Source organism: Burkholderia sp. PU8-34 (genome assembly GCF_053427725.1).
This window is the reverse complement of sequence record NZ_JBSAXC010000011.1, coordinates 111,502-169,172: the sequence shown is the minus strand read 5'-3', so window position 1 is coordinate 169,172 and position 57,671 is coordinate 111,502. Positions and strand designations below refer to the sequence as shown.

Genomic DNA, 57,671 nt, shown 5'->3' with positions numbered 1-57,671 from the left:
TTCGAGTACATCTGAGCGCTCGAGCTGAAAGCCAAAGATTTCAGAAAGGCAGACTGACTCAGCAAGCAGGTCGGCATCTATGACTTGAGACGGCTCCTCGACATCCCGACCCAACCACTTACGGCAGTGGCTGCAACAGCCCACGCGCGCGCCGCTCCAAAGCACGGAGACTCGCGTTAGCCCGCAATGCCGGCACGTCTGTTCCATACGTACTTCGTGCTTGATGCAAACCGAGTAAGCAACCAGCCTCCATATGAGCGGTGAATATGCAGTCTGTGCGCCATCGGTAGTCTCCCGGGCGGCGCTTTCCTGCAGGCAATGAGGGCACCACGAATAAAAGGAACGAAGATTTCTCCTGTCCTGAAAGACAGATGCGAGACTGGTACACGTGATATTTGCGATACCATCGCGTTCAGCCAAAGTCTCTATAGCGTCGATCACGGCTTGCGCACCCCTTGCGCCATCAATGTGACGAACGGCGCGGAGACTCCGATGCGCCCAATCTTGCGTGAGCAGCGGCGCGATATGTTTTTGCCACAACGTAGTGACAGACACGCTCAGAAATTCCGCCCAGTTAACCAGGTAGCTAGAAAGGGACTCACACTCCCAGCTGTCCTGGTTGTGCGGTTCGGGAGAGCGAATGGCAGTCACGGAGCAACACCTCCAGAAAGCGGGGAACGTTCGGGTTTTTTTGCACGCGTTCCAGGCCGACGAACGCCTGCTCCCGAGCCTTGAGTTCCCGACGGAGCTTGTTCGCGAACGTCTCCGCCATCGCGTTGAGAAGACGACACTCCTTTCCGACTGGGCGTGACTGACTTCGCGTCCGCTGAGCTGGTCCGACCGTCCGATGAGGTTTGCGCAGGGAGCTCCGGATCGTCGCTCGCATCGGTCTTGCGGCGTTGCTGGAAATATTTCAGGTAGCTGAAATAAACTGGTCGAGTATCCTCTTTTTGTGCAGCGAAAAAGAAGTCGTGCGCGGCCTTCATTGTCTGGTTACTGATTTCAGCAAATTCCAAAAGATGCTTCTTAAGGGTTTTCCATTCAAGAGGTTGGCCATCCTGTAGCGAAATGATCACCGATGCCAGCACCATATCGATAGTAATACCTACGGTGCCCCAGCATAGCAACATGATTTCTCGGCAATGTCGAGTCAACGTCCCCGGCACAATATAGTCGGGCCCGAGTTTGGATTCCAGGGTATTGAGAAAGATCCAGTACGCATGTACGTCGCAACGGATGGAAAGCCGATAAGGTGGCATCCAGACCGGGCGAAAACGTGCTGCATGTTGATCCGATTTCCAGATAAAACTCACTACCTCTGGACCACCTGAAACCACAATGCCGCAGCGCGGTGCCTTATTCGAGATGTCCTTGAAGACGTTCGGCGCTTCCAGCGCGCGCGCGGCTTTTAGCAACTGAGCCCATGAGCTCGCGTCATCGAAGAAGAGCGCGGAGTATGTCATTCCAATCGCCTTCTCTATTGACTGCATCATCCCTGCGCGCGATGATCTATTCGGAACTTTAATGACCGGAGCACCATCTCTGATGTCAGGCGGATAAGCGATCTTATAGTCCACGAGCGGCTCGAGTGCATGTCGCAGAATATCCTGATAAAGGGTATCGACATCCAGTCTCCCCATCACCGGCGAGTTGAGTGGCGTGTAGCCAGAACCGTAAACGAGCTTCCCGTCCGCGAGCGCGAGCTGTACAAGCTCTGCGTCAGTCTCCCTCATGAGGGTCGTTTTACCCGTCGCCGTGGGGCCCACCAGCAGCACGGGCTGCCGGCCAGTTTGTACGGTGATATGGGCATTAAGACGCCGCCTAGTCTCATCGTAGATCTTATGCCGAATCCTCCAGTCGTGCCTTATGTAGCTAAGGTGCTGCTGCAGTTTTGCAGTGATACGCCCCGACTCCAGAATCGATTTCGTCACGTCCCTCATGTCGAGCTCCTCGGCTGGATTGAATCAAAATTCATCAAGAATCTGCGGTGTACGATGCTGCTGCTTAGGCGGCCGTGGTGGTCGCGGAGGCTGTGCGCCTGATAAAGGTTGATCCACTTTGCGACTGGTTTTCCGGCGAGGCCTCGCGTTCTCGGGAGCGACGTCCGAAGCCGATGCGGGTGTGACCGTCTGAGTGTCCGGTAGCGGTGTCACGGTGGTCGGGATACTGGAGTGCTTCGTAACGGTAGCTCCGGACGCGGAATGAGGTAAGCCATGCAGCTCAAGGAACGCCTTATCGACTTCAATATTCTGATTTTGAAGCGCAGCGCTATGCGCCTCGGCTCCTTCCTCTGTTTGTGTCCAGTCGCGAAGTCCAGCGGCCAGCCGGCCTTGGGTCAAGCCCGGGATAGTCTCTCCCTGCTTCCTTGACTTAGACTTTGTTTCAAGTCGACGATGCTCCAGATACTCGTCGCGTTCATCAGCGGTGAAATGCTTCAACTGCTCATAAAGAAGGCTTGTGCATTCAACCCAGCACGCTTCCTCGTTATCCTCAAGAAACACATATACGTGCCCGATGTTATCTGGATCCTCGTGAACTTCGAGACGCTTCCCGACGTACTTGGGATCCGCCAACTCCGGAGCCCAATACGTGATGTATTGATGTCTGAGGCCGCCTCCCTTATCTACAAGCCGTCGACCGTCCCCGTCCACGTAGGGCATCATCAGAAACCTGAATTCACCGGTATATTCAACCGGCTGCCATGCCGAGCCCTTGCTGAAGCTCCTTCGCTGGTTGTACGCTGCGATCGACTCGCCACCTGTCTTGGCAGATGGTCGTGTCCACGCGCGAGCGAAATGCTCAGCCAGTCTCTGCCTGCAATCGGTTAGCGTCAGAGAAGCTAGGCTGCTGGGGCGGAACTCCACAGGCTGTTCACGTGGATTGTCGTTCGGGTCACGGTATCCGGGCCAATTTCGGAGCACGCTACGCATCAACGCGGAGAAGGCGCCCTCGACTGGCTGGCCAGCACGCGGTTTTTTCACCGGCCGGAACAGTACGATTACACCGTATCGACCGAGGACTAACTGCAGTTGTTTTTTGATGTGTTCAGGACCATGGTCCACCACAAGATACTGCGGAAGCGCACCGTATTTCTCGACTAGCCTTGTAATAATCCGGAACGTTGCGCGATATCCGGGATGACCGTAATAGAGCAGGTGCTCAGGCACATCGTCGTTGCACGCGTCGGCCACTATTGCTAGCTGGAGCCTACGCCTCGCAACCTGCTTCGTGAATGGATTGATTGCGGTAACGGGGAAAGGGGTCGTGTCAATGTGGCAGACTTCCCCGGGTAGACGGCCTTTCGTTAGGAGGGTGACCTCCTCGGCCGGGATATACGCACCATATTTGTAGCCAGCGAATTCGCCTTTGCGCAGGATAACGACGTCGTACTTTTTCAGCCGTGCTATCCGGTAAAAGAAGTTGCGTTCGCTGGTAGGTAGCACGCCCTCTTTCTCGCACTCCTCCGTATACTTCCCGTACGAAAACGTGGGAGTTGGCGCGAGACTCGTCAGGAATTCGTCATAAATTACCCGGTTGTACACTGCCCCCTCTCCTACGAGGGAACGTATCCCTGCATTTCCGTTATGGTTTCTGGCCAGTAGTATCAACGGGGAGATGTTTAGAGATTTTGCCAGCGCAAGCTTGGCGCGGTGACGGGCAATCTGCGCAGGCGAAATCAGTTGTCCGGCCTTTACACCAAACGGCCATCGATATTCTGATCTCTCTTTGCTATACAGAAGGATTAGGGCGCAACCCTCATCAATCTGCTTTTGCTTAAGGTTATAAAGCAGATCCTTCCGTTTACCCTTAAATTTCAGGTAGCCGTCGGCAACAGCAAGTTCTACCTTGCGCGGGGACATTGAAACTGTTTCGCTCGGAGAGCTGAAAACAAAGACATCGCCTGTTTGCACGACCACTGCGTCCTGTTCGTTGAGGACAACTTCCTCGTGCAGGACGGGCAAACGACGGGGGACCAACGCCGGTGCCAGCGCGCCTTGCTCTATCCGTTTCGCTCGGTGAATAAGGTATTCCTCTTGACTCGCATACAGGTAGGCGATCTCAAGAGTCAGATCCTCTTCACGCAATGGATACCAGACAAATTGGTGCGCGATCGCGTAGCGAATTGCATCTCCCGATATACCCTCGTCGTTAAGCGACTGCCAGCTAACAACCCCCTCGCGCGTGACACGAGCAACGATATACGAAAGAACCGCCTCTGTTGGACGGGGATAAGTTGGCTCGTATGCCCGTCGCAGGTGGCTGAGGTTGCCTGCCGTAACCCGGCCGAGGTCTTTGTCAGTCACGAGTCGATAGCCAAAGCCGTAGCGCGCGGCCGCTTCGCGTAGTTTTGGCGAATCCCATCTTTCTCCGATACGCTGATAGAGGGCCGGCTTCTTTAGCAGATCGTCTACGGGACGGTATTCAAAGAACACGAAGCCATCTGGCTCGACCAACAGGCCGTGAACCTTGTGTCCCGTGCGAGTGCGTTCGTGTACTACGTCCGGGATAGCTACGTTGTCCCACACCTCCAGGACACGCGGATTGAAAATCGGGCTTTCGATGAAGAGAAACGCCAACAGCCCAACCCCAACGCTCGGGAATTGCATCAGGAGACGCATGATCCGCGAGTTGAATCCGCCGACGATGTTGCCATATTCGCGCGAGGCATAGGGCGCGAAATCCGGGGGACTGTTACGGATACTGCGCGCAAGGGCTATTCCCGGTTTCGCGAGATTTGCGCGAACTATAACGGTCGCGATTGACTTTTCGTCGAGCCTGTCGTACGGCACCCCATTGTCATAGTCGAAGCTCTCTGCCCCCTCGATTCGGTTCAGTTCAGCTTTCCTGGGATGTGGTTGCATGACTAGGATCCACTGCGGTTGAGTTTTCCGATTCGTAGGCTCAAGCCTTCGGAGGCTCGCGTCAGAGGAGCTCGCGTTTGGGACGCAGGAACGGTCGTGTATCTTCGCCTGATCGAGAAGCACGGGAACAACCAGAACGATCGAATATCTCAGGGATCGACACGTTCGAGATTGCGGACGGCTAGACGCCGCAATGCCTGATACCTATGAGGCTGCCACCACCGCATTTCATAATTTCAGTTGTCCCATCGCGCTCGATCCATTCGACTCGTCTTCGTTCCGGCTCGGACGCATCGTGGACCGACCGCGCGTCGTGCATAACGGGCTGACCGCGAAGTTGCGATGCTGGAACCGGCGCACTTGCTCTATCTGTTTCGCTCGATAGGCCTGGTGTGCGCTTTCAGTCGAGTGACCCAGCGGGGATCTTCGTCAGTCACAAGCTGGTAACCAATGCCGAGGCGCGCAGCCGCTTCACGCAACGTGGCCGAATCCCACTCACCTCCCACGCGCTCATAGAGGGCAGGTCTGGCCAGGAAATCGCTCACGCGACGGTATTCGAAGAAGACCAGCTTGTCAGGCTCGATCAACAACGCGTGAACCTTGTGGCAAGCGCGCGTTCGTCCATGCATCACATCCGGGATAGAAACGTTATTCCACACTTCCAGAACGCGCGAGTTGAAGAGCGGGTTTTCATTCAACGACGCCAGCAAGCCCCCTCCGTGTTCGCGCGAGGCGCACGGCCCGTGGTCTGGTCCGACATTGCGCACGCTTCGCACGAAAGCTTTCCCCCAGGACGTCAGATTAGCGCGAACCATAATGGCCATAATCGACGTTTCGTCGAGCCTTTCGTACGGTACGCTGCAGTCGCAATCGAAGTGCGCCGCTCCTTCGATCCGATTCGATTCCGCCTTTCTGGTATGAGGTTGCATAACTAAGATCCGCTTCGATTGAATTCGCCCGCCTGTGCGGACAACCCTTCGAGACTCATAAGCCAAACTCGGAGCGTGCTCCGAGTTTGGCTACTTATCCTCATCCGAAGGACGACAACGACGCATTGGCCTCTGCAACCGGAAGTCGGTGGTATCGACATACAGTTGTTGCTCCATATTGCGAGCGGTCGACACCAGACGCTGCGCCATGCTCTCGGGAACGTGCAGATCACATGTCACAATAGCTATCGCCCCATCTTGCTCGATCCATTCGATGCGTCTCCGTCGCGGCTGGCCAAGGACGAAAGGGCATGAGTCGCGCGCCCCATCGACGGTAGCTCCGTCCTTTACCATGCGCCAGAAACGCTTAGAAGCTCCCTTTGAGATCATTTTATTAGGAGTACTGTTTTCGTTGCGCATGATCCGCTTCGCCATTTTCATCCTCCGCGAGAAACAGCGTCCGGCCGAAGTGACAGAACGACAGAACGACAGAGCGCGACCAGTTCAGCTTAATACATTTTTGCACGAAAGCAAGAAGAGGGGTGCACGTTGGCCGCTGACAGCGCATGAGATGCGACCCTGATTATGCGCCTGTCTAGCAGAGAAGATATGAATAGATATTGCTGCGCAGGCCGAGGTCCTAAAGTCGACTGAGCGCTCCTGGGTCGACTACGGGCAGGCATCAAGGTGCTCGTCAGACACCAGTGTCCGATTCAATGCCACCTGCCGCTCGGAGCAAGATCAAATCAACCTTCAGCTGTTCCAGTGTCTATGTGCTTGCAGGAGGGGTTTTGGGGAAAACAATATCAAATCAACTTGCATTCTCAAATCAAAACAAGCTTCAGTCAGCAGGTTGGTGTCACTGCAACACCAGCGCCCCGACCTGGCCCGGCATTTCCGGGCGACTGAAAGTAGCCAGACATCCAACCTTCGCAAGCACCCGATCAAGGCCGTCTCGAGCACGTGACGAAAGGCGGCGAGGCTAGTGCCCGCGAATATTTTGCGGGCGCGAAAATGGACAGACCAGGCAACGTTCTGGCGGCGGAACCGAAACGGCCGAATTTCCCCGAGGAGTACCGACGGCCGATTGCAGAGATGACGCTAAAGCCTGGGGCATCGACCTCGCGGATTGCGCGCGAGCACGGGTTTAACGTCAATATGGCGTTCGAATCGGTCGACGTTCAACCCGCCGCATCCCCGGCCAATCGGCTCAGCGCCTGCCCGATCCTGTCGCGGAATCCCGGCCAGTGCGCGCCGAACTCGTCCATTCCGCCCTCGTTCACGGCACGCTCCATCTCCGCGCAAGCGTCGCGTGCATCCACGTCGCCCACCAGCGCGAATCCTCCGCGCATCGAGTGCAGTTCGATCTTGACCGGATCGACTTTACCGGTCGACATTGCGTCGCCGATCACTGCCAGCGAATGCAGCGTTGCCGCGCGAAGCGTCTCGTGGATCTCGTCCGACAACACCGGCCGGTTATCGGCGTGCCCGCTGCTCGCCGTCTCCGTATTCGAAACAGCCGCCTGGCCACGCGCCGCCGTCCGCCGCGTCAGCACGGCGTCGAGCACGTCGATCGACAACGGCTTGAGCACGACTTCCGCAGCCCCTGCCTGCTCGCAGCGCCGGTAATCCTCGTCGGTTGCATGCGCGGTCATCGCGATCACCGGCACCTTCACTCCCTGCTCGCGCAGGAACCTCATCAACGTGAAGCCATCGAGCTCCGGCATGCCGAGGTCGGTCAATACGACGTCGAACGGATGCTCGAAGAACGCCCGCATCGCCTCGATGCCGTTCGTCACGATCGTCGCGTCGTGGCCCAACGCGTCGAACTGGTCGCGCAGCAACGCGCGGCTTGCCGGATGATCCTCGGCCACCAGCACGCGAAGCGGCGGCATGTCGTCATGTGCATCGTCCGCCGGATGCTGCCCGCTTTCGGGCGCAGCGTCCGGCTCCGCAAAGGCGTCCCGCCAGTCGGCCGGCGCCGAGGGCAGCGGCAACGCGGCGACGAATGTCGTGCCCTCGTCAACGCGGCTTTCGACCGTCAGCTCGCCGTGCATCAGTTTCACGATGCGTCGGCACAGCGGCAACCCGAGCCCGGTGCCGCCGAAGCGCCGGAAAACGGACGGGTCGGCCTGGATATAGACGTCGAACAAGGTCGGCAGCGCATCTTCGGGAATGCCGATGCCCGTGTCGCGCACCGCGATCTCGACGCAGCGCGCGCCGGCGCCATCCGTTGCGATCCGTGCAGCGATCGTAATACCGCCGCGCTTCGTGAACTTTATCGCGTTGCTGACGAGGTTCGACACGAGCTGACGCAGCCGCGTCGGATCGCCGACGTAGCCGTCCGCCAGATCGAAGGCCATTCGGCATTCGAGCGTCAGATGCTTCGCATCCGCGATCGGGCGGAAGATCGCCGCCACGTCGCGCAGCAACGCGCGCAGATCGAACGGAATGCGTTCGAGCGTCATCTGGTTCGATTCGGCCTTCGACAGGTCGAGCACGTCGTTGATCACGCGCAGCAGCGTATCCGACGACGACATGATCGTCTTCAGGCGGCGCCGCTCGTTCGGCGGCAGCGGCGCACGCTCCATCAGTTCCAGATTGCCGACGATCGCGTTGAGCGGCGTGCGGATCTCGTGGCTCATCGTTGCCAGGAAAGTCGACTTGGCCTTGTTCGCGTCCTCCGCCGCCGCGCGGGCCTCCCTCAGCTTGTCTTCCGTCAGCTTCCGGGCCGTGACGTCGGTCAGCGTGCAGAGCAGCGCGTCGACGCCGCGGAACCTGGTCCGGACGATGTGGGCGGCAAGATAGGCGGTCTCGCGATCCGTACGCTCGACAGCGAGTTCCTGGTGTACGACCAAGCCCCGGCCTCCGGCACCCGCGTGGCGTTCGCGGTAGGCCTGCCAGATGCGCTTGCCGAGCGGGAGTTCCGACGCCCCGCCGTCGTAAGCGAGCACGGCATCGTTGCGTACCATCGTTTCGCCGTCGGCCACCGACAGCAGCAGCAGCCCGGCTGGCGCATTGCGGATCAGCGTGCGGTTGAACGCCTCGCTTTCAATCAGGCGGATCGCGCGCCGGTTCGCGGGACGCAGCGCACGAAGGTCGAACGTGACGATAGTCAACCAGAGCAGCGCGATGCCGATCAGCGAGGCACCCACCACCACGCTCACGCGGACGCCCGTCGCCTCCGCCACGCTGCGCCATGAGAAGGTGGTTACCAGGACCAGGTTGGAAATAGGCAGATGGTCGCTGATGAGGAACCGCGTGCCGACCCTGCGCACGACCACATTTTCGCCGAGCGCCTCGCGCGCATTGTTCGTCGCGCGGTCGATCATCGCCGGATCGCGCTCCCGTCCGAAGAGGATGCTTCTGCCCTCTTTGACGATCGCGACGACCGCCACGTCCTCGTCGTCCGATCGTGGCGACATGACGTCGTCGAAACGAGACAGGCTGTTGAAGACCAGCCATCCGACCGGCCGTCCGGCCGCATCGTCCAGCCGTCGCGCGAAGCGCACGACTGTACGCCCGACGATAGGGTCGAATCGGCGGTCGAGCCTGAACGACCGATACCGCATATCCGGCTTCTGCCGCGTGATCCCGGTCGGCATCAACGCGGCAATCAGCACTTTCACGTCGGTATCGGGCGGAAGCGCGCGTGCGCGCGCGACGAGCCCCTCGCCGAGCACACCGAGAAACGGGCCGTCGAGCCCGATCACGTAGCCGCCGATCGGCTCGGCATCGGCCTCCTGGGACCGTTGCCGAACGCTCGTATCGATCTGGCCGAGGATGGCTCCCAGATACTGCGCGTACGATTCGGCCGGTCGGTCCGGCGTGATCTCGGCCATCGCAAAGAACGGCTCCGCGCCACTGGCAACGCGCACGGTCAGCCTTCCATGCGCCGCCGAGAACGTCCGCAGCGCCTCCGGAGACGGCTGCGCCCCGTTGTGCCAGAGCTGCTCAGTACGGTCCCCGTAAACCATCAGCAATCTGTCGATGGCCTGCACGCCGGCATACAACTGGGCATTGCGTTGAAGAAACGTCGAACGTGCCTGCGCAAGGTAGTCCTGTATGTCGAGTCGCACGACAAGCGCCGCACACACCAGAATGAACGCCGTGACTGCCGCGCCGCTGCCGTACAGCAGGGACTGTTGCTGGCGCCGAACCCGGCCCGGTTCGAATGGCTTGTGTTTCGCCGCCGCACCGTGGGCGACGAGTCTCTTCAACTTTTTAGGCATGTCGTTACGATCTCGTCGGCCCCGATCCGGGAAGCATCGTGATCCGTCGTCCGCGCTGATTGCGCGTCGGGCATCATGGTCGTCGTGTCGCGTCTTGCGCGCCGGCTCCAGCCGGACGCATCGCTTCGACGGTGCTCCGCGCCGGTTGCCCGGGCACGGAGGAATCATGTCGCAGCGTTCGCGCTACGCATTCTCGGGCGGCATATGGCCGGCCGGTGCGTCCGGAAGCTTGCCTTCGTCGGCGTAGCGGATCAGATCTGCGTCGCGGACGATCCCGAGCTTCTTCATCGCGCTCGACTTCTGCGAGCTGATGGTCTGCTTGCTGCGGTGAAGCTGCGCGGCGATCTCGCCAACCGTGTACCCCGCACAATAGAGCCGGACGACTTCGATCTCGCGCGTCGTCAACTGGCGCACGGTCGGCGGCACCTCGCTGGCGTCCAGCAATTGCTTGATGAACGGTGACAAATAATTCGCGCCGACATAGGCGGCGTGAACGGCGCCGACCAGATGCGAAATCGCATCCGACTTGCTCAGGATGCAGCCCACACCCTGTTTCTGGATCGCACGCAGCACGCTCGGATTGTCGATCATCGTGATCGTGACGAGATGAAGCGCGGGATAGCGGCGCTGAAGGAACGACAACAGCGCAAGACCATCGCCATACTTGCCGCCGGGCATCACGTAGTCCACCACGACCACGTCGCTTTGCTGCTCGTCGAGCACCGCTACCAGGTCTGTCGAGTTCGAGACGGCGCCTACCAGTTTGATCGTGCTGCTTCCCGCGAGCGCCTGCGACATCCCGAGCGCGGATGACGGATGATCGTCCGCCACCGTCACACGCACAAAAAATTCATCCATGGTTGCTGTTCTCCCCGAAGCTTCAATCCATGCTGCATATTTTCCGATTCACCGAGCGCCATTGGCGTCTCGTCACGCCGAATAACAACCGCATCCGGCGACTCGAATGAATCACGGCATGATTCTAAGATAAAAGGGGATGGAGTTCTTCACGCGCGGAGGCGAGCGCGATCGGAATCACGTCGCGGCTTCGCCTGCCGCAGCGCGAGAAAATCCGGCACGCACGCGCAAGCCTCGAGCGACACATGCACGCATATGCGCCGCGTGCTCGCCCGATTCAACCTGGCAACCAGCGCAGACAACCGCGCGGCCTCAGCAAATACGGGACGGCGCATCGACGCCGATACGCCAGTGCACCGAGGCGACGCGCGCGCCCATCGATGCCCCGGACAAGCTTGCGCTCACATCCGTGCGGCTGCCGCTATTACTCGATCAGCCGATGGTCCCGTCTTCCTGACCGTCTTCCACCACCTGCTGCCATTCGTTGACGACGCGCCGCTTTTGCGTCGGCGACATTATCAGGAACTCGTTCATTTTCACGAGAAATTCCCTCCTGTATTTCTCTGGAAGCATTGCAAATCCGAGCAGCAGGGCGAACACCTTACCCATATGACGCACGGCCTTCCCCTCCATTTTTGTGAATGATCTTGTGCCGCTTGCGCTGCGATACGGCACCCCCGCCTTCGATACTTCGTACATGCGTCACCGCCATATGGCCGAACGCCGCGACACACGGCCTACGATCACATCAAGGCGACCTGATCCCGCACGCGCGCTACCGGGATACGCTTCCCCGACGCCGCACCACCCGCGTCAACATACGATTCCACTGCACCAGCGTCACCGGCTTCGTCAGCCGCTGTTCGACGTTTGCCGCCGTATACCGCGCCGCCTCGCGCGGCGCCAGATGCGACGTCACCACCACGACTTCGCAGGACAAACCGAGATCGCGGACCCGCTCGGCCAACGTGCACGCGGACATGTCGGGCAGATCGGCGCTCAACAGGAGCACGTCCCACGAGCCTTCCGCCAGCCAGTCGAGCACCGTTTTTCCGAGTCCAGCGTCCTGAACCATGCACCCGAGCACTTCGAGCTGTTCCCGAAGCAATGCGACGCTGTCCGCGTCGTCGTCCGCAAGCAGCACGCGCAATGCTTGCCGATCCGCCGCCTGAACTGCCTGAACCGCCTGGACCGCCTCGACCGCCTGAACCGCCTCGACCGCCTGAAGCGCCCGGCCCGCCGGCACGCGCGGCGACACGCGCCGGCCGGCGATCGCCGCCCCCCGCATCATCGCGTCACGCATGCCACCCATCGAATAGCTTGAGACGCGGATCGTCCTGTCGGCGATATCGGGCAGCAGCGGCCCGTCCGGCGTCGCGAGAATGACCGGCGTGTCGCCGCCCAGGCTATCGAGGTCGGTGCAAGACCATGCGTCGGCGTCCCCGAGGAGCAAGATCGCGCATGCGTTCGCGAGGCGCTCGGACCGAATGCTCGCCGGGCGATCGTACGTGGCGACATCGAAGCCCCACGCACGCAGGTGGGGCAGCGCGAGATCGCGCCACGCATCCCGCGACGACACGACAAGCACCACGCGTTCACCGCACGACTCGCTGGCTGCGTCGACAACGATTGACGTCCCGAGCGGCAAGCGCACGGTGAAACAACTGCCGACCCCTGGCGTGCTCGTCACCGATATCGTTCCCCCCATCGCGGCAACGAGCCGGTCGCACAGCGCGAGACCCAGCCCGGTGCCGCCATAGCGCCGGGCAATCGACGTGTCGACCTGCGAAAAAGGCCTGAACAGCTTGTCCCGGTTCGGCTCGGCAATGCCGATGCCCGTGTCGTCGACCGCGATTTCAAGCTCGGGGGCACCGGGTCCGGTCTCGCGAATCGCGATGCGTGCAGTGACACGGCCGTCGCTCGTGAACTTGATGGCGTTGCTCAGCAAGTTGCCGAACACCTGCGCGAGGCGCGTCGGGTCGCCGCGCATGGATTGCGCGCTGCTCGCGGCGATCTCGGCGAACAGCGGCAGCCCCTTCGCTTTCGCGATCGGCGCATAGGCGGCCAGTTCGCGCCCGATCACCGCGACCACGTCGAATTCGATCGATTCGACCGACATCGCCCCCGCCTCGATCTTCGAGAAGTCGAGCACGTCGCTGACGAGCGTCAGCAGGAGCTCGGCCGACGCGCGCAGCGTCTGTACCCGGGGGTGCTGCGATACGTCGAGCGCCGAGCGCTCGAGCAGTTCGAGATTGCCGAGAATGACGTTGAGCGGTGTCCGGATTTCGTGACTCATCGCCGCCAGGAACGACGATTTGGCCGCATTCGCCGAATCGGCCGCACGCACCGCTTCCTCCAGCCTCCGGACGAGTTGCCGCTTCGCCGTCACATCGACGACCGCCGCGATCAGCACTTCCTCGCCCTGATATCGCGCGCCGCGCGCGATGATGTCGAGATGCAACCACGCGTCGTCCGGACCCTCTACCGGAAGAACGGCCTGCATCGCGCCCTCGGCGGCGCCGCAGGCGAGAAAGGCTTCGTAGTGCGCGACGACCTGCGCGGGCAGCGTCCGGCCATCGCCGCCGCATCGCGCGATCATGTCCGTCAGCGTTCCGCTGGCGAGCATCAACCGTCCGTCCGACCGCGAGATCAGGCCAAGGCCGATCGGCGCCATTTCGATCACGTTGCGGCACAGTTCCTCGCTGTCGAACACGCGCTGCGAGCGCGTGTAAACGGGTATCAGCGTGCCCCGATAGAACCGCACCAGCAGCGTCCACATGACCGCCAGCGCCAGCAGCGTCGCGGCGGCGAGCGTGCCCGTCTGCCAAGCGACACCGGCCGCGACGGCCGTCCACGATATCGCGTAGACGAGGATCCAGCCTGTCGACTCGAGCCTGCTGCGAAAGACCACGAAGCCGTCGCGAAACACGGGCATGTCCGACTTCGTCAGTTCGTGCGGCGCGTCCAGACCCAGAAGATGCCCGCTCACCGCCTGATCGGCGGCGGCGCTGCGCTCCATCGTCACGAGCCGGTTATCCGCGGTGGTGATGAAGAAGGTGCCGTCCGACGACGGCTCTGCAGGCAGCCACGACAGCAGGAACTCCGGCGCATATTCGGTCACGAGGACGGCAAACGGCTCGCCATCCGAATACGCCTGCGCGGCGATCCTGATCCGGACCTGCTCCGTGACGGGGCCGTCATACGGCGGCAACCAGCGCACGCGCGGACGCTCGTCCGCCGCCGGCGGCCGCTCGTCGCCGAAATCGACCCGCAGCGCATCCAGCACGCGGGCGCGCCGCTCTGGCGTCGCCAGCGCCGGCCAGTCTTCGGACAGGGTCGGCACAAGACCGAACATGCCCGCACGGGTGCTGTAGTGGTAGCCCTCCAGCAGCCGGCCGCGATTGATCGAGCTTGCCGCGCAAATGCGCGACAACAGCATCGACAGCGCGAGATAGCGCGAGACCTCAGCGCGGTTTTCGGTCTGCCCCGGCACCCCCACGACCAGCGACGGATACGGTTTGATCGTGATCCGCTGATCGTTGTCGAAGAAGGCATCGACGACGCTGTCCGGCGCATGCGAGATCTCCCGCCAGATCAATTGCGTATTCGCCACGCCGTTGCGGAACGACGTCTCGCTGACTTCGATCTCGTCGAGCGTCTCTTCCTTGCCGCTCAGGAAATTGCGCCGCTCGGCCTCGAGGTATCCGTAGACGATCGACACCATCCCGAACGCACATGCGACCAGGATCAGGACCGTGACGAGAATGCCGCCGCCGAACATCGAGATGCTCTGGTAGCGACGGATGGACTGGAGCGAGCTGTAAGGCATGAAGCAACACGACGACAACGCAGGTGCCGGAACGCAATCGCATCCGGGCCTCGGCGTCTCGCATGAGCGCGGTCGAAAAAAGTGGAAGTGGACCGATCATGCCAAATGGCTTGCTGAAAATCAGTGCAGAACGAGCGGTTTAGTACCTGTCAAGTATTGACGATTGGAATTTTCGAACTTGAACGACGTAAATCGAACAAATTCACGCGGCAAGCATGCGGATTGGACGCGTCTCGAAACGACGAGCGTCGGCGGACGGACACGCGCCGGAAACAGCCGGGCCGATCCGCGATCGGTCGCGCATCGGCGCGATCTGGATGGATATCGGATAAAGCGAAACGCGTTGACGGCCACCACGCTTCGCGATCCGTATCATTGCAGACTTGTGGACTTGCGAGTGTGCCTTTCCGATATCGTGCAGCGCCGGACGATATCAGGCACTCTTCCCGCACTATTTCTGTTCGGCGATGCGCGGATCCTCTCGGCCGTCCGAATCGTCCTTCTTTTGGTAGGAAACCTGATCTTCAGGTCGATCAGAACAGCCTGTATCGTCGCAGATACGCACCGCGTTGCCGGCAGGCAGAATTTGAGCGCACGCGGCAAGAAGCAGCGGCCCCGGTACGAACGGACGGCGATACGGTGGCACTTTCCTCGAGATTTATTGGCGCCGCAAGTCGAACTTCAACATCCCCGTGAACTCGCACCCGGCGCGCGTGCGGCACGGCGACGAATACACGCCACCAGCGCCGGCACGCGGCTCAAGGCTCTCTCAGGTTCCCGCTTCGAATCGTTGTGTCGTTCCATGCTGCCGCTTGTTTGAACGCCGACTGCCCGAAAGCAGCAGCCGCCAAACATGACGCGACAAACAATAGTGACGCGGTGAGCAATAATAATGGAGAAAAATCGCATGTCAAGCCAATTCTCTTTCAAGAAGTTTGCATGACGCGTCACCTTTGCTATGCTTCCACGCGAAAATCATCGGAGACCATCACGAGATGTCCAACAGCGAGCTGACCAGCGCCGACCTCATCACCGCCACCAAGGTGCGCGATCTCCTGACCCGGAACGGCATCCCGCCGCGCAGCCACAACACGACGATCGCGAACGTGCTCGGCCTCAGTTTCTCCGTCGTCACGCGCAAGATGAAAGGGCTGATCCCGTGGAACCTGTCGCAGCTGCAGGACATCGCGACGCACTTCGGCGTGCCGCCCGCGATCCTGCTCGACGACCGCGCCACGCAACCGAACGCGCACGCCGCCGAGATGGTCGACGCGACGCTCGTGATCGAATCGCGGCGCTTCCGCTGCCGCGCCGCAATTTCCGCGAAGGCCAGCAGCCACGGCGAATCGGACTTCGTCGCGACCCAGTCGCACGGCGAATGGATCGTGACCGAACGTCAGCATGCGCACGAAGGCCGGACCTACCCGGTCGACCTGATCGAACTGCGCTCGACGCAGCAGAACGCATGCGTCGCGCGGATCGCCGTGGTCGACGATTCACCGGACGTCGCCGAAACGATCTGCGAGTATTTCGTCGAGAAAGGCGTGAACGCGATCCCATACTTCGACTGCGACTCGTTCAGGAACGCACTGGCCGTCGAGGATTTCGACGGTTACATCCTCGACTGGATGCTCGGCGACGAGACGGCCGCCGATCTCGTGCGCGGCATCCGGTCGAGCGAAAACGGCGGCGCCCCGATCTTCCTGCTGACGGGCAAGATCTCGACCGGCGAAGCGAGCGAGGATGAAATCGCGCGCGTGGTGTCGCACTACAATGCGCGCTGCGAAGAGAAGCCGGTGCGGCTGCCGATCCTGTTTGCCGAAGTGGCGCGCGAGCTGAAGATCGCCCAGCCGTTCAGCGCAAGCGCCGGTTGAGCCACCGATCCGATCAAGACAAACGACAAGCGAGAACGACACATGCGAATCACGACGATCTGGCTGAAAAGCCTGCTGCTGACCTGTTTGCTGGGTGTGGCTGCCGCCGCCTGGGCCGCGCCGTTCACGTTCACCGTCGACGGCAAGATCGAGAAGTCGAACCAGCCCGGCAAGACCGTTTACGTATTCTCCGAACAGGAGCTGATGGCACTGCCGCAGCATTCGATCACGACATCGACGAGCTGGACGCCGAAGGCGACCTTCAGCGGCCCGCGCCTCGCCGACGTGCTGAAGATCGTCGGCGCGACGGGCACGCAGATCGAGTTCCGCTGCATCGACGAATACACGTTCACGATTCCGGTGGCCGATGCGGAGAAGTACGGCGTGATCCTCGCGCGGAAGATGGACGGCAAGGTGCTCGGCAACGACAACTACGGCCCGCTGTGGATCATGTATCCGCGCGACCAGTTTCCGGACGACCTGAAGACGCCGCTCGGCGAAGCCAAGTTCGCCTGGCAGATCATTGGCCTGACCGTGAAATGATCGGCAAGCAGTGGAAAAACAGAAAAATCATCGTGATCCTCGGATCCCTGTGGATCCTGGGATTCGCCACGTGGGCGTTCCTGCTGTATGACCTGCTCGCAACCTCGGTCAACGAGGGTGTGCTCGAAGGCCCGCGCGAAGGGGTGTTCTGGACGGCCGCACAATACCGCAACGCATACAGCCGCTTCGACCGGCAGTTGATTCTTTACGCTACGCATCAGGACGACGATTTCGACCGCGTGCAGATGCAGCTCGACAGCCTGTCGGTGTCGTTCGGCTTCCTCGAGCGGCCGTCCGAAGTGTCCGAATACTGGCTGCGCATCCCGAAGGCGCGCGACGACATCGCGACCCTCGGCGAAATCATGACGCGCCTGAAACGCGACGTGCCGACGCTGCGCGACACCCCCGGCGATGCCGCGCGCGTGCTTGCCGACGTCGCCGCGTACTGGCCGAAAGTGAACGGCCTCTCGAACTACTTCCGCGCGATCGAAATGGCGCAGCGCGATTTCACGTTCCATCAGCTGAAGGAAAAGCAGCGCGCGATCTTCATTCTCGGCGGCATCCTCGGCGTGATCCTCGGTGCGCTGTTCCTGCTGCTGTTCTATACGGTGCGCACGCGCGACGACCTGCTCGAACGGCAGCACGCGGCGCTCGAAGCCGAGAAGAAGGCGTCGGACCGCGCGTTCGAAATGATCGAAGCGAAGAACGCGTTTCTCGGGATGGTCAGCCATGAGCTGCGCACTCCGCTGCAGGCGATCTGCGGGTCGATCGAGATCCTGCTCGCGCGGCCGCAGTCCGATGCGAACCTGAAGACGATCAGGCGGCTGCAGAATTCGGCGTCGTCGCTCGAAGCGCTGGTGAAGGAACTCACCGACTACATCAAGCTGCGCTCGACCAAGCGCCTCGCCGAATCGGAAGTCGTCGGCGTCGCGGTGCTGTTCGCCGACGTGCTGGAGCCGTTTCGCGAGCGGATCGCCGCGAAGCGCGTCCAGGTCTCGCAGCAGGTCGAGCCGGCCGGTCTCGCGGTGCGCTCGGACCGCAAGCTGCTGCAGCAGGTGCTGAGCAACCTGATCGAGAACGCGGTCAAGTACACGAACGGCGGCACGATCGCCGTCGCCGCGACACTTGCGCATACGGCCGCCGGCCATCAGTTGACGATCGTCGTGCGCGACACCGGTGTCGGCATCGCGAAATCGCACCTGTCGAAAGTTTTCGAGCCGTTCTATCGCGTAAACGACGCGGCGGGCCTGCACGTCGACGGCATCGGCATGGGCCTCGCCGTCGTGCGGGAGATCGTGACGACGCTGCGCGGGCATGTCGACGTGCGCAGCGTCGTCGGCGAAGGCAGCGAATTCGCGGTCACGCTGCCGGTGGAGCTGCCGGTCGGACTGCACGACGGCGGCGAACGGCCGGGCGACGCGCCGCCCCTGCCGCCGCTCGCGCCGCCCCGCGCCCGGCGAGCGCTGGTCGTCGACGACAACGACAACGCACGCGAAACGCTCGGCTCGATGCTGTCCGCGCTCGGGATCCCGGCCGACCTGTGCGGCACAGGCAATGAAGGTATCGCGCGCTTCGGCGAGCAGCAGTACGACCTCGTGCTGCTCGATCTCGAACTGCCGGACCTGAGCGGCTTCGAGGTCGCGCAGCGGATCCGTGCGGCAATGCCACCTGGCGGCGAGCGGCAGACGGCCATCCTCGGCGTCAGCGCGTATGAGTCGACTGCGCTCAAGGAGAACAGGCAGGTGTTCGACGCATTCCTGCCGAAACCCGTGCATCTGCGCGAGCTCGGCGCGCTGGTGGAAAGGCTGCTCGGGTAATGGCCGCCAGTTCCCGGACCACGCAGAACATGATCAGCACCGGCGAGTGCGTGCTGAACCTGCCGTCGTCGACGCAGTCGCACGCTCTGTGGACCGCATCGCCCGCACGACCGGCTCCAACCCGGTTTCCGCGTCGAAGCTCGCGCGCGGCTACGTGTTCGCCCCCAACAAATGGTCGCCGCTGATCATGAGCTTCCAGAAGTTCTACGTACTCGCGTCGCGGCAGGTTCACGCGTCGCGGCTCGCGGAGATTCCGGAGCACTTGTATCGCAGTCCCGACGTCGATCGCGCGCGACGCCGGATTGCTTCAGGGGGCGGAGCAGCGATGACCGCCGCGCTGCGTGGCTGGGTCGGCGGCGTCGCACTGACGGACGCGCGGCACGACTCACCGGGGGCGCCCCGCGTCCGATCGGATAAGATACGGCCCGCCATGCCTTTTATCGAACCGACGGAGTGCTTTCAGTGATTCAACCGACCCCAGTATTCAAGGACAACCTCGCGCAACTGCCGGCCATCGACGGCATCTCGCGCATCGATCTCGTCGGCGCGAACGGCGACGTGGTCGCCAGCATCGAGAACCAGCCCGGCAAGCAAGGTTCGCTCGCGGTGTACCACTACCTGAAGCAGGCGTTCGGCGCGCTCGACGCGAAGGCCGCCGAGCATGGCCTTGCGGTGTTCGCCGAGCACACCGCCGACGCACGCAACCGCCCTGGCGCGCACCCGAACGTCGATCGCCTGCTCGCGATCGTCGCCGGCGGCGAAGCGCTGCGCATCGACGTCGTCGCGAAGGGCTGAGCGGTGAATTGACGGCGCGCCGGCTTCCACCCCGGACGCTCCGGGTTGTCCGCCTGCGACACCACCATCTTCTGCTTCGCGCTGTCCCACCACTCGTACGTATACGTCGTCGTCACCGACGTGCCGGGCCCCGTGGTCGGCCGCTGCTCGACCCGCGTCACCGTCCCGTCGGCCATCCGCGTGTACGTGGTCGTCTGCTGCGCGACCTTGTCGCGTTCGGACCTCAACTGGCCGTCGCCGTCCCAATCGCGCTCCAGGTCCACCAGCCGCGTCGTGCCGTCCCGGTCGTACGACCTGTAGCGCGTCACCCGCCCCATCGCATCGTTGGTCCGCTCGGCGTACCGCTTCCCGTTGATCGTCTGCGTCGTCAGGTAGCCATTCGCGTCGTACGCGTACATCTCGGTCCGGCCGTCGCTCGCGTACCGCGCCAGCGTGCGCTCGCCCGCCGCGTTGTAACCGAGCTGCACGCCGTCCGATCCCGCACCGCCGATCACGATCGAGACGCTCGCATCGTCCGCGCTCGTCGCCCGCCGGCCCGTCGACAACTGCCCCATCGATATATTGTCAAACAGGTGTCTTTGACGCGAACTGCCTTCTTAAAGAGAGCCAACCATTAAAGAATAAGGCTCTGCGCCCTGTCGATACGACGAGGGGTAATTTTTGCCCACACGCGCGTTTCTATGCCTCAACGGACGAATTGCACGCCAACTTTATCGAACCAGCGCTCGCTAATGCGAGCGCTGTCAATAATTTTATCTATATTGTCAATGTCACGACTCGCCTGCATATCTAGCAACAAAATTGTCGAGTCGCGCACGATCAGAGTCAGACTTTGCAACTTCACTCAAAGCAGGAATTAAATAATACAAAACAAGCTCAATGTCCTCGCCACTTTTTGGCATGCACTCTCCCGCAATCCTTATAAATCTATCAATCGGCATTATTTTGGAGAGTGCCACATAAGCCCTATCATTTGCGAATGGCATACCTTTCAAATAGTATCTTGCCAACTTTTCCTGATCACCCCTCCGCCACGAAATCTTTGGAATAATGTCAAAAACAACTCCATACGACGGATCGTCTGACGGAAAATTCTCGAGCACCCAGTCAGATGCCTCACCCGGTCCCATGCCTCTAAGTCGCGTGCAGATCGAATTTAAATTTTCCATGATTACCTCGGCGCAAACGGATTGAATTGACCGAACAAGTCGATGGGCAACCCGGCATTGCTTGCCAGCGACGCTGGCGGTCGGTAGTGCCCTGAACTATTCGTCCAATTCACAATAGACCCTCGGCTCGGCCCAGAGTTATTCGCAAATCGGATCGATCCAGCGAAATTCACCTCCCCACCACCACTTAATCCCAAATGAGTAGAGAAATCAGGACTCAGATTCGGCCTCGCAATCCGAATCGTTCCGTCTGGCATAGTTACGAAATCATAAGCTCCCGAGGGAGTAATTCTATTCCCGCCATAACCTTGTAACCAGTATCGGCCACTTTCACCCTGCACAAGCGTTCGAATAGGGCGTTGTGCAACTGCGGGATCCGCCGGCCGCAGATTAGTCAGAGTACCTCTCTCGGTTAGGTTTTTTACTCCCGCCGATCCAATATTCCGACTTCCAATAACATACGACAGCCCACCCGTCTTGGCGAGGTAGTTTTCCGACATACGGGCCAGATTCGGCCCAAACATCGCCACACCACGCTCGAGTCCCGCTCCGGTTAGGCGAGTTGCTGCGCCCACAACACCGGGCGTTGCCGCAGACAGAGCCACGTCCATCATGGATCCGCCGATTCGATAAGCTCCACCGGCTTCGTTTTGACGGTACAGCGCATCGATCGGGCTGACAGCTCCCTTCACCACGCCCGCCGCGATACCACTTGCATCGCGCAGAATCGTACTGCCCAAGTCACCAGCCTCATACGCATTCGCGTAATGCCCGCCGATCGCTGCTGCCGTATTCAGCGGATGAGACACTACATTCCACGCGCCACTCGCGAACTCCACTCCGCGGTCAACAAAGCCTTGCGCCGCCTGCGCAACCGGATTGAAAGCCAACTGGCTCTCGAACCAGTTCAGGTTTCGAATCGTTCCCAGCTCGGGTTGCGATTGCGAAATCGCGCCGCCGGTTGACCCGATACCTTCGATGAGAACCTGTACCTCGTTAGGCCCGAACCCGATGTCGACCGGTTGTGATGCGGCCAGTTGCAACTCGGCAATGCGCTGCGCCCGCATTTGCTCTATACCGGCAGCGGTGTCGTAATTTCCGGATACGGCGGCGCCAGTTTGGGAAGCGTCAGCGAATCGAATGTATGACGTATCCGCTGACACAAAACCTATGCCGCTAGCGCCAACTCCACCCGGCAATATTTGGCCGTTCATCGCAGCAATCGCTTGCTGCGTGCGCAAATCGGTAGACGTCGGTGTGCTCGCGATTTGATCCACCACCATATTGCCGATGGTACCGGCAACCGCGTCCATCGCAATTGCGCCAGCGTTGCTTGCCAAACTACCGCCCCGAACAATTGTACTCGCCGCACCCGCCGCCAAGCCCGCGCCCATGCCCCGAACCGCCGAGTTCAACGTATCCGCCCGAAGCGCCGCCCCCGACATCCCGCTCCACGTCTCACCGTACTGCCACTGCCCGATCACCTGCGTCGCACCATAGGCCGCGCCCGATGCAATCGCACTCACTGCTATCCCCTTCCAGTCGAAGCTATGCTGCAAGCCTGTTGCAACGCCAATGCCTTGTGCCACCGTCGAGCGCACCGCACCCTGGAGTACCGCCGCCCCCAATCCGTTCGACGCGCCCGCGTTGGCGCCATTGGCTGCAATGGTCGCCGTAGGCGCCATGACATTCGTCACACCTCCGGCCACCGCCCCGCTCACCGCCCCCAAGGCAACGCCCTTCCACTTAAAGCCGCTTTGCTCGCCGGCCGCAATCAACACCCCTTGGCTCGATACCGCGCCTACGGTGCCAGCCACTGCGCCAGCGCCAACAGCTCCCGCTGTCGTTGCGGCCGCTCCGCTGAACCCGACCGACGTTGCAAGCGACGTGGCATAGGGTGCCAAGGTGCCGTAGGAGACCACTGACGCCACCACCGCCACCACCACCGCAATGATCGACGCCAGCCCACCACAGCCCCCGTTCTTCCCCGGCGGCGGCGGCGGATCCGGTAGCGTCGGCTGCGTGTTCCCTATCGCCTTGCCCGGGTCGTACGGCTTGAACGTCTCCGACGTGTTGTGGACGTTCGTCACCTTGTTCGGAATCTTCAGGATCTGGCCCGCTTTCAGCCCATCCTCGCCCTTCAGTCCGTTCGCGTCCGCCAGGATGTACCACAGCGTCGCATCCCCCCACACCGCCGACGCGATCGACTGCAGCGTATCCCCCGTGCGCACCGTCCAGCTACCCGACGCCGGCCCCGGATACGCGTTGTCGATCCGCATGAAGTTCTCATCGAAGTCCGCCGTGCTGACCGGCTTGAAGATCTTGTAGCGCTCGTCGCTGCCCGGCCCGAGTTGTCCGGCCAACTCCTGCACATAATCGACGTGATCGATCCCGTCGTTGTAGGTCCCAAGTTCAGATGTCGCGTTTCCGCTAAATAAAAATGTCGTGTTTTGGCTTGTAGGTTGATCGCCGACACCCCACAGGGAGCGCCGGCGATGAACGCGACTGGGACGATCACGATGACGATGCGTGAAGTGGATCGGCTGAAGATGATTGAGGCGGTGGCCGAGTGCCGGCTCAAGCCCGGCCAGGCGGCCGACCGGCTGAGTTTGAGCGTGCTGCAGGTTGAGCGCCTCGTGTTGCGCTATCGCGCGGCCGGCGTGGCCGGATTGGTGTCAGGCAAGCGTGGGCGCCCGAGCAATCATCAGTTGCCGGCTGGAAAGGCGCAGCGGGCGCTGGCATTGATCCGCGAGCGCTACGCGGATTTTGGCCCGACGCTGGCGTGCGAGAAACTGCGCGAATGTCATGGCATTGACCTGGCTGTCGAGACGGTTCGTACGCTGATGAGGGCTTCCGGCCTATGGATTCCACGCAAGCAACGCCGAACCTGTCCGCATTTTTGTGGGCGAGGCGGTTGAACAACTTGTTATCCACGCGCCTTGGTAAATCGTTCACCGAACAGGATAGCAAACTGGTTCATGGCTGATTTCCAGTCGAACGCAGCCCGCACGGTTTTGGCCAGCACGTTGCGCAGCGCTAGCCAGAGCAGCTTGATGGCCGCCTCGTCATTCGGGAAGTGACCACGGGTCTTGATGATCTTGCGCAACTGCATGTTCAAACTTTCTATGGCGTTCGTGGTGTACACGACCCGTCGAATCTCCGGCGGGAACACGTAGAACGGCACGACGTGCTCCCACGCGCGTTGCCACGACTGCACGATCGTCGGGTACTTCGCGCCCCAAGGACCATCGGCGAAGTCTTGCAGCGCTTGCCTTGCCGCCTCTTCGCTGGCAGACGCGTAGATCGGGCGCAGCGCAGTGGCGAGCACCTTACGGTCCTTGTAGCTGGCGTATTCGAGGCTGTTGCGGATCAGATGCACGATGCAGGTCTGAACGGTGGTCCGCGGATAGGCCGCGCCGATGGCTTCGGTTAGCCCCTTCAGGCCATCGACCACGGCGATCAGGATGTCCTGGCAGCCGCGCGTCTTGAGTTCATTGAACACCTTGAGCCAGAACTTGGCCCCCTCGGTCTGCTCGCTCCAGAGGCCCAGTACGTCGCGCTGGCCGTCGGCCTGAATTCCCAGGGCCAGATAGACGGCCTTGTTGCTGACCACGCCGTCGTCGCGGATCTTGACCCGCAGCGCGTCGAAGAAGACGACCGGATACATCGCCTCGAGTGGGCGGTTCTGCCAGCTCAGCGCCTCGGCCATCACCTCGTCGGTGACCGAACTGATGAAGTCGGGCGACACTTCGGTGCCGTAGTGCTCGGCCAGAAACCCTTGAATCTCACGCACGCTCATGCCACGCGCGTACATCGCAATGATGCGTTCGTCGAAGCCGGTGAAGCGGCGCTCGTGCTTCGGAATCAGGATCGGCTCGAAGCTGCCGTCACGGTCACGAGGGACCTCGACACGAACCAGGCCGCGATCCGTGATGACCGTCTTGCCGCTGGCGCCGTTGCGCTCGTTGGCTTGTCCGGCCGGCTTGGACTGGCCCGACGGGTAGCCCAGATGCAGATTCATCTCGGCGCCCATCGCGCGTTCGATGACCGCTTTGTTGAACGCCAGCATCAGATCCTGAACCTCGGTCGGCGTCATCGGCCCCTTGACCAGTTGGTCCAGCAGTTCCTTGGGCAACTCAGGCAGCGGCCCGCGAGCCGCTGCCTGACGCGCTACGGTTTGCCTCTTCTTCATCAGCATATCCATGACTTTTGCACCTCATGATATGCCTCGCCCACGAAATGACGGATAGGTCCCAAGGAACTGTCCATACCAACGATCAACCCGCTCCCTTGTCTTCGCGGTAAATGGCATGCGCCATATCGCGCGCATCGTTCAGGGAAATATCAAAGACGCCACTAATCAGCACAATGCACTCAAAGTTCTTGTAGCCATCGCTCCGAGCTTTGCGAAACACGTCTTGAGGTGATGCGCCCGCATCCTTCATCGCGATATATGGCGTCGGGTTCTGGTGAAGTGGTGCTCTCATTTTTGCAAATCCTCCAGTCGGCGCAAGGTGGGAACGTGCTCGGAACTCCCGCACACCTGCGCCAATCGCGGTTGATACGTCGCCAGGCGACAAATTACCGCCTAATGGATGGTTATGGGTAAAAACATTGCCGCTCATCAACGGGAAATCTGTAGCGGAATTGAGGCTAATCTGTGTCCCGTTACCCAACCCTGCTCTTCGCACGGCAAGAATATCGCCCGACCTACTATCGATAATGAAACCAACTTCTCGCGATGCGCCAGCGAACCTGCTTTCGACTCGCGACAGCGTTGCAGCAGCACCTCCGAAACCTCCGCTTTCTGGTACAGCGTTCAGCAGCATGCCCCTGTTCACCAAGAAGCTGTTTGCGGCCCTATCGAACGTCGGTCCAAGGATCGTTGCACCACGTTCGAGTCCAGCTCCGGTTAGACGAATCGCTGCGCTCGTGGCGGCAGGCGTTGCCACAGACAGTGCCCCGTCCAACATGGCCCCACCCAGTCGGTAAGCTCCGCCCGCCTCGTTTTGGCGATACAGCGCATCAATCGGACTGAGCGCGCCCTTCACCGCACCGGCCACGATACCGCTTGCGTCGCGCAGAATCGTGCCGCCAAGATCGCCAGCCACATACGCGTTCGCGTAATGCCCGCCGATCGCGGCTACCGTATTCACCGGATGGGACACGACATTCCATGCGCCGTTCGCGAGCGTTAGCCCTTGGTCAACAAACCCTTGCGCTGCCTGCGCAACCGGATTGAAGGCCAACTGACTCTCGAACCAACTCAGATTTCGAATCGTGCCCAGCTCGGCGGTCGGCTGCGGAACCGGCCCGCCCGTCGACCCTACGCCTTCGATCAGAACCTGGACCCCGGAGAAGCCACGGTCGAGAGGTTGATCGGCGAGCAATTGCAGCTCGGCACTGCGTTGCGCCCTCGCTTGTTCGATACCCGCAGGGGAGTCGTAATTCGCCAGTGCCGTTGCGGCGCTGACTGACGGGCTGTTATCGAACCGGATATACGCGGCATTGGCGGGTACGAAACCCGTCCCGGCGGAGCCTACACCACCTGGCAGGATCTGCCCGTTCATCGCGTCAATCGCCTGCTGGGTGCGCAGTTCGGTCGTCGTCGGCTGACTCTTCATCTGGTCCGCGACCATATTGCCAAACAGGTGTCTTTGACGCGAACTGCCTTCTTAAAGAGCGCAAACCCTTATAGCACAAGGCTCTCCGGCCCATCAATACGATACGGGTAATTTTTGCCCAGACGCGCGTTTTTGCCTGCAATCAGGGCTCGTCAGCCTCCTCCCGTGCCTCGCGCTCCAGTTCCGCCAGCCGCAGCGTCACCCCTTCGCGCCGGTCCACCGGACCCCGCCGCGTCGGGTGCGTCGTCGCGTGGATCGCCTTCAGCTTCCCGATCGCCACGTGCGTATAGATCTGCGTCGTCGACAGCTCCGCGTGGCCCAGCAGCGCCTGGATGAACCGGATGTCCGCTCCGTTCTCCAGCATGTGCGTCGCGCACGCGTGCCGCAGCGCGTGGCACGCCCCCTGCATCAGCCCCGCCAGCCGCATATACCGCCGCACCAGCGTCGCCAGCCGCGACGGCTGGTACGCCTCCCCGTAATCCGTCAGGAACAGCGACCAGTCGTCCGCGCGCACCATCAGCCGCGGCCGCACCTCTTCCAGATACCGGCCGACCCACTCCCCGGCCCGCGCCCCCAGCGGGATGAACCGGTCCCGCTTGCCCTTGCCGCGTCGGATCCACACCGTCCCCTGCTCAAGGTCCACGTCCGCCAGGCTCAGGTGGCACAGCTCCATGCGCCGCATCCCCGTGCTGTACAGCACCTCCAGCATCGCCCGGTCGCGCACCCCCGTCACCTCCGACAGGTCCGGCTGCGCCATCAGCCGCGCGATCTGTCCCACGCTCGGCACGCTCTTCGGCAACGATTTCGGCGCGCTCGGCAGCACCAGGTCGGCCGCCGCGTTGTGCTCGATCACTCGCTCCCGCGACAGCCACGCGCACCAGCTGCGTCGCGCGATCGGCGGAATCCGCGTAATGCACCTCGATGACGACGAGCGCAGGCGCGTCGCGAGAGGGCTTTTCTGACGCATCGGGCGCAGATACGACAACGCCCGCTTACGCGGGCGTCGATATGGGCGTTAGCAGCAACGGATCGTCACTTGGCAGCCTCGGCTTGCTCGGACTTCAGAACAGCCAGCTTCGATTCTTTCACGCCGTCCTGCCCGGTCGTGTCGTCAACGAGCTGTAGCTTGCTGCGAGCATACATGATGCCCATCTTGACCTCCTGCCAGACGTAATAGATCTTTCCGGCTACCGTATCGACATCCAGCGTCGAGTCGTTTTCCGCCTTCGAGACCAACTGGTGACGACCAGGCTCAACTTCGCTGTACAGGTAAGTCTTCGCGGCCGTATCGCCCAGAATCTTCCCGTCCAGCGTCACCGGCATCTTGATGGCCCCGCCCATGCTTTCGTTCCGATACACGTAAATCGCCGCCTTCTCCTGCGGGGTTTTGAACGTCTTCAGCTCAGCATCGCGTTGTGGATCGCCCATCGGCACCGATGCGCAGCCCGCCAGAATCAAAAACGAAACACCCAGTGGGATCGATTTCTTCAACTGCACTTCATTCACCTCGTTTATTGTCATTCAATACTAAAAAAATTCACCGACAGTCACCCCAGCAAACGGCACTCTAACAATCCGGAAGCACGAATTCTCACGATCAATTCTTCAGAGATATCAACCTTTTGAGCCCCCGGATCCGCCAACCCAGATCTAACAATTAACTCAAAGTCCTCTGACGGATCGTCCCGTATGTCATCCTCTGGCTCCGGCGTTCCCAGTAGGGCATATCGCAATCCGTCGCGCTCAGCCACGTACGCCGGATATTCGTCGAAAGCTCGCTGAGTCTCTTCCTGAAATTGGAGTTGATCTAGGGCTCGCCCGAGCAGCGCCGCAGTCTCGGACAATGTGCCGCATGGCTCAATAACAATGTTCGCAAAAACGTTCATAGAATCAAGAGTCATGGCTTATTCGGATTAAGGAAGAAGTATTGGGCATCATTTTTCTGCTGAAGCCGCTGAATCTCATTATGAGTAAATATGCGGAACGTAAATGGCTCGTCGCGCAACCCAGAAAAATCAATACTCTGTCGAAGGGATGTATCAATCGATCTCTAAATTACAGAGACCGCGCCGATGTCTGCGCCGCTACGGAAGCGCGTACGACTATTGAAATCCGTAGCCAATTTGTCGCTCACGATGAAAGCATCAACGTCAAAACTCTGGGTATTGAACGGGATGCTTCCCTTATGTGGCCCAGTAATCCCGCGCGCCAAACTTCCTCGGAATCCGACAAGTCCATCGGGATCAAGTCGTGAAATTGTTTCGAGATGGGGCTGCACGACCTCCCCCAATCCGCTCACAATACCTTCACGAGTTACAGAACCAAGTCCACCAAACTGTCCGCGACGCACACTAGCAACGGAAGCACCAGCCCCACCTCGTGGCGCCCAAAGTGCATCGAGCGGCCCAGCCGCATCAGCAACAAGCCCCGCGTACCTAGCGTTCCCCGTAGCCTGGATTGCAGCATTCGCCATCAACCCGCCAATAGGCTGCGAGCCCTGCGTCTCCATGAAACGCATGAACGCGGCGTCTGTACTCGCGCGCGAAGCGGCTGCGTCCATCGGCACCAGCCTGGGGCCCGGCCTGCGGATCCAGGTGCGGAACCTGATATGCCGACATCATCGCGTCCGTGCGGATCGATGCGTCCCGACCCAGTTGCTTCAGGAGATTGTTATCCGCGACCTGGATACCCGGTAAAGCATCCGAGAACTGCGCTTTAAAAGGCTGTCCAGCGAGCACTGTAGGAGCCGCCGGAGCGCCTCCTCCAACGCCATACAACACTGATGCGTTGCTGTAAGACGTCGGCGTCGTGTCGACCAGACCACCGTATGCGCCATACAGCAACGCGGCATTGCTATACGTCGACTCCGGCGCTACGAATCCGCTGCCAACACCGCCCAAGCCACCGGGCAGAATCTGGCCGTTGACCGCTGCAATCGCGTCCTGCGTGCGCCGCGTTGTCGAGTCGACCGACGCGGCTTGGACGTTGTTGACGACCATATTGCCAACGGTACTCGCCACGGCATCGGCCGCGATTGCCCCGATGTTACGACTCCGTGCTCATTACCTCTGACGGTAGTCGTAACGGATGCAACTTCACATCTCAACCGGCAGCGTCCCTTAACGCGGAAACCTTCCACTCAGAAAAGCTTGCGAAGGAATAGCTACGTCCCGAATCATCGAGTACAAGCATGCAGACCTTAGGATTACCCGATGTATCGTCCCCATCGAAGCACGCAACGTCCCCACGGCCGTCATCGACCTTTGCAAACGGTATGAGATTTCGTCCGTCACACTGCCGAACCGAATAGGCGAGCTTACCCGCCTTAGAGTTAGCGTCAATAAACCACCATGGCCCTAGATCGGGATACTCTCCGGTGGTCGCGAAATCCTGAATTTCACTTGGGTAGACAAAGCCGGCGGGCAGTTGCTCACTGGCATAGAGTTCGAATTTGGACATCGTTTGCATCCTCAATACTTCACAACTGGGTCGTAAATTGACCCATACGGGAACCGTACGGACCAACTCGGGTTCATGCCTGGATAGGTCGCATTTTGGATGGTTTTGTTGATGCGCAGCCGTGCAGCCTCTCCCCATGTATCCGGAACGGTGCCCTTTTCGGTCAAAGACAACTGCCTAACCGGGTCAGTGATAGCCTCATTAAAACCGCGCACATTTGCCTCGACGTCAATACCAGCCCGGCGCGCTGCAAGCACCCGTGTATTGTCAATCGAAGCAAGGGTTCCATCCGGCATTGCCACGACATCGATAGGCTTACCAACCCAACCCTCAGTTGACATACTTTTCACCAACGTATCCAAGTTGTAGCTCGCGCCTGCTTTGCCGAATGAAACTGAGCTTTGAGTAAAACTAACTCTAGTTGGATCAAGCGTCTGCAGGCCAAGCTTACCCGTCGATACCACACCGATATTTTCAGGCACGGCATTGAGCACCATGCCCATTCTGGCGGTATAGGCGTCAACCATCGGCCCAGCCGCTGGCGCGGCCCATGCCAGCCCTTTGAGCGCTGCTCCGGCCATCGGTGCCGCCCCGGCAACCATGCCAAACTCAGTCAGCGCGGCTCCACCGTAGCTCCCGTCCGATACCTGCTGCGCAAAGGCACTGCGCCAACCGCCTGTCGCACCGCTCGCTGCCGAGAACACGTCTCGATACTGATTACTCAGTTCAATCAGCGGATCGGCAATGAACTCGCCAACCGCCCGTACGCCTACGCCGATCCGCTCCGACAGTGGTGCTGCCGTCTCGAACACAGTACGAGGGCTGCCCGCGACACCACGCCAAAATCCGCCTTCAGTTTTCGTCAACGCCGGGCGAGTATCCCCATCAGCCCAACTCCGGGCGCCTTTCCCCAGATCAAACCCAGTCGCATCGTCCGACCAGTCGTTCGCTCCACGACCCAAATCGAATCCAGCGAGACCATTGCGAGCCGCTGCTGCTTGACGCGCAGTTATAGCCGCATGTTCGGCGCGTTGCTGAGCCAGTGCCAAGTTTGCCGAGCCCGCAAACTCAGACCCGAGTTGCTGTTTGAGAGCCGCATCTCGAGCACGCGAAGCGGCGAGTGTGTCATTGGCGAATTGACCGAACTGATCCTGCAGTCCGCCAACAAACGCTTGCTCCCGAAGCCCTGCATCCAGTTGCAGATTCCAGTTCGCCTGGGTCGCAAACTGCTGTCCGGGATCACCACCATAGGCGCGGACCGCGTCGGCCGTCATCGCATTGACGTCGCCAACTGGGCCGTACAACGAGCTTGCGCTCGATGTAGGCCGGTTCGCCATGTTGTCCGCGACCATATTGCCAATGGTACCGGCAACCGCGTCCATCGTAATCGCGCCGAAGTCCCGGCTGAGGCTTCCGCCACGCACCAGTGTACTCGCCACACCCGCACTCAGGCCACCCGACACGCCGCTCACGAACTTGCTCACACCCGCGCTATAGCCCGCGTCGGCCGCAGCCGACCCTACCGCCTGCCCCGCGCTGTACCCGACGCCCGACGCAATCGCGCTGGCCGCCACGCCCTTCCAGTCGAACCGATCCTGCAAGCCCGTCGCCACACCGAGCCCTTGCGTGGCTACCGAACGCACCGCACCCTGGAGCACTGCAGCCTGGAACCCATTTGACGTGCCTGAACTGGCCCCGCCAGCAGTTCCGGCCACGGCTGGCGACATCGCACTTGTCACGCCTCCGGCCACCGCCCCGCTCACCGCCCCCAAGGCAACGCCGTTCCAGTTAAAGCCGCTTTGCTGGCCTCCTGCGATCATCACGCCCTGGCTCGATACCGCGCCTACGGTGCCAGCCACTGCGCCCGCTCCAACCGCTCCCGCTGTCGTTGCGGCCGCTCCGCTGAACCCGACCGACGTTGCAAGCGACGTGGCATAGGGTGCAAAGGTGCCGTAGGAGACCACTGACGCCACCACCGCCACCACCACCGCAATGATCGACGCCAGCCCGCCACAGCCCCCGTTCTTCCCCGGCGGCGGCGGCGGATCCGGCAGCGTCGGCTGCGTGTTCCCGATCGCCTTGCCCGGGTCGTACGGCTTGAACGTCTCCGACGTGTTGTGGACGTTCGTCACCTTGTTCGGAATCTTCAGGATCTGGCCCGCTTTCAGCCCATCCTCGCCCTTCAGTCCGTTCGCGTCCGCAAGGATGTACCACAGCGTCGCATCCCCCCACACCGCCGACGCGATCGACTGCAGTGTGTCTCCCGTGCGCACCGTCCAGCTACCCGACGCCGGCCCCGGATACGCGTTGTCGATCCGCATGAAGTTCTCGTCGAAGTCCGCCGTACTGACCGGCTTGAAGATCTTGTAGCGCTCGTCGCTGCCCGGCCCGAGTTGCCCGGCCAGTTCCTGCACGTAATCGACGTGATCGATCCCGTCGTTGCCGACGTTCCCCACCCGGTGGCCATTCAGGTAGTAGTACTCATGCTTGTAATTGCCTGCCGCGCCCAGCACCTGCCAGTTGTCGCCCCAGCGCACCTGCACCAGTTCGTCGCGCCGCAGCACCTGCCCCTGCTGGTCGGTCCAGTACGTGATCCGCCGCGACTTGTCTGCCTGCTCTCCGCCGTCGTCGTACACCGTCTTCAGGTTGCCGTTGACGTCGTATTCCATCAGGCTGCGTGCCGGCTTCCAGCCCGGGCGCTCCGGGTTGTCCGCCTGCGACACCACCGACTTCTGCTTCGCGCTGTCCCACCACTCGTACGTATACGTCGTCGTCACCGACGTGCCGGGCCCCGTGGTCGGCCGCTGCTCGACCCGCGTCACCGTCCCGTCGGCCATCCGCGTGTACGTGGTCGTCTGCTGCGCGACCTTGTCGCGTTCGGACCTCAACTGGCCGTCGCCGTCCCAATCGCGCTCCAGGTCCACCAGCCGCGTCGTGCCGTCCCGGTCGTACGACCTGTAGCGCGTCACCCGCCCCATCGCGTCGTTGGTCCGCTCGGCGTACCGCTTCCCGTTGATCGTCTGCGTCGTCAGGTAGCCATTCGCGTCGTACGCGTACATCTCGGTCCGGCCGTCGCTCGCGTACCGCGCCAGCGTGCGCTCGCCCGCCGCGTTGTAACCGAGCTGCACGCCGTCCGATCCCGCACCGCCGATCACGATCGAGACGCTCGCATCGTCCGCGCTCGTCGCCCGCCGGCCCGTCGACAACTGCCCCATCGACACCGTGAACCGGTTCAGTTGATCGTATTCGTACCAGTACTCCTGGTAGGTCTGGTGGTTGTCCAGCAGGTCGTGGTATTCGGCCAGCATCCGGCGGCGGTTGCCCACCGCGTCGTACTCGTAATACACGTTGTATTTGAGATCGCGGATCGCCGTGACACGGTTCATCGCGTCGTACTCGACCACCGTCCGCGCGAACACGTAGTTGTCCGCGATCGACCGGAACCGCTCCTGCGTCCGGTTGCCATTCGCGTCATACTCGTACAACGCCTCGGTGCCCGTCCCGCGATCAAGCACCTTCCACACCATGCTGTTCGAGTAATAGTCGTACTCGATGTCCTGGCCCGTTTCCGCACTGCTTTGCCGGGCGAGCAAGCCCGCCCAGTTGTACGCGTAGACGAAGGTATGGCCGCCCAGGTCGCGATGCCACGTGACGCGACCGTAGATGTCCATGTGGTCGACCAGCGTCATCCCGTTCGCGTCCGTCGTCGTCAGCGCCCAGCCGCCGCCAACGGTCGTCCCGACGCTGCGGATGTTCGATGCCCACAGGTAGTCGTACGTGACCGTGCGGCCCTCGGCCGACACCGTGCGCGTCACCCGTCCCTCGTTGTCGTAGTAGATCTTGCTGCGGCCGCCCAGTGCGTCGGTTGTCGCGATACGGTTGCCCCTGCGGTCATACTCGTAGCGCTCCGTACTGCGCTGACCGTTCGCCAGCACCGGACGGTCGACCTGGATCAGGTTGCTCCACTGATCGTAGGTGTAGTCGGTACGCCGCCCGAGTTCGTCGGTATAGACACGCATATTGCCGCGCGTGTCGTAGCCATAGGACTTGCTGTAACCCTGCGCGTCCCACGCCCGAGCGACAGCCGGTTGCGCCAAACCGTAGTTCCACTGCTGCGTCGACAGGTTGCCGTTCGCATCGAGCAGACCCACGAGATTGCCCGTCCGGTCGTAATAAAACGTCGTCTCCGGCCGGGTTTCCATCTGGAAACCGTTGGAGAGCGTGACCGACACGGTCGGCTCGCGCTTGAGGACGAGGTTGCCCTGAATGTTGTAGACCAGCTCGCGGACGTTGGTTTGCCACTCGCCGATCGTGCCGTTCCGCTTCTGGGTGAGCCAGATCTCCGACGAAACCTCGCCGAATGCGTTGTACGTCTGGAAACGATCGATCGTCAGATCACGACGCGTTTCCGTGTCGCGGATCTGCTGGTCGATCTCGACGTTGGTTGCCGAATTGTTGCGCGTGCCGGTATTGAAGAAACCTTCGCGGTCCGCCAACACGTTGCCTTCCGCGTCGACCGCGAGATAGTAGTACTCGTAGTCGACCTGCGTCGGAAGGCCGCTGGCGTCGAACAGGAAGCGGCCCTGATCGTCGCGCGGAACCTCCGCAAACGCGTACTCGGCACTGTAGTCGCCAACGGTCTTCGGCGCCGGACGGTAGTACAGCTTCAGCATCGCAGCGTCGACCGGGTGGTCGTTCGCGTCGATCGGACTGAACTGCAGGATGCTGGGTGTTTCGCTGCCGGTCAGTTCGACGGTAAGGCCCGGGCCGGTTTCACCGCCCGTCGTCGTCTCGCCGATCGTGACGTTGCCGCGACTCATCGTCAGCGGCGTGCCGGTCGCGTCGAACGCGGTAAAGGTAATCGCGTAGGCGTAGGAACCCGCGCCGAGCAACAACGCCCGGGTATCCCAGACGAACTCGCCGTTCGCCATCCGGTTGATCCGGATCGTCTCCTTCAGGCCATTGCCTTCATAGGTCAACAGAATCCACTCTGCAGCAGTTGGCTGCGACGTAAACGTCACAGTCGTGCGTTTGTCGGCGAAATAGGCCAACGAGACCACTGGCGGATGGCCATCGCGCAATGCAACCTTGCCTTCGACAATGTCGAGTACCTGGCCGAATCCGTCGAACAACGTCAGCGCAACGTCGTAATCGCCCGCGCCGAGCCGACTGAAGTCGAGCGAGAATGCGCCATTGCCGCCGTTCCGGCCCACATCGATTGTGGTCCAGCCGTCGGTCGCCCCTTGGGGCCGAACACGCAGTTGCGCGCTCGCCGCAAGCGCCCGATTCGACGCGCTCAATGAATAGACATCAAAGACGCCAGGTGCACGCCAGAAGTAAGTTCCCGTCGCATCGAAATGCACGTCCGGGCCTGAGTACGGCGAATGCTGGTCAAGCGGATTCGGTGCCACATGGCCCGAGGCAGGAATAGTGATCGTATATTGGTCGCGGCGCTCAAGCCTTCCGTCAGCACGCGTCGACACATACCACATCTCGTATGCGCCATAGGGCAGATTCGCGGTGTCGACCTGATACGTTCTACCCGATTGGTCGCCCCCGCGCGGCAGGATGCTAAACGGATCGTTGGAACCTGCGGGGCGATAGTAGACAACACCGCGTCCGCCTTCCGGCATCGTGGCCTGTGCGAACGTAGTTAAGTTCGATGCGGCTTCAAGCGTTGCAGCTTGATTCAGAATACTTGAGTCCCATGTCTTCGAAGGAGGATACAAGGTTGCGTCCCGATCACTCTTCGATCCAACCGAATATAGCTGCCCAGATTTCTCGATTTTTCCAAGGTGAACATCACCTCCCCCGCTGCGAGGGATCAAATAGATATCGACACTGTACGAAAAACTTGATGCCCACGCATCGACAGTAATGCCATTGGTAGCCTTGCTAAACGTTGTTCGCTTAGTCAGATCGACCGGAATCGTGACAGGAATCCCGGAGGGAAGAGATGCCGCGCTTATCCCATACGTTTCGTTGTATGAGTTTTCCCCAGAAGATCCTGGCCTCCCACTAATCGAATAGGATCCTCGTACAACGATGTCATATGCGCCATATACATTAGTCAGATCGGGGACATTTACTGTGAGCGAACGGACCACCACACCATCTTGAAAATAACCGCTTGAGACACCCTGCCCCGCAAACCACATATACTGATTCGCAGTCACCTCCCAATCGGCAGTAACTCCAGCATTGACAGGGACTCCACCAGCCGATACTCCCGCCACCTCACTTGTAGCCGGCCCATCAATCGGCCGCGCCGGCGCATCAAGCCACCCCCGCACCGTCAGCAGCGTATCCGCAAAATTCCCGCCTTCAATATCGATGTCCACTGGCCGGAAAGTCACCTGCGGCGCGCCCATCCACACCTTCGGCTGGGTGATCTGCACGACCTGATTGCGCGCGTCGTACTTCGTGAAGGTCTGATTGAGCTGCACATCCGTCAGGATGTCGTCGATCGCATATTTGCGCAGATCCGCCTGCATCGACTCGACCTTCAGCGTCGCATTCCCGTTCTTGTCGTACATGAACACGTGCGAGATGCCGTCGTCGAAATTCGTCCGAACGACCTGGCCCGCGTTGTTGTATTCCGCGTACTCCTGCCACTCGCCGCTTGGCGTCCCCACCGACGTGCGCCGCGCGATCACTTCGCCAAACGCGTTGTACTGCAACTCGCGCGTCGGGCCTTGATCGACCATCTTGCCATTGTTGGGATCGTACGATCGAGTGACACGTGATACTTCCCGGCCCTCTGCGTCGTACGTGATCCGCGTCCGAACGTCGATCGTCCGGCCTTCCGCATCCACGTTGGTAAAGTCAATGTTCGTGACATTGCCGGCTGCATCGTAACCGGTAAAATACTCGCTCCCTCCCATCTCGTCATAGCTGTAATACAGACGATCGCCGTTATACGAGTACTGCCTGTAGTAATCCGTCTTGCCAGACGCGCCCAGTCCCTCCTCGGCGATCACACGTCCCAGCCCGTCGTAAGTAAACTTCGTCGTCGCTCGCACCAGCCGATTCTGATAGTCCGCGAACTGCGGCATCTTCTGCTCCGTCAGCCGGCCAATCAGGTCGTACGCGAAGTCGTACTGGCTGCCGTTCGCGTCCACTTTGCGCAGCAGGTGGCCTTCAGCGTCGTACGTGTATGCGGTCCGCGCGTCGCCGAACTGCTCGGTCAGCCGACCGTTGTTGTCCACGGCCGCATATCGGACCGCTGTACGCGTCTCGCTCAGCATCCGCCCGTTCAGATCCCATTCATGGTTCGTGACCCGGTCGTCGCCGTTGCGCTGCCACGTCTGAATCAGCATGAACGGATCGCTCGCCGCCGAATACGCGTCCTGGTAGCGCTGTGCGAATTGCGTTTCCTGCAACACGTTGCCGTTTGCGTCGCGCTGCCACGCGATACCGTAGCCGAGCGCGTCGATGCGCAGCGCCTCGCTGCCCTGCGCATCGTAGTAGTGAAAGATCCGGCTCCCGTAAGGATCCGTCTCGATTACCACGTTGCCTTCCCCGTCGTAGCGCCACGTCCGGACGATTTCGCTATTGGACGCGATCTCGTAGGTATTGCCGGCTGCGTCATTCATCCGGCCCGTCGTCACGTTCATCACACGCGACTCGATCAGCCGATTGTCGGCGTCGTACGCGTAGCGCGTCTCGCGCGTCTTATCCGTTCGTGCGGGCTCCACCGGCGGCAAGGCGCCCACCGGCACAGGAACGCGATCCGCGAACACACGTTCCCGCACCCGGTTGCCGACGCCGTCGTATCCGTACGCCGTGTAGGTGCCGGTCGGGCTTACTTGCGCGATCAACCGGTTCAGTGCATCGTAGAACAGCCGCGCCTGGGCACCATTCGGATCGGTGATCGACGTGACATTGCCCTGTGCGTCGTAAGTGTGTGTCTCCGTCGGCGTCGGCGTCGGGCTGGTCAGCGCGTAGCCGGTACGGATAACCTGGGTTTGCCGATCAAGCAGATCGTAGACGTAGCTGATGGTGCGGGCTCCGATCACAGCGTCCGCCTCGATCGTCTTGGTCAGATTGCCGCGCGCGTCGTACTCGAACCGGTTCACAACCGGCCGCCTGCTAGCCAGGATCGGCAACGTTTCTGACGTTTTCCGGCCCAGCCGGTCGTATGTGTAGCTGAACTGCCCGCCGAGCTTGTTCGTATAGCTCGTCCGGTTACCGAACCCGTCGTACGCGTAATGCTCCGAGTAGCCCATCGCATCGGTCGACTGAATCAAGCGGCCCAGTTGGTCGTACGTCAGCGTTGTAACCGCGTTCCCCTGCGTGACCTTCACCGTGTCGCCGAATGCGTTGTACTCGGTGCGCACGATCGCATCGCCCGGACCGTAGGTCGCGATCACGCGATTCTCTGCGTCCACCTGGAAGCGCATTTCATGACCGTTGCGATTCGTGGTCGAGATCCGGTTGCCGAACGCGTCATAGCCGTGCGTAACCGTATAGCCAAGCGGATCGGTTTCCGTGAGGACCTGACCATTCGCATCGTACGTATAGCGCGTGGTGTACAGCGCCATCAGCATCGCGCGCACGCTGTCGCTCAGGTCGGCCGCTTTTGCGACAACCCCGTGCGCCAGCCGCTCCGCCACTGCCCAGTCCGTATCTCGCGTGACCAGTTCCAAGCCGCGCGGATCGGTCACGGTCAGCAACCGTCCCATCGCGTCATACGTATAGCGCGTGCTGACCGCAAGGTCGGTACCTGCCGCGCGCGTTTCCTGCAACAAGCGTCCTGCGCTGTCATATTCGCGATGCGTGGTCACCGCCTGATCCGTGCCATAGGCGACGACCGTATCGATCGCCTGCCCCAGCGCATTCAGCACGTCATGGGTGACGAAACCCAACGCATCGATCGTGTCCGACAGGCGGCCAGCCGAATCGTAGCGGTATTGCGTGACCACGGCATCGGCTGGCGGATTCGCCGGGAAACGGTTATCGAGTTGCGTGACGGACAGGGAACGGGCAGCCGAATCTGCCGCCGAATAGCGCACGGTCGCGACCAAACGGCCGGCGGCATCGAAGCGACTGGCGCTCACGTAACCTTCCGCATCGATCGCATAAGCCAGGCGATTCGATGCGTCATAGGCCCATGTGGTAACACGGTCGGTGGTCGGGTTGGCGGCCGTCGCCAGCCAAGCGGTTACGCCCGGCTCGGTCGCCTCGCCCGTATACCGCGTCGCGAGTTGGAGCTGCTCGATCAGATTACCGCTCGCGTCGTAACGGTTGGCCGTTACGTAACCAGACGGATCAATCGTGAAAACCGGCCGGTTGGCTGCGTCAAACACGGTGTGCGTCGTGCGGTCGTGCGCACTCGTTTGCAGCGCGGCCGTCACGTCGAGCGCCGACATGATGCCACCCGCCGCGATCGCGCGCGCATAGCCAGTCGTTGCGATCACGTTGCCGTTCGCGTCGTACGTGAACGCCGTTACGTTGCCGATACCGTCGACCACGTAGCGCAACTGGCCGTCGGCGTCGTGAGCGTACCGAACGATCTGGTCTTGCGGCGTCGCCGTCACATGCACGGCCAGGTCGGAAGCTTGAACCGGATCAGGCAAGCTCGCAAAGTCGAGCGGTGTCGAATAGGCGCGACGCAGCACGACGCGCCCTTCCGCGTCGAACACCTGCTCCACGGCCGCTCCGGTCGGATCGACCGACAACGCCTGGCGCCCCTCCGCGTCGTACGCGAAGCGGGTCACAACGCCTGCCGCATCCGTGGATGTCAGGACATTGCCGTTCTTGTCGTATGTATAGCTCGTCGTAAGCCGCAAGCCGGCAGGGTCGACAATCTTGCTGACCAGGCGTCCGGCCTTGTCGTACACGTGCTCGGTCACGCGTTGTGCCGCGCTTCCGGCGCCTTCCATTACCGTCAGGACATTGCCGAGCCCGTTATACGTGAACGTTGTCGTCAGGTTCAATCCGCCCGGATCCTGCACGATCGCGACGGTCTGCCCATTCCGGTCATAGCGCGTTTGCGTCACCATCCCGGACGGATCGGTCACGCTGATGACCTGACCTTTTGCGTCGTAGACATACGTCGTGACGAGCCTCAGGCCATTCGGATCAACCGTCCGCGACAGCACCCGCCCCGCTGCGTCGTACGACAGCAGCGTCTTGATTCCGCGCGCGTCGCTTACCTCGATCAGATGACCTGCCACGTCGTACTTCTGTGTTGTCGTTCCGGCCGGCGCCGCCACCTCGACCAGATTGCCGTCCAGGTCGTATCGATACGACGTGGTGTTGCCCCGCCCGTCTGTCAGCGCAACCATCTGACCTGACTCGTCGTACCTTGTCGTGGTTCGAACGCCTTCCGGCGTGGTCACGCTGATTTCCCGATCGAACGGCGTGTAGGAATACGACGTCGTTTGGCCCGCTCTGTCCGTGCTCGTCAGGACATTGCCGAACGCATCGTAGGTCAGCTTCGACTGAGCGCCGGTTCCATCGGTCACGACAACGACGTTGCCGTTCCGGTCATATTGCTGCTTGCGGACGACACCGCTCGCATCGGTACTTTGAACCGCGCGACCGAACGCGTCATAGACCACCGACGTCATCAGATTCACGCCGCCGACGTCGTGTTTCTGCCGCACGACCACATTGCCGCGCTTATCAAAAGCGGACGATTCCCGAACGCAAACGCCCCCCGAGATTTCCTGCAAAACGGAAGACCGCTCGCCGAACGCGTTGTACTCATAGAACGTACTGAAGCCCTGCGCATCCGTTCGCTGCGTGAGGCGCCCGGCCGCGCTGTACGCGAAGCGGGTGACCGAATCCTGATCGCCGCCCAATGCGTCGAACGTCGCTCGCAAATCCGTAGTCAGGACGCCGCCATCGAGTATGGCCAGTGCACTCGCAGAGACGCGAGTGGCATAGACCGTCGTCTGCGTCTGGTCGCCAAACGTGTCGTACTGGTACGCCACCACCTCGCCCATCGGACTCACGACATGCGAAAGACGACCCATCGCGTCGTAGTAGTACAGTGTTGCGTTGCCGTTCGCGTCGATCTTCGCGACACGGTTGCCCGCCGCATCGTAGCGATACGTGACACCGTACTGCGACCAGATGGCATCGATTTGCGCTTGTGACGGATTCGCGCCAAGCGCCTGAAGTTTTGCCGTTCCTTCGCCGGCCAATTGTCCGACGAGCCGCCCCTGTGCGTCGTGGCGGTACGACTGAGCGCGATGCCGTGCCGTCTCTGCGATCAGGTTGCCCTGATCGTCGTAGGCATAGCGGCTCGTCGTGTCACCGCTCGACGAATACTCGGTACGTTCGATCAGGTGGCCGAGCGCGTCGTATGCATAGATGGTCCGCCCCAGTTCGCCGGGCGTCGATGCCTGCGCCAGTGCTGACGCGACGTCGAACGTGAAGCAAGTCGCGATCAAGCCGTCCTTGCCGGACATGAACCACGGCGTGACCGGAATCGACTGCCCTTGCTGGTCGTCAAGCGTGACGTCGCTTATCGTCATCTCGCGCCGAATGCCATAGCGGAACTCGATCGTGTGGTTCGCGAGCGGTACGGCGCTGCTGATTGTCACCGCATAATTCTCAGCCGCGCCCGGTTTGATATGTACATTCCCGGCCCTGACACCATCGACCACAATGTCGACAATCATCGGCACACCCGCACTGGCCTTGAAGCTGAACGTCATCTGCTGAGGCGCGCTCAGTTGTCGCGAGTCGATCCGCTGCCCCCGCACGCGTTCTACCACGTTGCCGAACGTGTCGTACCGGTAGCGCGTCACATAGCCTTCGCCGTCCACCTCGGCAATCAGGTGGCCGCGGCCATCGTAAACGTAATTGACGTGAACATCCTGCGCGTCGCCCGACGGACGCAATGACATAAGGGTTCCGCTCGAGCGCCGCGACGCATCGGTGGCTCTCGAATAGCGAACCGTCTCGATACGCTCTCCCGCTCCGTTGTAGCGATATTCCGTCAGGTATCCTGACGTATCAAGTTCGCCGACCAGCAGGCCGTCCGCATCGTAGAAATAGCGTGTCGTACGATCGTTCTCTGAATCCGGCGTCGGCAAGCCGTTCGACGGCGGCGCATTCGGGTCGACACGATTTGCATACACCGTCACCGAGATCGGGCGACCACTTCCGTCGTACTGAGTCTGCGTGACCACCCCATCCGCGTCGACAGTATGGTCGATCCCGTTGTTCGTGTAATATGCCCGGACAGAACGATCACTCGCGCTCGCCGGCGGCCGCAGGCTGTCCAACATCAGCATCAGCGGCGCACCCTTCACCGCCATCACCGGACTGCCGTCCGGATTAGTTAGCGTCGCCAGTTGCGCTTCGCTCAGTTTCGCTGCGTAAGTAATCACGCGTTGCGGTCTGGCAGATGTGGCGTCGTATACATATTCGGTGAGCGTGCCGTCCGACGCTAACTGCGCAATAACGTCTCCTCGCATGTTGTACAGCGAATGCGTGTCCTGGCCATTTGCGTTCTTCGTCATCCGAAACTGGCCGTTTGCATCATAGTAATTGCGCACCTGCGAGACGATCTGTCCGGCAAACGAGTTCGTCACCGCGATCAGCTCGCCCGCCGCGTTGTACGCCGACGTCCGTGTCAACCCGTTGCTGTACGTGACCGCAACGGTGTGCTGCGCGTCATCGTACTGATACAGCGTCTGCACGCCTGCAAAATTCGTGGTGCTCAACAAACGGCCCAAGCCATCGTAGGCGAACTGCTCGACCTTCTCCTGACCGGGCGTCCCGACAATGTGCTGAAGCAGGCGACCGGCAGGATCGTAGACGTATCGTGATTGGCTGATCTCGCCCGACGCATTTCCGCTGCCGTCTTCCAATAGCTGGGCGTAGCGCGTCACACTGGACACGTTGCCACGATAGTCGTACGCGAAATCTGCGCGTGACGCATCGCGTGGGTTGATGCCGGCCACCCAGGCATTCAATTTCGCCTCGTTCGGCTGGTCCCCGTCAAACATTGCACTGAGGTTGTATGCCGCCGCCGTATACTTGAGTTCCGAGATCTTCTGTCCTGCGGCGTTGTAGCGAAACTCGGTGATACGTCCCTCGCTGCTCACCACATACCGAAGGCGCCCTTGCGCGTCATAGGCGTAATGGGTCGTACGCGACGGTTTCGCGGGATCATTCTTGTCGTAGACCAGCTCCGTCAATAGTTCGTTGTTGGGACCATAGGTCCGCGTGATGTCGGCCGAGGCATCGGACTGTCGGACCAGGTTGCCGGCCCCATCGTAGGTCAAATTGAGTGTCTTGCCGGTCGAGGAACCGACTGTTGACAGGTATCCTCCGTGCGCGTCGTAGCTGAACCACGTCCGCTCGACCTGACCGTTTAACGACGGCGCCGATTGGATCAGCGTCAACCGCCCCTGCGCATCGTAGCTGAGGATTTTTTGATAACCCAGCGGGTCCGTCACGGTTGTCTGGTTCTTCATCGTGTCGTACGACAGCGAGGTCACTCGCATCACACCGCCGTCGCCGCGCTCCGAAATCGTCGCCACGCGATAATCGCCGTCGACCTGCACATACGCAAACGCCACCTGTGCGCCGTCAGACTGCGTGATCGACGCGATCCGACTGCTCGAACCGTCGTACGTGTAGGTCGTCGTGAAGACGCGACCGTCCGCGATGCTGTTGTCGTCCGGGCTCAGATCCACGATCACCTGTGACAGTCGGCCCTGGGTGTCGTACGTGTAGTACACGCCCGTCGAAGCAACGACGCGGCCGCTCGCTTCGCGGGTTACGGTGCGCAACGTCTCAAGCTGCCCCGCCGCGTTGTAGTCGAGATTCGTTACATCGCCGCCTGCCGTGATCACCTGCGACAGCCTGCCCGCTGCGTTGTAGACATAGCTGACCGTGTTGCCGTCCCGGTCCCGACTCGAGACCAGCCGACCGTTTTGTGACGCATCGTACGTTTCCGTCAGGTTGCCCGAACCGTCTCTCCATTGCCAGGTGTTCGATGCCGCGTCGAACTGCAAGGTCGCACGCGCCGCTGTTGGAACCGCATCTGCATGAGCGGCACCGGAAGCGAATGTTATGTTCGCGCCGGACCACGCCGTCGACACGTAGCTATTTCGATACGCCTCGTACTGGAAAACCGTCGTCGAACCATCCCAGTCCGTCAGCGTCACCGTGCTGCCTATCGTACTCAACGTACCGGTCAGGCCCGTCACGGTTCGCGTGCCCCCCGGGCGCCAATTGTCGCCCGTCACTTGGCCCAGGCTGTTGTAGGCGCGATAAATCGCGCTAATCACCCCCTGACCCAGCAGCATCTGGTCCCGATCCTGAACGATCAGGTTTCCCGTCGCCGCATTCACGTAGATCTGCTCGCCTGTCTGGCCAAACGACGCACTCCCCAGCTTGCCGTTATCGCCCAACCCCAATGCCGATGACGCCTGCAATCCGAGTCCGTTTCCCGTGACGATCGAAACCATATTTGCCTCTAACTTGTTCGAATTTGTGATGGCACGCGAATTCATTCGCCCAAAAACAAGTTATCCGGACTTTGAAATTTTCGTTTAGCAATTCGGGTTATTTTCATACAAGTACTAAAAAAATCACCGATTCCTCTGCGAAATCCGCGCGCCAAAGCCGCCCTCATTGACAACATCATTACGTTCGGCATATAAGCCGGGAGGAGTGCTAACTCAGACAACCGCTCTTCGGGAAAAAGTAAATATGCCGCTTCCAGACAACGACCGTGTCTTGCGTCTCCAGTCCTACCTCGGGACAGATCCGATGAACCGATCGTTGAAAATCGATCTTGCACATGCCGCATTCGATGCAGGACAGTACGACCTATGCGACAAAATGCTCGGCGAATTGCGACACGAGCGGCCGCATTCCAGCGACCTCCTGAACCTCGAAGGACTCAACGCACTGGGGCGCGGCCAACCCGAACGGGCCGCTGAAGTCTTTCGCGCGATTGCTGCAAAGACTCGAGATCCGGTAATCCAGTACAACGAAGCCTACGCGCTGTCGTTGCTCGGGCGATACGAAGAAGTCCTCGACACCCTGACCGTCCCCGTCCTGGCCGCGATACCATCGGCCGCGGCACTACGCATTCGGGTTCTGCACCATCTGCAGCGATTGGATGAGGGCATCGCACTTGGCGAGCGGTATGCCGACACACAATCCGAGATCGCGGCGCCCTATGCCGTGGCGCTGTTCGATGCCGGAAACGCCGACAGGGCGCGCAAATATGCTCTGCAAGCAGACGGCTCCGTGGATGCATGGGTAATTCTCGGCCTGCTCGATCTGGAAAGCGGCGCCGTCGACAGCGCCGAGCAAAGATTCGCCAAAGCCCTCCTGTATCAACCCTCGCACGCCCGCGCGCTGCTTGGCATGGGGCTTGTGTTGATGGCGCACCGAAAGTTCGATGCCGCCGCCGAAACGCTTTCGATCTCTGCTCACTCGTTCCAGTCACACGCGGGCACGTGGCTAGCTGCAGGCTGGGCATTTCTGTACAAACAGGATTTCCCGGCAGCACGCCGTCATTTCGATGAGGCTCTTTCTCTTGATCGAACCTTCGCCGAGACACACGGGTCACTTGCCATGCTGGATCTGAAGGAAGGCCTCCTCGACAGCGCACGCACCCGCGCCGATACCGCGCTCCGGCTCGACAACGCATGTGCATCCGCCGCACTGGCACTCAGCCTTCTCCTGTCCGAAGAAGGCGATCCGATTCGCTCGAGAGCAACGCTGGATGCCGCATTGGCAACACCGTTCGGCACTGACAGTCGAACGCTCTTGCAGAGAATGTCGACATATACAAATAGCTCACGCGACATCGAGTGAGCCATCGAATCTGCCGCCGTTGCGATAGACCTGGAGCAAAACAGGCCTATCGCCGAGATTCCGAGGCAATGACGCGCCTGAAAATGCATAGGACTCGAAAAATCCAATCATTTTCATACGTGTCCAATTGATCCCTTCACGGATTGCTGGGAGGATTCCCCCCCATCTCGGGAGAATCTCAGTTGACGTCCGATCAAGCACTACACATGCTGGCGCAATTATTCTGGAACAGCTTTCTGATCGCGGGGCCTGTGTTGGGCGCTACCCTCGCGATCGGTTTGCTCGTCAGCGTATTCCAGGTCGTCACGCAACTGCAGGAAATGAGCCTCAGCTATATCGCGAAGCTCGTTGTCGCCGCGATCGTGATAGTCGTACTCGCTCAATCGATGCTATCGCATCTGGTCGGTTTCGCGGCGGGGCTCTTCAAGACGATCCCAAGCCTGGGATGACCCCGTGACACCGATCGAATTAGACGCCGACACCGACTGGCCGCTTGCCGTTCTCCTTGTCACGATGCGCGTCGGCCCCACTTTCGTACTTGCACCACCGTTTTCGCTGATTCAGGCTCCCCTGCGGGTACGTGTCGCGATGACGCTGGCCCTTTCCGCCTGCGTCGCTGCTCCGGTTTCCGTTCGACTTGCACACAACGGCGCCCTGCTGTTCGTCGCCCTTGCATCCGAATTGCTGCTTGGCTTGGCTATCGCCTTTGCGCTGCAAGCTGCGTTCGCATCCTTGTCATTCGCCGGACGCACGCTCGATATTCAGGCCGGCTACGGCCTCGCAACGGTCATCTTGCCCGGCTCACGTACCCAATCGCCCCTGTTCGGCTCGATCCTGACGCTAGTTGCCGGTGCAATCTTTTTCGCGGAGAACGGCCATGTCGCGTTGTTGAAGCTCATCGCCCGCACGCTTGAAATTCTGCCCCCCGGTCAGCTCCCCGGGTTCAGCGGGTCCGAAATCTTCATTCGCTACTTTGGCGTTGTCATGACGCTCGGATTCATCGCGACGGCGGCAATCACACTCACGTTGTTTCTCGTCGACATCACGATAGCCTTCCTGTCTCGCGCATTGCCGCAGATGAATGCGCTACTGCTCGGCCTGCAAGTCAAGACGATCGCTACATTGACCGTCCTGGCCATGTCCGCCGGCCTGCTCGGCCCCGCTATGTTGCGCCTGATGCACGCGTCGCTCGACTTCGTTTTCTCGCTGGCCTGACCATGTCCGATTCCGAGCAAAACAAATCCGAAAAGGCAACCGCCTACAAGCTGGAGCAGGCACGCAAGAAGGGCATGATTCCGCGCAGCCAGGAACTCGGCATGGTGGCAAGTCTTGTCGCCGGTACTTTGTACCTGTCCATTTGGGGCGGCGATCTTGCGAATCGGCTAGCCTTCCGCTTTGCACGCACGTTCGCCATCGCGGGCTCACTCGGAAACAACCCGGGCGCCCTGACACACGAGGCGGCCGCGCTCATCGCGGACTCGACGCGCGCAACCGCACCGCTGATGGGAATCATGCTGGCCGGCGCGCTAGCCGCAGCGGTCATTCAAACCGGCCTTCTGTTCGCACCCAAAGCACTGAAAGCCGACTGGTCAAGGTTGAACCCCGCGCAAGGCGTCAAGCGCGTACTTTCGATACAGATGCTCATCGATGCACTGAAGGCGTGCGTCAAGATGATCGTCTATGCCTGCGTCGCATACTTCTTCATCCGCGACGTTTCCATCGCGGCCGTCCATGCCGGGTCTTCGGTTTCGGATCTCGCTCGTTCCCTCTTGCACGAGGCGCTTCGCTTGCTGGCGTACCTGCTTGCGGCCGCTCTGATATTCGCCGCGGTCGACCAGATCCTGGTTCGTCGCGCATTCGCCAAAAAGATGCGCATGAGCCGACACGAGCAGAAGCAGGAAATCAAGCAACGCGAAGGCGACCCGAGAATCAAGCAGCGACGCAAGCAGTTGCAGCGCGAGTTGTTGCAGCGCGCGCAAAGCATGCGCAACGTGCGAAGCGCGGACGTGGTCGTCACCAACCCGACCCATTACGCGATCGGTCTGCGATACAACGCAGCCGAAATGGCCGCGCCGCAAGTCGTCGCCAAGGGTTCCGGGGAATTTGCACAGCGGCTGAAAAAGCTCGCCTTCGTGTATGGCGTTCCCGTCATTGAGTCGAAACAACTGGCCCGCGATCTGCATCGCCACGCGAATGTCGAACGCGAAGTGCCCGGTACGATGTATCGGGACGTTGCTTCGATCTATCTGAAGATCAGGCGCCATCCTGCTCACAAGGGGAACCGCACATGAATGCCATGATGCGCCGTCATGCCGATCTTGTCCTGGTCTTCGCCGTGGTCGGGATCCTGCTGATCCTGTTCACGCCGATTCCGGCGGTGATGCTCGACCTCCTGATCATCGTGAACTTCTCGTTCGCGCTCACGATTCTGCTGCTGACGTTCTATGTGACGCGCCCGGTCGATTTCTCGACCTTCCCGTCTCTGCTGTTGATCGCCACACTGTTCCGGCTCGCGCTCAACATCGCGGCGACTCGGCTGATCCTCGCCGGCGGCGACGCAGGGCAAGTCATCGGCGCGATCGGCGAGTTCGTCGTCCAGGGCAACTTCGTCATCGGGCTGATCATCTTCTTCATCCTGATCGTCGTTCAGTACGTGGTCGTGACGACGGGCGCCCAGCGCGTCTCGGAAGTCGCGGCACGGTTCGTGCTCGATGCGATGCCGGGCCAGCAGATGAGTATCGATGCCGACCTGAACATGGGTCTCATCGACCAGGACGAGGCCAAACGTCGTCGAAAAGCCCTCGAAAAGGAAGCCGGCTTCTACGGCTCGATGGACGGCGCCAGCAAGTTCGTCAAGGGCGACGCCATCGCGGGCATCATCATCATGCTGATCGACATTCTCGGCGGCTGGGCAGTGGGCGTCGCCCAGATGGGCATGCCGATCGGTGACGCATTGCAGAAGTTCACACTGCTGACGATCGGCGATGGCATCGTCACCCAGGTGCCTGCGCTGATCATCTCGGTCGCCACCGGGATCATCGTCACGCGCTCCGCGTCGGATGGTGAATTGAGCAACGAAGTATTGAACCAGCTCGTTCGCTTTCCGAAAATCCAGGTACTGGTTGCCGGTGCGCTCATCGGATTGCTCGTCCTTCCGGGCATGCCGAAGTGGCCTGTTCTACTCATCGCGCCAGCCATATTCTCGGCGTGGTGGATGACCCGGCGGTCACGCACGTCCGAGGTCGGCGCGCAGAGCGACGACGGATCGCCAGCCGCCGTCGACGACACCCAAGTTGCGCCAGCCGTACCGGCAGTCGAAGTTGGGCTAGGCGCCGAATTGTCCCGCGCGTGGATTTCGCAACAAAGCCTCCTGGCAGACCGCATCGCCGCATTCCGCAAGCAGTATGCCGAAGACATGGGCGCGATGGTGCCAGCAGTCGTTTTCCGGGACAACACGCAGCTCGGCTCGAACGATTATCGCGTGTCGCTGTTCGGCAATCGCTTCGGCGCCGCCACGCTGTATCCGGGCAGGACACTGGCGATCAACCCGTCTCCCAAAGGGGAGGCGTTGCCCGGCATCGCCACAAACGATCCGGCATTCGGTCTGCCCGCAATCTGGATCGACAGCGACCAGTTGCCGCGAGCCAAAACCATGGGCTATTCCACGGTCGACCCGTTGACCGTTCTCATTACGCACGTGACGGAGATCGTTCGCGCCAATATCTCGACACTGCTGTCGCGAACCGATGTCGTCTCGCTCCTTGAGGGAGTACGGACGCGCTCCCCCGGTCTGGTCGAGGAATTGATCCCCCATCTCATGTCGGTAAGCGACGTTCAGGCCGTCCTGCAAGGCCTGCTGGCGGAAACCGTGCCGATCCGGAATATCGACCAGATCGTCGAGGTGTTGGCCGATGCCGCACGACACGAAAAGGATCCGGCGCTTCTCGTCGAGCGTGTGCGGCAAAAACTCGGCCACGGGATTTGCCAGCGGCTGCTGGGTGACAAGGATGCGCTCGCGGTATTGACGCTCGATCCCGTGCTCGAAAGCGCCATCGCTCACAACCTCCAGGGCGCCGACGGCGCTGGCGCATTCGTGCTGGACCCGCGTCTCGCCGAGTCGTTTCTTGCGCGGCTCGCCGCGCAGGTCGAGTCGATGCTGCGACAGAAGCTCTCGCCCGTCCTGCTGTGTCGCCCCGAGCTTCGTCGTCACCTGAAGATTTTCTCGAGACGCATCGCGCCGCACCTCGCGGTACTGTCGATGAACGAGATTCCGCACGTCATCAACCTGCGTTCGTTCGCGATGGTGAGCGTCGACGCACCTAAGCCAGTCGCTTCGGTTCCCCGAGCGGCATGACCCTCTTCACTCGACCCATACCCGGACATGGATAACCTGATGACGCTCGCTGTCGATCTGATCGCTTCCGAAACGCGACAGGTCGAAACGGCTGCGCAGAACGTCGCGAATCTCGCCACCCCCGGCTATAAGCGGGAAATCGCGTTCTCCGACGTTTTGTCACAGGGGGGGCCATCCCCATCCGCCCGCACCGTGCCGACGAACAGAACCGCGGCAACCGACTTTACGCCGGGAAAGCTGATCCATACCGGCAATCCGCTCGATTTGACGCTCGCCGGTGGCGGATTCTTCGCGGTGTCGACGCCTGAAGGCACCGCGTATACGCGCGGCGGCACGTTCCAGCTGGACGCAAGCGGTCGGCTCGTCACGGCGCAGGGTTGGGTATTACAGAGCGATGGCGGTGGCGACGTGAGCGTTCGTTCGTCGTCGGACTGGAAAGTTGCATCCGACGGTACGGTGCTCGACGACGGCACCCCCGTCGCCGTGATCGGCACGGCATCGTTCAGCGATCCTCGACAACTGACCCGGCTCGGCAGCGGCCTGTTCCGCGCCGACGGCATTCAGCCCGACGAGGTCGACGATCCGCGTGTTCTTCAAGGTTTTCTCGAATCCTCGAACGTATCGAACGGAAACGAGATGGTGAGGATGATGGAAGCCGTCCGTCGAATCGAATCGGGGCAGAAGATCGTTCACGCGTACGACGACATGATGGGCACGGTTCTGCAGCGCCTCGGAGACATGTAAACATGAACAACGTTTTCTATATCGGTGCCACGGGTCTGACCGCGCAGCAAACCGCCGTGGACACCACGGCGAACAACATCGCCAACATGAACACGCCCGCGTTCAAACGCAGCGATGTCGCGTTCTCCGAATTGCTGACCTCGGCGCCTGCGTCATTGACGCGCGGATACGCGGGCGAAACGTCATCCGTCGCAGCGGGCGTCGCGACCAACTCGATGCTGCCGGTTTTAACGCCGGGTGAACTGCATCCGACGGGCAACGCACTTGATCTCGCGATCCGCGGAAACGGCTTCATCGAGCTGGCCTCGGATTCCGGGCAGACGATGCTCTGGCGCGGCGGTACGCTCCAGATCGGCGCCGACGGCTATCTGACTGCAGCGAACGGGCTGCGTTTGCGCGCGATGATCTCGGTGCCGCGCGACGCGTCGTCCATCACGATCTCGCCCACGGGGCAGGTGCAGGCACGCGTGCCGAGCCAGGCCGACCCGATCGATCTCGGCGAAATCGAACTGCTGATGCCGGCCGATGCGCGTTCGCTCGAATCGATCGGCGGAGGTGTCTATCGCGCGCGCGACGACGGACAATCCGTTTCGCGCATTCAGCCGGGAGAGGACAATGCCGGACTGCTCGCCCAAGGCTTCAGCGAAGCGTCCAACGTCTCGCTGTCCGACGAGCTCGTCGGTCTGATGCTCTATCAGCGCGCCTACGCCGCGAACGCACGGCTCGTTCAGGTCGGCGACGAGCTGATGTCGATCGCAAACGGGCTGAAGCGATGATGCGTCGCGCATTGTCGGCCCCCTGCTCTCGGATGTGTCGGAGCACGATCCTCGCGCGCGGCTTGTGGGCGCTCGCGACCATGCCGCTCGCGTCCGCCGCCGCGCCGCCGGACGGGATCTTGCAATTCCGCTCGCCGGTCGAGGTCGATCGCCCGTCGGTCCTGTTATCCGACTTAGCCGATCTCGCGCAACTGCCCGAACCGATTCGGGATCGGACCGTGCGCCTCGTCGTACTCACCCTCGCGCCGCAGCTGTCCACCACGCACGTCGATGCCCGCCGTCTCGCCGAGTCGGCGCGCAGACAAATGCCGATCCTTGCGCCCTGGCTTGCCGATGTCTCCGAGCGGAAGATCGGAATCGCGCTCCGAAGCAGCGTGGCCCTCGAAATGTCGACTGTTGGCCGATCATCCTGCGTCGAACTGTTGCGTGATCTCGATGCCGGTTTAGCGCCGACGCCCAATTCGTTCCACGCAGTTGCCTGTGATGACCGCGAAAGCGCACGGGCGTGGCGCTACGACGTCGCAACGCACATCGCGCGCGCAGTGCGTCCGCTCCACGCCGGCGAGATCGTCGCGGAACCGCTGCGGCAGCGAATCGCCTCCGTCCAGCGTGGCGAAATCGTGACGCAACGTGTCCAGGTCGGCACAACCACCGTTGTGCGCCAGGGCGTCTCGTTGTTCGACAGCGCAGAAAACCGTCTCGCCACCGTACGGACCGCGTCCGGCGAGACAGCCATGTGGCATCCGGCGCCGGACATGCGAGGCCACTGAGATGCGATGTGAACTTCCGATCACGATGCGCGTTGCACTGGTCTCGGCACTCCTCCTTCCCGCCGTTGGGGTAACCGCCGATCTCTATCAGGGCTCGACCTACCAGCCATTGACCGCGGATCGTCGTGCGTCAAAGCCGGGCGACATCGTCACGGTCCTGGTGTTCGAAAACTCGAGCGCCAGCAACAGCGCCGACACGTCTACCAAATCGAACGTAGGCCTGCAAGGCAGCGTTTCGACAATGTACGCCGGACAGAACGCTCTTCAGTTCGGTGTCGGCGACAACTATGGCGGCAAAGGCCAGATTCAGCGCGCCGGGAAGCTGCTGGCTCAGTTGAGCGTCAATGTGGTCGATGTCACACCGGCAGGCGATCTGCTTGTCGCCGGCAATCAGGCCATCGACGTCAACGGTGAAAAGACCCAGATTCGCCTCGAAGGGCGCGTTCGTCCCGTGGATATTGCCGCGAACAACACCGTGCTTTCCGCCCGCCTTGCCGACGCGAAGATCGATTACGTCGGCGAAGGCTTCATCACCGACCGGTCGAAGCCCGGTCTCATTCCGCGATTCCTCGCTTGGCTCGGCTTATGGTGAAACGCATCACGTCCCTCCTCGCTGGCCTGCTTGCCGTCGGTCTCGTCAGCACCGCCGCGTCCGGCGCGCAAACTGATGTCCGTCTCAAGGACCTCGGGCGCTTTCTCGGCTGGCGCGACAACATGCTGGTCGGGTATGGCGTGGTCGCCGGCCTGTCGGGTTCGGGAGATACCCCGCGCAATCTGGCCACGCGTCAGGCAATGACGAACATGCTGTCGCAGTTCGACCTGAATCTGGCACAGGACCAATTGCAGAGCCGCAATGTGGCAATGGTCATGATCACGGCATCGCTGCCACCGACGGCCAATGTCGGCGACAAGATCGACATCAACGTGACGTCCGTAGGCGACGCGCGCAGCCTGTCCGGCGGCACGCTGATCATGACGCCGCTGCGCGGCCCGGACCGACGCGTCTATGCCCTTGCGCAGGGTCCGCTGACGGTCGGCGGCTATCGCTACGACGCCAACGGCAACATGCGCGTCAAGAACCATCCTACCGTCGGCATCGTGCCCGAGGGGGCGACCGTCGAAGTCCCGGTAATCGCCGACCTGGTCAATCGCGACGGCTACCTGACCTTCGTCCTCAAGGAGGCGGACGCGACCACTGCAGAACGGACGGCCGAACGCGTCAATCATTCGCTCGGCTTCGGCACGGCCCATTCGATTGACGCGAAAACGATCCGGATTCGTGCACCGCAGGCGGACGGTAGTCTGAATCGCTTCGTCGCGCAGATCGAAGCACTTGCCGTCGCTCCCGACCAGAGCTCGCGCGTCGTGATCAACGAGCGGACGGGAACGGTCGTCGCAGGCGGCGATCTGCGCATCACGCCGATCACGATCTCGCATGGCGACATCAAGGTCACGGTTGCGACGCAATTTAACGCTTCGCAACCCGGCCTGATCGGTATCAGCAGTCCGAACGTGCGCAGCCTCGTCGTCGGCAACACCGAAATGCGGGTCGACGAACCGGGTCAGACGGTCGCGGCGTCATTCCCGCGGGGCAGCGTCGGCGAGCTCGTCCAGGCGCTCAGGTCCAGCCATGTCAGTACGCGCGACGTCATCGCGATCCTGGAAGCCGTCAAGGCAGCCGGAGCGCTGCACGCACACATCATCGTTCAATAAGGAGAATGCCCGTGCCGATCGATCTCGTGACCGCAATCACCGCGAAGGCGCTCGATGGCCTGTATGTCAGGCAGACAGCGACTGCACAGAACATCGCGAATGCCAACTCGGCCAACTACGCGCCGGTACGCGTGTCTTTCGAAGCCGAACTGCGCGACGCGGCAGCGCCGCACATGAACGACTCCGATGCGGATCGTCTCGCGCGCGTGCGCGCCGTGACGGCGCGCATCGACACCTCGCTGCCGATCGAGTCAAACGCCGTTCGGCTCGACAACGAAATCACCGCGGCGTCCGAGACATCCGCACGTTACGCCATGCTGATCGGCATGCTCGACCGGACGATGCAGCTTCGGCAATTGGCGATCAAGGGGGCGTAAGGCATGGGTGACTCGATCTTCGCAATTGCCCGTTCAGGGCTCGATGTCGAACATCAGCGCATGGAAGTCATCGCGCAAAACCTCGCCAATGCAGGCACGACCCGGACGGCGACCGGCGAGCCGTATCGCCCGCTTCGCCTCGTTTCCGGCCCTCGCGTCGGTGCGTCGTTTGCCGATCATCTGCAGGAGGGCTCAGTGTCGTCCTCCTCTGGTCTGACCGGTGTCCAGAGCTACGGAATCGAGCATATCGATACGCCGGTCCGGCTCGTCCATGACCCGGTCCATCCGCACGCCGACGCGAAGGGATTCGTTGCTTACCCCGGCATCGATCACGCCGGCGAGATGTCGCTGATGGTGCAGACATCGCGCACCTACGAAGCGAATACCGTCATGTTCAACGCGGCCCGCTCGATGTACATGCGCGCTCTCGAACTGGGGAACCGCTCATGAACATCGAAACCATCGAATCCGTGCAGCCGCTGCCGCCCACCTTTGGCGCGACTGTTTCAATCTCCGCCGGACCAATCGATCAGTCCGGCTTCGGCAAATGGCTGACCGACGGGGTCGCTCGCGTCGATCATGCGCTCGTCACGGCCGACCAGGCCGTTGCCAACTTTGCGCTCGATGGCTCGACACCTCCGCATCAGGTGATGATGGCCCTGGAGGAAGCCCGGATGTCGTTGCAATTCGCGTTGCAGGTCCGCGCCCGGCTCGTCGAGGGTTACCAGGAACTCATGCGGATGCAGTTGTAACCAAATTCCATGATGACATTGATTTCCCGCTATCGCACCCTCTTCAGCCACGCGCCTCCCGGTCGACAGTTCGCCTGGATCGCTGCGCTCGTCGCTTTGGTCGCATCGCTCGCCGTCGCCGGTTACTGGGTGCTCCGCCCGAGCTATCAGGTCCTGTTCAGCGATCTCAAGTCGCAGGATGCTGCTGCGATCATCGCCGAACTGGAACGTCAGAAGGTTCCGTTTCGGGTCGACGAAGCGAACAATGCGATCCTCGTACCGGAGGGTGACACGCGAGCCACTCGCCTGAAGATGATGAGCGCCGACCTTCGCCTGCAAGGCACGGTCGGATTCGAGCTGTTCAACAACTCGGATCTCGGTCTGACGGATTTCGCTCAGAAGGTCAATTTTCAACGCGCGCTTCAAGGCGAACTCGCGCGCACGATCATGTCGCTCGATGAGATCGACATGGCACGCGTGCATCTCACGCTGCCTGAATCGTCGGTCTTCCGTCGCGCCGACGATCGTCCGAAAGCCTCCGTCGCGCTGTTCGTGCATGACGGACAAGCGTTGACGCCCGACACGGTCCGTGGGATCCAGCGCCTGATTGCTGCTGCCATCCCTCAGATGGCGCCTGCAGATGTCACGGTTGTCGACCAGCGCGGCGGACCGGTCAATTCACGCGAATCGGACACGGACGACCCGCATTACGCACTCAAGCATGCGATCGAACAGGAATACGTGCGCAAGATTACCGGCCAGATCGCACCTTTTATCGGAATGCTTCATGCAGCCGTCAGTGTCGACGCCACCCTGAATTTCGATCAGATCCGCACGACGAACGAATCCGGCGTCAGCCGGCCGGTCTCGAACGACAACGCGTCCGGACCGGTTCAGCCGATCAGCAGGCAAACGCTCCCGCCGCCGGGCCTCCCCCCGCTGCCAGGCGCCACTGCGGCCAATGACGGGACGCGCAGCGAGCGCAAGGTCGAGCAGGTCGTTTCCGCGCCGGGAACGATCAAGCGCCTGAGCGTCGGGATCGTGGTAGACGGCTCATTGCCTGGCGACGTGCTGGATCGGCTGAAGGCAATCTCGAGCGCCGCGGTCGGCGCAAATACGGCGCGCGGCGACACCGTCTCCGTGTTCGCCAGCCAGCGCTCCGCCGTTCAGCCGCCTTCGCAAATTCTCGCCCCTGCGCCCGTGGCATCCGCCGACAATGCCGACGGCTCGGCCTATGGAAGGGATTCGGCCTATGTCGAGATCAAGCGCGACATCAAACGCATTCTTCGCGAGCTTGATCCGTTCCTTCCGCTCGTCGGCTACATCGGATTGGCGATGTCGCTCGCTTGCGTCTCGCTGCTTCGCATCCGCGGCAAGCGCGCAAATACCCGTCGCTCGCGGTCACTGACCGAATCGGAACGCGAACAGTATGTGTTGCGACTACGCACACTGCTCGCCGATGCACGAGGCCGACATGGCAGCTGATACCCCATCTCGATGCGAACGCCGCCTCCGAAGCGCGGTGGCGGAGTTAGCACACCGCCCGGTCGCTGACATCGAGGCCGTCTGGCACGCATTGACCGAGGAAGAACGGACGCAACTGGGTCCACTGCTCGCCGAAGCCGCCTCGGCCCTGTCCGAGACGCCGCTCGCCTTCGTCTCGGCTCCGCAGACAGCGACGCCCATCGGCCATGGCGACGCATCGCATTCGGACGACGCCCCGGCCCTGCTCGCGCGCCTGGCGGGTCATTGGCCAGACGTCTTGCTGATCAGGGCCGTTCGACCGTTTGGCAATGCACATCTCGACTCATTCCTCTCGAGGGTTCCGGCGGACCGGCGTGCAACGTTGTCGCAGCAGCCTGCATCGCCGCCTATCACGCCGCAAGCACATGAGGCGTTGATGCAGGCGGCCCGCCATGACGCCCATACGCTCCCGGCGCCTGCATCTATCGACGACCAGCTCGCCGACACCGCGCGGATGACCTGGACGCAACGCCAGCTCAGGACCATTCGCGGAGGACGAAATTGATGGCGATCATCAAGGCTGGCCGGGTCTTGCTGACCAGCGACCGTGAGGTTCTGCCGGTCCGACGGGGAACGGCGCGCAATCAGGTCTTGCCAGATCCGTCGGCCGGACCGGACCCGACCGCATCCGGTGTCACCGCGCGCGACGCCACCACCGCGCCGGAACGTAACGCCCTGAACGCGCGCGTCGCTGAACTCGAAGCGTTGCTGGCTGACAGCCGAGCCGCGCTGGACACCCGCGCCGACGAAGCATTCGAGCGCGGCGCCGAGACTGCCCGTCGCCAATTCGTCCGATCGGAGACCGAGCGAGCCGAAATATTCCAGGTTTGCGTCGCCGACGCGCGTCGCGCACTCACTCAAAAGCTCGATGCTATGGAGACGCTCGCGAT

41 protein-coding genes and 3 pseudogenes (1 of these 44 running past the window's edge) are annotated in these 57,671 nt (G+C 61.3%); 24 read left to right on the top strand and 20 right to left on the bottom strand.

Going from position 1 to position 57,671, the window contains the following annotated elements:
- Positions 1-219 precede the first annotated feature (219 nt).
- The 10 genes and pseudogenes from ACV22Z_RS24640 to ACV22Z_RS24595 all read right to left on the bottom strand — a co-directional run.
- Positions 220-651: pseudogene (locus ACV22Z_RS24640) on the bottom strand (TniQ family protein); the annotation flags it as partial.
- Positions 648-1,940, bottom strand: a complete 1,293-nt coding sequence (locus ACV22Z_RS24635; protein ID WP_448078888.1) for an ATP-binding protein — start codon at positions 1,938-1,940, stop codon at positions 648-650. The pseudogene ACV22Z_RS24640 and the gene ACV22Z_RS24635, both read right to left, overlap by 4 nt.
- Positions 1,941-1,964: 24 nt before the next feature.
- Positions 1,965-4,862 (bottom strand): transposase, encoded by a 2,898-nt coding sequence (locus ACV22Z_RS24630; RefSeq protein WP_448078887.1) that lies wholly within the window; start codon positions 4,860-4,862, stop codon positions 1,965-1,967.
- A gap of 365 nt (positions 4,863-5,227) precedes the next feature.
- A complete protein-coding gene (locus tag ACV22Z_RS24625) occupies positions 5,228-5,791 on the bottom strand; it encodes a hypothetical protein (RefSeq protein WP_448078886.1) in 564 nt (187 codons plus the stop codon).
- 90 nt (positions 5,792-5,881) lie between these two features.
- Complete coding sequence (locus ACV22Z_RS24620; protein WP_448078885.1) at positions 5,882-6,226, bottom strand: hypothetical protein; 345 nt, start codon at positions 6,224-6,226, stop codon at positions 5,882-5,884.
- Between the two features lie 746 nt (positions 6,227-6,972).
- A complete protein-coding gene (locus ACV22Z_RS24615) occupies positions 6,973-10,023 on the bottom strand; it encodes an ATP-binding protein (protein WP_448078884.1) in 3,051 nt (1,016 codons plus the stop codon).
- A 183-nt stretch (positions 10,024-10,206) separates the two neighbouring features.
- The gene (locus ACV22Z_RS24610) at positions 10,207-10,881 is read right to left on the bottom strand and encodes a response regulator (protein ID WP_448078883.1); all 675 of its coding nucleotides are present in this window, start codon (positions 10,879-10,881) and stop codon (positions 10,207-10,209) included.
- A 432-nt stretch (positions 10,882-11,313) separates the two neighbouring features.
- A complete protein-coding gene (locus tag ACV22Z_RS24605; RefSeq protein ID WP_448078934.1) occupies positions 11,314-11,580 on the bottom strand; it encodes a hypothetical protein in 267 nt (88 codons plus the stop codon).
- Between the two features lie 76 nt (positions 11,581-11,656).
- A complete protein-coding gene (locus ACV22Z_RS24600; RefSeq protein WP_448078882.1) occupies positions 11,657-14,710 on the bottom strand; it encodes an ATP-binding response regulator in 3,054 nt (1,017 codons plus the stop codon).
- Positions 14,711-15,164: 454 nt separating this feature from the next.
- Positions 15,165-15,356, bottom strand: a pseudogene (locus tag ACV22Z_RS24595) (sel1 repeat family protein); the annotation flags it as partial.
- Between the two features lie 349 nt (positions 15,357-15,705).
- On the opposite strand from ACV22Z_RS24595, the gene ACV22Z_RS24590 reads away from it, so the two are divergent.
- The 6 genes from ACV22Z_RS24590 (at position 15,706) to ACV22Z_RS24565 (ending at position 20,039) form a co-directional block, all read left to right on the top strand.
- Positions 15,706-16,584 carry a helix-turn-helix domain-containing protein gene (locus ACV22Z_RS24590; protein WP_448078881.1) on the top strand — a complete coding sequence of 293 codons (879 nt, stop codon included), beginning with the start codon at positions 15,706-15,708 and terminating at the stop codon, positions 16,582-16,584.
- Between the two features lie 42 nt (positions 16,585-16,626).
- Entirely contained in the window at positions 16,627-17,127 is a 501-nt protein-coding gene (locus ACV22Z_RS24585) for a molybdopterin-dependent oxidoreductase (protein ID WP_448078880.1), read from the top strand.
- The gene (atsR, locus tag ACV22Z_RS24580; RefSeq protein WP_448078879.1) at positions 17,124-18,944 is read left to right on the top strand and encodes a hybrid sensor histidine kinase/response regulator AtsR; all 1,821 of its coding nucleotides are present in this window, start codon (positions 17,124-17,126) and stop codon (positions 18,942-18,944) included. The genes ACV22Z_RS24585 and atsR overlap by 4 nt, the downstream gene beginning before the upstream one ends.
- Before the next feature lie 88 nt (positions 18,945-19,032).
- Positions 19,033-19,410, top strand: a complete 378-nt coding sequence (locus ACV22Z_RS24575) for a hypothetical protein (protein ID WP_448078878.1) — start codon at positions 19,033-19,035, stop codon at positions 19,408-19,410.
- A complete protein-coding gene (locus tag ACV22Z_RS24570; protein WP_448078877.1) occupies positions 19,407-19,739 on the top strand; it encodes a DUF2322 family protein in 333 nt (110 codons plus the stop codon). The genes ACV22Z_RS24575 and ACV22Z_RS24570 overlap by 4 nt, the downstream gene beginning before the upstream one ends.
- 45 nt (positions 19,740-19,784) lie before the next feature.
- On the top strand, positions 19,785-20,039 hold the full coding sequence (locus tag ACV22Z_RS24565) for a hypothetical protein (protein ID WP_448078876.1): 255 nt from the start codon (positions 19,785-19,787) through the stop codon (positions 20,037-20,039).
- A gap of 470 nt (positions 20,040-20,509) precedes the next feature.
- On the opposite strand, the gene ACV22Z_RS24560 is transcribed toward ACV22Z_RS24565, so the two are convergent.
- Positions 20,510-20,908, bottom strand: coding sequence for a hypothetical protein (locus ACV22Z_RS24560; protein ID WP_448078875.1), 399 nt, complete (start codon positions 20,906-20,908; stop codon positions 20,510-20,512).
- 2 nt (positions 20,909-20,910) lie between these two features.
- Positions 20,911-23,271 (bottom strand): LysM peptidoglycan-binding domain-containing protein, encoded by a 2,361-nt coding sequence (locus ACV22Z_RS24555; RefSeq protein WP_448078874.1) that lies wholly within the window; start codon positions 23,269-23,271, stop codon positions 20,911-20,913.
- Between the two features lie 132 nt (positions 23,272-23,403).
- Here ACV22Z_RS24555 and ACV22Z_RS24550 point away from each other — a divergent pair.
- A pseudogene (locus tag ACV22Z_RS24550) lies at positions 23,404-23,790 on the top strand (helix-turn-helix domain-containing protein); the annotation flags it as partial.
- 44 nt (positions 23,791-23,834) lie between these two features.
- Here the strand turns inward: ACV22Z_RS24550 and ACV22Z_RS24545 are convergent.
- The 5 genes from ACV22Z_RS24545 to ACV22Z_RS24525 form a co-directional block, all read right to left on the bottom strand.
- Positions 23,835-25,106 (bottom strand): IS256 family transposase, encoded by a 1,272-nt coding sequence (locus ACV22Z_RS24545; RefSeq protein ID WP_448078932.1) that lies wholly within the window; start codon positions 25,104-25,106, stop codon positions 23,835-23,837.
- Between the two features lie 79 nt (positions 25,107-25,185).
- Positions 25,186-26,532 carry a hypothetical protein gene (locus tag ACV22Z_RS24540; RefSeq protein ID WP_448078873.1) on the bottom strand — a complete coding sequence of 449 codons (1,347 nt, stop codon included), beginning with the start codon at positions 26,530-26,532 and terminating at the stop codon, positions 25,186-25,188.
- 142 nt (positions 26,533-26,674) lie between these two features.
- On the bottom strand, positions 26,675-27,385 hold the full coding sequence (locus ACV22Z_RS24535; RefSeq protein ID WP_448078872.1) for a tyrosine-type recombinase/integrase: 711 nt from the start codon (positions 27,383-27,385) through the stop codon (positions 26,675-26,677).
- A 179-nt stretch (positions 27,386-27,564) separates the two neighbouring features.
- On the bottom strand, positions 27,565-28,029 hold the full coding sequence (locus ACV22Z_RS24530) for a DUF2846 domain-containing protein (RefSeq protein WP_448078871.1): 465 nt from the start codon (positions 28,027-28,029) through the stop codon (positions 27,565-27,567).
- A gap of 50 nt (positions 28,030-28,079) precedes the next feature.
- Positions 28,080-28,433 (bottom strand): hypothetical protein, encoded by a 354-nt coding sequence (locus tag ACV22Z_RS24525; protein WP_448078870.1) that lies wholly within the window; start codon positions 28,431-28,433, stop codon positions 28,080-28,082.
- A gap of 26 nt (positions 28,434-28,459) precedes the next feature.
- Here ACV22Z_RS24525 and ACV22Z_RS24520 point away from each other — a divergent pair, with 26 nt between their 5' ends.
- Complete coding sequence (locus ACV22Z_RS24520) at positions 28,460-28,786, top strand: hypothetical protein (protein WP_448078869.1); 327 nt, start codon at positions 28,460-28,462, stop codon at positions 28,784-28,786.
- Positions 28,787-28,967: 181 nt separating this feature from the next.
- Here ACV22Z_RS24520 and ACV22Z_RS24515 read toward each other — a convergent pair whose 3' ends face one another.
- From ACV22Z_RS24515 to ACV22Z_RS24505, 3 genes are all read right to left on the bottom strand, one after another.
- Complete coding sequence (locus tag ACV22Z_RS24515; RefSeq protein WP_448078868.1) at positions 28,968-29,531, bottom strand: hypothetical protein; 564 nt, start codon at positions 29,529-29,531, stop codon at positions 28,968-28,970.
- A 103-nt stretch (positions 29,532-29,634) separates the two neighbouring features.
- Positions 29,635-29,991, bottom strand: a complete 357-nt coding sequence (locus ACV22Z_RS24510) for an SMI1/KNR4 family protein (protein WP_448078867.1) — start codon at positions 29,989-29,991, stop codon at positions 29,635-29,637.
- Between the two features lie 11 nt (positions 29,992-30,002).
- Positions 30,003-44,429 carry a LysM peptidoglycan-binding domain-containing protein gene (locus ACV22Z_RS24505; RefSeq protein WP_448078866.1) on the bottom strand — a complete coding sequence of 4,809 codons (14,427 nt, stop codon included), beginning with the start codon at positions 44,427-44,429 and terminating at the stop codon, positions 30,003-30,005.
- 304 nt (positions 44,430-44,733) lie between these two features.
- On the opposite strand from ACV22Z_RS24505, the gene ACV22Z_RS24500 reads away from it, so the two are divergent.
- The 16 genes from ACV22Z_RS24500 to ACV22Z_RS24425 form a co-directional block, all read left to right on the top strand.
- Positions 44,734-45,792, top strand: coding sequence for a tetratricopeptide repeat protein (locus ACV22Z_RS24500; protein WP_448078865.1), 1,059 nt, complete (start codon positions 44,734-44,736; stop codon positions 45,790-45,792).
- A gap of 182 nt (positions 45,793-45,974) precedes the next feature.
- On the top strand, positions 45,975-46,241 hold the full coding sequence (locus tag ACV22Z_RS24495) for a flagellar biosynthetic protein FliQ (protein WP_448078864.1): 267 nt from the start codon (positions 45,975-45,977) through the stop codon (positions 46,239-46,241).
- A 4-nt stretch (positions 46,242-46,245) separates the two neighbouring features.
- The gene (locus tag ACV22Z_RS24490) at positions 46,246-47,007 is read left to right on the top strand and encodes a flagellar biosynthetic protein FliR (protein ID WP_448078863.1); all 762 of its coding nucleotides are present in this window, start codon (positions 46,246-46,248) and stop codon (positions 47,005-47,007) included.
- Between the two features lie 2 nt (positions 47,008-47,009).
- Entirely contained in the window at positions 47,010-48,083 is a 1,074-nt protein-coding gene (locus ACV22Z_RS24485) for an EscU/YscU/HrcU family type III secretion system export apparatus switch protein (protein ID WP_448078862.1), read from the top strand.
- The gene (locus ACV22Z_RS24480) at positions 48,080-50,146 is read left to right on the top strand and encodes a flagellar biosynthesis protein FlhA (protein WP_448078861.1); all 2,067 of its coding nucleotides are present in this window, start codon (positions 48,080-48,082) and stop codon (positions 50,144-50,146) included. The genes ACV22Z_RS24485 and ACV22Z_RS24480 overlap by 4 nt, the downstream gene beginning before the upstream one ends.
- Before the next feature lie 39 nt (positions 50,147-50,185).
- The gene (locus ACV22Z_RS24475) at positions 50,186-50,890 is read left to right on the top strand and encodes a flagellar hook-basal body protein (RefSeq protein WP_448078860.1); all 705 of its coding nucleotides are present in this window, start codon (positions 50,186-50,188) and stop codon (positions 50,888-50,890) included.
- A 2-nt stretch (positions 50,891-50,892) separates the two neighbouring features.
- Positions 50,893-51,666, top strand: a complete 774-nt coding sequence (locus ACV22Z_RS24470) for a flagellar hook-basal body protein (protein ID WP_448078859.1) — start codon at positions 50,893-50,895, stop codon at positions 51,664-51,666.
- Positions 51,667-51,746: 80 nt separating this feature from the next.
- Positions 51,747-52,436, top strand: coding sequence for a hypothetical protein (locus ACV22Z_RS24465; RefSeq protein ID WP_448078858.1), 690 nt, complete (start codon positions 51,747-51,749; stop codon positions 52,434-52,436).
- 25 nt (positions 52,437-52,461) lie between these two features.
- Complete coding sequence (locus tag ACV22Z_RS24460; protein WP_448078857.1) at positions 52,462-53,028, top strand: flagellar basal body L-ring protein FlgH; 567 nt, start codon at positions 52,462-52,464, stop codon at positions 53,026-53,028.
- Positions 53,022-54,149, top strand: coding sequence for a flagellar basal body P-ring protein FlgI (gene flgI / locus ACV22Z_RS24455; protein ID WP_448078856.1), 1,128 nt, complete (start codon positions 53,022-53,024; stop codon positions 54,147-54,149). Before ACV22Z_RS24460 ends, flgI begins: the two co-directional genes overlap by 7 nt.
- An 11-nt stretch (positions 54,150-54,160) precedes the next feature.
- Complete coding sequence (locus ACV22Z_RS24450) at positions 54,161-54,526, top strand: flagellar basal body rod protein FlgB (RefSeq protein WP_448078855.1); 366 nt, start codon at positions 54,161-54,163, stop codon at positions 54,524-54,526.
- Positions 54,527-54,529: 3 nt separating this feature from the next.
- Positions 54,530-54,976, top strand: a complete 447-nt coding sequence (flgC, locus tag ACV22Z_RS24445; RefSeq protein ID WP_448078854.1) for a flagellar basal body rod protein FlgC — start codon at positions 54,530-54,532, stop codon at positions 54,974-54,976.
- Complete coding sequence (fliE, locus tag ACV22Z_RS24440) at positions 54,973-55,278, top strand: flagellar hook-basal body complex protein FliE (protein ID WP_448078853.1); 306 nt, start codon at positions 54,973-54,975, stop codon at positions 55,276-55,278. The genes flgC and fliE overlap by 4 nt, the downstream gene beginning before the upstream one ends.
- Positions 55,279-55,287: 9 nt before the next feature.
- On the top strand, positions 55,288-56,742 hold the full coding sequence (fliF, locus tag ACV22Z_RS24435; RefSeq protein ID WP_448078852.1) for a flagellar basal-body MS-ring/collar protein FliF: 1,455 nt from the start codon (positions 55,288-55,290) through the stop codon (positions 56,740-56,742).
- A complete protein-coding gene (locus tag ACV22Z_RS24430; RefSeq protein WP_448078851.1) occupies positions 56,732-57,286 on the top strand; it encodes a hypothetical protein in 555 nt (184 codons plus the stop codon). Before fliF ends, ACV22Z_RS24430 begins: the two co-directional genes overlap by 11 nt.
- Positions 57,286-57,671, top strand: partial view of a FliH/SctL family protein gene (locus tag ACV22Z_RS24425; RefSeq protein WP_448078850.1) — the 5' portion only. 322 nt of this gene lie beyond the right edge of the window; only the first 386 of its 708 coding nucleotides appear in the window; the start codon lies at positions 57,286-57,288; its stop codon lies off the right edge, out of view. Before ACV22Z_RS24430 ends, ACV22Z_RS24425 begins: the two co-directional genes overlap by 1 nt.

Bases quoted from the DNA above. Each gene is read 5' to 3' on its own strand.
- ACV22Z_RS24590 (WP_448078881.1), top strand. From the start codon at position 15,706: ATGTCCAACAGCGAGCTGACCAGCGCCGACCTCATCACCGCCACCAAG.
- ACV22Z_RS24430 (WP_448078851.1), top strand. From the start codon at position 56,732: ATGGCAGCTGATACCCCATCTCGATGCGAACGCCGCCTCCGAAGCGCG.
- ACV22Z_RS24620 (WP_448078885.1), bottom strand. From the start codon at position 6,226: ATGGCGAAGCGGATCATGCGCAACGAAAACAGTACTCCTAATAAAATG.
- ACV22Z_RS24610 (WP_448078883.1), bottom strand. From the start codon at position 10,881: ATGGATGAATTTTTTGTGCGTGTGACGGTGGCGGACGATCATCCGTCA.
- ACV22Z_RS24605 (WP_448078934.1), bottom strand. From the start codon at position 11,580: ATGTACGAAGTATCGAAGGCGGGGGTGCCGTATCGCAGCGCAAGCGGC.
- ACV22Z_RS24560 (WP_448078875.1), bottom strand. From the start codon at position 20,908: ATGGAAAATTTAAATTCGATCTGCACGCGACTTAGAGGCATGGGACCG.
- atsR (WP_448078879.1), top strand. From the start codon at position 17,124: ATGATCGGCAAGCAGTGGAAAAACAGAAAAATCATCGTGATCCTCGGA.
- ACV22Z_RS24510 (WP_448078867.1), bottom strand. From the start codon at position 29,991: ATGTCCAAATTCGAACTCTATGCCAGTGAGCAACTGCCCGCCGGCTTT.
- ACV22Z_RS24630 (WP_448078887.1), bottom strand. From the start codon at position 4,862: ATGCAACCACATCCCAGGAAAGCTGAACTGAACCGAATCGAGGGGGCA.
- ACV22Z_RS24635 (WP_448078888.1), bottom strand. From the start codon at position 1,940: ATGAGGGACGTGACGAAATCGATTCTGGAGTCGGGGCGTATCACTGCA.
- fliE (WP_448078853.1), top strand. From the start codon at position 54,973: ATGAACATCGAAACCATCGAATCCGTGCAGCCGCTGCCGCCCACCTTT.
- ACV22Z_RS24615 (WP_448078884.1), bottom strand. From the start codon at position 10,023: ATGCCTAAAAAGTTGAAGAGACTCGTCGCCCACGGTGCGGCGGCGAAA.
- flgI (WP_448078856.1), top strand. From the start codon at position 53,022: ATGGTGAAACGCATCACGTCCCTCCTCGCTGGCCTGCTTGCCGTCGGT.
- ACV22Z_RS24600 (WP_448078882.1), bottom strand. From the start codon at position 14,710: ATGCCTTACAGCTCGCTCCAGTCCATCCGTCGCTACCAGAGCATCTCG.
- ACV22Z_RS24475 (WP_448078860.1), top strand. From the start codon at position 50,186: ATGACGCTCGCTGTCGATCTGATCGCTTCCGAAACGCGACAGGTCGAA.
- fliF (WP_448078852.1), top strand. From the start codon at position 55,288: ATGATGACATTGATTTCCCGCTATCGCACCCTCTTCAGCCACGCGCCT.
- ACV22Z_RS24585 (WP_448078880.1), top strand. From the start codon at position 16,627: ATGCGAATCACGACGATCTGGCTGAAAAGCCTGCTGCTGACCTGTTTG.
- ACV22Z_RS24500 (WP_448078865.1), top strand. From the start codon at position 44,734: ATGAACCGATCGTTGAAAATCGATCTTGCACATGCCGCATTCGATGCA.
- flgC (WP_448078854.1), top strand. From the start codon at position 54,530: ATGGGTGACTCGATCTTCGCAATTGCCCGTTCAGGGCTCGATGTCGAA.
- ACV22Z_RS24545 (WP_448078932.1), bottom strand. From the start codon at position 25,106: ATGCTGATGAAGAAGAGGCAAACCGTAGCGCGTCAGGCAGCGGCTCGC.
- ACV22Z_RS24540 (WP_448078873.1), bottom strand. From the start codon at position 26,532: ATGAAGAGTCAGCCGACGACGACCGAACTGCGCACCCAGCAGGCGATT.
- ACV22Z_RS24625 (WP_448078886.1), bottom strand. From the start codon at position 5,791: ATGCAACCTCATACCAGAAAGGCGGAATCGAATCGGATCGAAGGAGCG.
- ACV22Z_RS24480 (WP_448078861.1), top strand. From the start codon at position 48,080: ATGAATGCCATGATGCGCCGTCATGCCGATCTTGTCCTGGTCTTCGCC.
- ACV22Z_RS24515 (WP_448078868.1), bottom strand. From the start codon at position 29,531: ATGGTCGTCAACAACGTCCAAGCCGCGTCGGTCGACTCGACAACGCGG.
- ACV22Z_RS24470 (WP_448078859.1), top strand. From the start codon at position 50,893: ATGAACAACGTTTTCTATATCGGTGCCACGGGTCTGACCGCGCAGCAA.
- ACV22Z_RS24460 (WP_448078857.1), top strand. From the start codon at position 52,462: ATGCGCGTTGCACTGGTCTCGGCACTCCTCCTTCCCGCCGTTGGGGTA.
- ACV22Z_RS24485 (WP_448078862.1), top strand. From the start codon at position 47,010: ATGTCCGATTCCGAGCAAAACAAATCCGAAAAGGCAACCGCCTACAAG.
- ACV22Z_RS24505 (WP_448078866.1), bottom strand. From the start codon at position 44,429: ATGGTTTCGATCGTCACGGGAAACGGACTCGGATTGCAGGCGTCATCG.
- ACV22Z_RS24525 (WP_448078870.1), bottom strand. From the start codon at position 28,433: ATGACTCTTGATTCTATGAACGTTTTTGCGAACATTGTTATTGAGCCA.
- ACV22Z_RS24465 (WP_448078858.1), top strand. From the start codon at position 51,747: ATGCCGCTCGCGTCCGCCGCCGCGCCGCCGGACGGGATCTTGCAATTC.